This is a genomic window from Actinotignum vesiculae, assembly GCF_051267215.1.
Taxonomy (GTDB): domain Bacteria; phylum Actinomycetota; class Actinomycetes; order Actinomycetales; family Actinomycetaceae; genus Actinotignum; species Actinotignum schaalii.
In genome coordinates this window covers 1-57671 of the sequence record NZ_JBOZGG010000013.1, presented here as the reverse complement: position 1 = coordinate 57671, position 57671 = coordinate 1, and the positions used below count along the sequence as shown (strand labels likewise).

The following is a 57671-nucleotide window of genomic DNA, read 5'->3' as shown; positions in this document are numbered from 1 at the left end:
GGCGCGGGACCGGCCCGCGCGCCTGGCGCTTCTTATTTTCGCGCTCATCATTTTGTTCCTCACTGCCGCGCTTTCTTTGCCGCTGGCAACCACCACGGGGAAGAGCGCGCCGTTTATTGATGCGCTTTTTACCGCGACTTCCTCTGTGTGCGTGACTGGCCTGGTGACGGTTGATACCGCGACGTACTGGTCGGTATGGGGCCAGCTTTTTATTTCTTTCGGGCTCATTGTGGGCGGCCTGGGCGTGATGACGCTGGCCTCGATCCTGGGGCGGGCGGTTTCCCGGCATGTGGGGCTCACGCAGCGCATGCTCACCGCGGAGGAGAATCAGTCGAGCCTGGGCGAGGTAGGTACGCTGCTCCGCGCGGTGATTATTGTGGCGTCGACGGCGCAAGCCATTTTGTTCCTGGCCCTCCTCCCTTTCTTTTTGCGCAATGGCGAGGCCCTGCTTCATGCTCTCTCGCATTCCTATTTCATGGCGGTCTCCATCTTTAATAACGGTGGCTTCGTGATCATGCCGGAGGGCGTGAGCCCGTATGTGGGGCAGTGGGCGCTGACTATCCCGATTATTTTGGGCACTGTTGCCGGGGCTATTGGTTTCCCGGTGGTTTTGGATATGTGGCGTAATCGTTCACGCCCGCGTAAATGGTCGGTCACCACGAAGATCACGCTGGTCACCTATATCAGCTTGGCGGTGCTCGGCGCGGTTTTCTTGGCGGTGCTGGAATGGAATAACCCGAATACCCTGGGTAATTTGGCGGTGGCCGATAAGATCAACGCCGCGCTCACGCTCTCGGTGGATGCGCGTTCCACGGGTTTGACCACGATTGATGTGGGTGCGATGGGTGAAACATCGTGGATCCTCCTTGATTCGCTCATGTTCATTGGTGGCGGTTCGGCTTCCGCGGCGGGCGGCATTAAGGTGACGACTTTCGCGGTGCTCTTGCTGGCGATCCGCGCCGAGGCGCGAGGGGACCGCGATACCGAGGCTTTCGGTAAGCGCATCCCGGCCGAGGTGTTGCGCTTGGCTATTGCGGCAACGTTCGCCGGCGGGATCATGGTGGTGACCGGTTCGGTGGCGCTGCTTCAACTCACGAATTTCACTTTCTCGGAGATTCTGGTTGAGGTGATTTCCGCTTTCGCTACCTGCGGTTTGAGCACGGGGATCACCGGGGCGCTACCGGCCAGCGCGAAGTTCGTGCTGGTGCTCCTCATGTTCTTTGGGCGCACGGGCACGATGACGCTCGCTGCCGCTTTGGCGTTGCGTTCACGACGCCGCACTATCCGGCTGCCCGAAGAGCGGCCGATTATCGGCTAAGCGGGCAGGCCGCTCATCCGGGGTTACCTACGTGAGCTTCGGCGCTTGGTGCCGGCTGAGCCGCCGTCGTTCCGAAAAATGCTGCGCAAAGAGGAGAGGAACAAAAGCACCGCAACCACGACGGCCGGGGCGATAGCGTTCGGGGTTGCCGGCGGGAAAATACGGTTGAGGAGAGTCACCGTAAGAAAAGCGACCCCGCCGCCAATCGCAGCCACCACCAGCGCCTTCATAACGCCTACCGCGAGCGCACGCCAATCCTTCATAACATCCCCCACCTACCCGGATTTCCATTTCCTTGAACACAGAATTTCAGTGCTGCCTTTAGTCAAGCCGATCATTGCTTGGCATGAAAAGCGGGATGCTCGAAAGGGGCATATCGAGTTCCCTAGCAACGCTCATGAGTTTGCCGGCCAAAACTGGCCATACTAGCTCAACAACATCAGCATGCTGAACATTTTCACGAGACACTTGGTTACCTATACGCACCCGGGCTTTAACATGCGAAGAATACATCTGTCTTCCAGCGTCTTCAGCCATAAGACCCATGGTCACATCAACGAAAACAGTACCCTGAAATTCTCCCGCGAGTTCGAGAATTTTGGAGTCAATCTTCATCTTGCACTCGAGCGTATCGGGGCGAGTCTCCAAGCCTCCGTTAACTTCACCGGAGACTTCCAAAAATCTCACTTGTTGCACATCATCCTTGAGTAACATATTCAACCCCCACGTCAGGAACCGACTCATCAATAGTTTCAGTCCAGCTGTACGAGTAATCACGGTCAAGATCTTCAACCGTGTAAGAGATGGCTGCGCCGATAACCACAGCGTATAGCTGAAGAGTATGAATCGTTGGATTAGTTATGCCCGACTCCAGCTCAGAAACCGCAGATTGCGTGGTGCACATTCTGCTTGCAACAGTTTCTTGAGAAAGACCTTTGCGCATCCGTATGGCTTTAAGTTCGCGCAGTAGACGCCGCCTACGGGCCGCCTGGAGGCGTGACCTCTCACGAACTACGAGCAGTCTTTCTTCCATCACATCCCCCTCCATATCGGATATATACGATACACATTTACTCTAGCAGTTGTATCCATGCTTCACCACGCTCTTGAGCCAATGCGATACTTGCGTTTTGTTCTTCCTTCCACCGCGGGCCTGCGGACTTGACAGCAAGACAGAGAGAAACAAGCCCTTCCCATTCTTCAGGCTCGCCATAATAGATCCTCACATGGAACGTCGCTTCCCCAATAGGAAAAGAACTGAGCAGACGTATTTCCGCGACTCCTGGCCGGCTCTTACAACGAGTTACCGCCTTGGACTCAAGGTCGCCAAACGCAGCGGAATCGAGCAGTTCCTCAATTTCACCAGCTAGGTACATAGCGGTATTCATACCAGCGCCCTCACCTCCAAAAAGCTGGAGGATGGTCGCGAAGTCTTGAGAGAGCCAACACCCCGGATCATCCCATCTAGCTTCAATACCCACAGACCCAGGCCCGGGGTGAGCCCAACGGTAGGTATGCGTCACAATGTCGCGCCCGCGATTGGCGCGAGTGCGTAGCGTGCCTTCCTGTGCCATAACGAACTTGTACATGCATTCATGGTCGCACGGGCTTACGACATGAATTTTGGTGCGGAGCGTTAGACTACGAGCCAGAGATATTGTGACCGGAGAAAGGGCGGCTATGCCGGATACGCGCGACGAACAAGCCATCCTCGTGGTGGGGCTGGGGCGTTTTTCGACCGCCATCGCTACCACGCTCGATGATTTGGGGCGTGACGTGCTCGTCGTCGAAAAGAATCCCGATACCGCGCAGCGGTGGAGCCATCGTTTGCGGGTGGTGGAAGGGGATGCCACCAGTATGGAGGTGCTCGACCAGGTGGGCGCGGGGGATTTCACCGTGGCCGTGGTAGGCGTGGGCACCTCGCTGGAGGCTTCCGTGCTGGTGACCGCGAATCTGGTTGATCTGGGGATTCCGCAGATTTGGGCGAAGGCAGTTTCGCGTGCGCACGGCCGTATTTTGCGGCGGATCGGCGCCCATCACGTCATTTATCCGGAGTACGACGCCGGTACGCGCGTGGCACATATGGTCTCGGGCAGGATGCTCGACTATATCGAGATGGAGGACGGTTTCTCCATCGTGAAGATGCGCCCGCCGCGGGAGATTCGCGGTTTCACCATCGCGAAATCGCGTATCCGTGAGCGTTTCGGGGTGCGGATTATCGGGGTCAAGGCGCCGAATCAGCCCTTTGAATACGCCACCGAGGACACCCTCATCGGGGCAGATGACACGATTATCGTGTCCGGCGATACCGAGCTATTGGAGGAGTTCGCCAACCGGCAGGGGTGGATCCCGGCGGTAGGTTCGGCTCGGTAGCGGGCTCAGCTCGGTAACGGGTTCGGCTCGGTAGCGGGCTCAGCTCGGTAGTTATTCGGTAGGGATTCGGTAGCGACTTTTAGCTCGCGATTTTTATGTCGTAGGCCCCCTCTAGGATGGTGGCATGGCAAAACAACCGGCAACCGTGTACGAATGCAGCGAGTGCGGGTGGTCCACCGGCAAATGGATGGGCCGCTGCGCGCGGTGCGGCTCGTGGGGCACGCTCGATCAACATAGTCCGGCCGCGCCCTCCGCGGCTCCGGCCGCTTTAGCGCCCACTTCACCGGCGCAACCTATCACCTCGGTACCGGCTACCGCCGCGCGGAAAATCCCCACCGGGGTATCCGAATTGGACCGGGTGCTGGGCGGCGGTTTGGTTCCCGGCGCGGTAATTTTGCTTGCCGGGGAACCGGGGGTAGGCAAATCTACCCTGCTCTTGGATGTGGCGGCGAAGGCCGCGCGGGCCGCGGCACGCTCGGGGCGGGCGCCGGTCCTCTATATTTCCGGGGAGGAATCCGCCTCCCAGGTGCGTTTGCGTGGGGAGCGCATCGGGGCGATGGATGAGCATCTGCTCCTTGCCTCGGAAAGCGATATCGGGCGGGCCCTCGGGCATATTGAAAACGCCCGGCCTTCCCTCCTGATCGTGGACTCGGTGCAGACCTTGGCCGATGCTGAGGTAGCGGGAACCGCGGGCGGACCGGCGCAGGTGCGGGCTGTTACCGCGGCACTCGTGAACGTGGCTAAAACACATGGCCTGCCGGTGGTGTTGGTCGGGCACGTCACGAAAGATGGTTCCATTGCCGGGCCGCGCGTCCTGGAACACCTGGTTGATGTGGTCTGCCAATTTGAAGGGGATAAACACTCGCGGCTGCGCTTGGTGCGCGCGGTGAAGAATCGGTACGGCGCTACCGATGAAGTCGGGTGTTTTGAGCTCACCGAAAGCGGTATTGTGGGGCTACCCGATCCTTCGGGGCTGTTCCTTTCCGCCCGGGATCACACGGTGCCCGGCACCTGCGTATCCATGACCCTGGAAGGGCGGCGGCCCATGCCGGCGGAAGTCCAGGGCCTGGTAGTTCCTTCGTCCGGGCGGCCGCAGCGCACCAATTCCGGGGTGCTTTCCGCGCGGGTGGCCATGATGGTCGCGGTGCTGCAATCGCGCCTGGGCTTGAGCTTGGATCAAAAAGATATTTTTGTGTCAACGGTGGGTGGGGCGCAGGCCAGCGAACCGGCCGCGGATGCCGCGATTGCTTTGGCGCTGGCATCGGCCTATATGGATCTGCCGCTCGCTCCCGGGGTGATTGCCATCGGGGAAGTGGCCCTCACCGGGGAACTCCGCCCGGTTACCGGGCTCCCCCAGCGCCTCAATGAAGCTGCCCGGCTCGGTTTCACCCTCGCCATTGTTCCCGAACACACCGATAGCTCGAAACTACCCGAGGGGATTCGGGTGCAACGCTGCGCGGATATTCGAGGGGCCCTGGAAGCGGTGCTCCCCACCGGGTAGGCGGTGCTTCCCACCGGGTAGGCCGCCAAGGCCGGGCATAGATGGCGTAGGCACAGAAAGAAAATGGTACCTGCGCGGCGGGCCCGGCTAGTTCGCTGGCTCAGAATCCCCTTCCGGCGCGGGCGATTCGGCGCCTTCTCCGCTGCCGGCTTCCGGGGCGGGTGCTGTTTCTTGGTTCTCGCCTTCCGCACCATTTTCCGCGGCGTTCGGCTCCGCGCTGGGCGCCGGGCTAGCATCCGCGCTCGGTTCGGCCCCGGCCTCATCATCCGGGCGGGCGGGCTGCTTGCCACCCCCGGTAATCAGCTCAAAGACGGCGGTAGCGGGAGAAGCTGCGCCGTCGGCAAAAATAGCTTCCGCCTTGTACGTGCCCGGTGTGGACAGCGAGCCCGAGCTGCCACACCCGGCGCCCTCGTTCCCGCCCGGCCACGTCACCGTGGTCACGGCGTCCATCCCGCGATCCAGCAGCAAACGGCGATGCTCATCCCCGACCTGGCACGCCGCGGTATTCGCCACCTGGTGCCCGCCGGACGTAATCGACACATTGAGATTGCCCCACCCGGCATCCACATAACACGGATTCGTAGTCGATTTATTCGTCAGCTCCACCGAGAAAGACACCGGCGCGCCCGCACCGCGTTCGTTATTCGTCACCCGCATCCGCAGCATATCCGGAGTGCAGGCCACCGGCTCGTAGAAAGTGGTCGGGACCGCAGCCTGGGCTTCCGCGTGCTCCTGAGAACGCGAGGCCGCAAACTTAAACGTCACCACCGCGCCAATTACGATCGCGAGCGCGGCAAAAATCCACAGCCAATGCTTCGGTTCCAAACGCGCAAAAATCGAGGTCTTTTCCCGGACCCGGCTCTGGGCGCGCAGGCCGGCCGGTGCTGGGCGGCGCCGGCGGGTAGATGCCTGGCGCTCCCGGCTAGTGCCCTGGCGGGCGCGGTCCTGGCCTGCGCGTTCGCGGGTAGTGCGCTCTCGAGTGGTTCGTTGTCCTGCGCGTTCGCGGGGAGAGCTCTCCCGAGTGGTCCGTTCCCGGGCGTCGCGCCCCCGATGCACTTGCTCGCGGTCTGATCGCTGCCGCTTTGCGCGTTGCTCACCGGAGCGTTGCCGGCTTACGTGCTGCTGGGCTGAACCTTGCTGATCTGCACGTTGCTGACCGCTACGCGACCGGCCACTGCGCTGCCGAGCCGCCGGTGCACTCGCCTGGCGACCGCGCTGCCCGCGTTCCGAAGGTGCCGATTGCGCCGAGCGCCGCGGCCGCGCAGCCTGCGCCGCGCGTTCCGAGCCCCGTTCCAAGCCGCGCTCTTTCCCTCGAACCGAGCGCTCACGCTGGCTTTCCCCGCGCCTCACTCGCGCGGTTCGCCCAGCCTGATCCTCGCGCCGCTCGCGGCCACGCCGCGGCGCACCACCCGTGTGCCGCTGTGGCGCGCGGCGCTCTCCGCCCGTTTCTTTCACGGATCCACGGTACCAAAACGTGCATAATCCCCGCGTTTCCGGCACACTACAGATAATGCTCAAGAATCTTTTAAGGTGGTACGACGGCGCAGCGCGGCCACTACCGTGGCGCGCGCCCGGCACCTCCCCATGGGCGATTCTGGTATGCGAAGTGATGAGCCAACAAACCCCCGTCGCCCGGGTCGCGCCCGCCTGGCGAGCCTGGCTGGAACGCTGGCCCACCCCGGCCGACCTCGCCGCAGCCTCACCCGCCGATGTGCTCATTATGTGGGACAGACTCGGCTACCCGCGCCGAGCCCTGCGCCTGCGCGAATGCGCTATCACCCTGGTCGAACGGCACGGCGGCCGCGTCCCGCGCACCCGCGAGGAACTCCTCGCCCTGCCCGGCATCGGCCCCTATACGGCCGACGCCCTCCTCGCCTTCGCTTTCCAGGAACGCTCGGTCGTCCTCGATACGAATATTCGCCGGGTGCTCGCTCGGGTGTACGACGGCGCCGCTCTGCCGCCCGCCCATCAAACAGTTCGGGAACGCGAGCGGGCCGCTGTGCTTGTTCCCGCGGACGGCCCGGGCGCAGCACGCTGGAACGGGGCTCTCATGGAGCTGGGAGCCCTGGTGTGTACCGCACGCGAACCGGCCTGTTCGGGATGCCCGCTACGCGCCGAATGCCGCTGGCTAGCTGCCGGGAAACCAAAGAATGCCGCCCCGCGCACCACCCAGAAATTCACCGGGACTCAGCGGGAAGCCCGCGGAAAAATCATGGCTGTCTTGCGCAAGCGCCGCGGTGGGTGCAGCCGCGCTGACTTGGTGCGCGGAAGCAAGCTGGCTGAGGAGCGTTTTGCTCCCGCCCTTGCCTCGCTCTTAGAGGACGGGCTCGCCCAGGAAAGCGAAGGCCGCTACCACCTACCTATCGCCGAGAGCGTGGCCGCCGGGGTGGCCCAAGTCTGAGGTGCCGCCGGAATCGGAGTTGACACCGCAGTGGCTGGAGCCGGGGTGGCCCAGAACATCAGCTAGAAATACTGCGGTATCCGCGATGACGCGGCCCGCTTCGGGCAGAAGCCGCACCCGCTGGAGAAAAGCGTGCATCACCCCGGGAATAACCTCGAGGCGTACGCGCACCCCGCTCGCCTCGAGGTGCGTGGCCAGCGCCTGACTATCGGCCAGCAGCGGATCGCAGTCCCCCACCGCGATGAAAACGGGCGGGCAGCCGCGCAGTTCCGTGTGTAGTAGCGCGATATCCGGGGCCGTGGCCCGCTCGGTGGGCGAAGAAAAATAAAGGGAGTCGTAGTAGGCGCGATCCGCGGGGCTCATTCCATCGGAGGTATCACCGCCATCCGCAGTATCAATATCGCTTGTAGCATCCGTATTGCATGCGGGCTTGCCCAGCGATTCGCAAGCGGCAGCGGCTGCGTTGGCCACGGCAGGAGCGGGCAGGCCGTACTCGCCGTAGTACAAAACAAGCGCAGCTATCCGCTCGGTAACCGGCCCCCGCGCGAACCGCCACCAAGTCCCTAAGCTCAGGGTTGCCCCGCAGGAATCCCCCGCCAGCACGATAGGGCAGTCGGGAAAGCGGCTGGCCAGCTCGATGACCGCGTCCTCGCATTCCTCGGATATGCGCGGGTAGCGTGCCCCAGGCGCCAAGGTGTAATCCACGCTCACCACCGCGGCGTCGGTAGCGGCGGCAAGCTCGCGGGTGAGACGGTCGTGGGTGGCCGGGCTGCCCACGCAGTAGCTCCCGCCGTGCAGATACACGATGATGGCCGAACTAGCGCCCGCCGGGAGCTGCGTCGTCGTACCTAATTCGGTAGGTGAAAGCGCGCCGCACCCCGTGGGCCGCGCATCCTGCCCGGGCGAATAGACCCGCACCGGGACCGGGCCGTGCCGGGTCGGAAGCGTATCCGCGCGCCACGCAACCTCGGGCCCGCCCTCATTCCACCAGCGGTGCTCGGCTTCGTAACGCGCCTGCATGGCGGCGGGTTCCCCGTGCCCGTGATGCGGGAGGGCGAGCCGGGCGTCCTGCGCCAAGGCCGCCCGCATCGAGGCCGATAATCTCACGTCCGAGCTAGACATAAAGTCATCATAAAGGCCCGAACCGCCCCGGTACGATGAAGGAATGCCTTGTAGCCCCGCGCTGCTCGCCATGCCGAGCCAGCTTTCCGCAGTCCTCACGAATAAAAGCCTCCTCGCTAATACCTCCCTCCTCACCGGTACCACCTTCACGCCCGTGCCCGACGCGGTCGGCGGCCAGCTGTGGCTTTCCGCCCTCCTGGCGGCACTCCCACTCCTGGTGTTCTTCGTGCTCCTCGGGGTGTTCTCCGTCGCCACGCACTGGTGTTCCCTTATTTCCCTCGGCCTGGCCCTGGTCATCGCCGTGACCGGTTTCGGGATGCCCGCGGACCTGGCCGGACTCTCCGCCCTGCAAGGCGCGGCGTTCGGGCTTTTCCCCATTTGCTACATCGTGATTATGGCGGTGTGGCTCTACAACCTCACCGAGAGTTCGGGGCGCAGTAAGGACGTGCAAGCGGTTTTCGCGGCGCTGGGCCGCGGGGATATGCGAGTGCAGACCATCCTCATCGGTTTTATTTTCTGCGGCCTCATTGAGGGACTGGCCGGATTTGGCGCGCCGGTTGCCATCAGCTGCGCCATGCTGTTGGCCATCGGCCTGCCCCCGGTCAAGGCCGCGCTGGCCACCATGGTGGGCAACGGCATCAACGTAGCCCTGGGCGCCATGGGCATCCCCCTCACCACAGTGGCCCGCATGGGCGGGGTGGCTGATCCCATGGACGTGGCCGCGGTAGCCGGGCGGATTATCCCGGTGGTGGCCGTGGGCGTGCCCCTCCTCCTCGTTTTTATCGTGGACGGCAAACGCGGGGTGAAAGACACCTGGCCGGTAGCCCTCACCGCCGGCATCGGCATGGTCACCGGGCACGTCATCGCCTCGAATTTCATTTCTCACGAACTCATCGCTGTGATCGCCTCCCTCCTATCCTTCGCGCTCACCGCCGTGCTGCTTACCCGCTGGCGCCCGGCCCGCACCCCGGCCGAATTCGCCAGCGCCCCCGCGCGTGAGAAAATCTCCGCCAGCCGGGTATTCCTGGGCCTGCTCCCCTACCTGCTGGTTGTGGTGGTCCTCGCGGTCACCAAATTGTGGCGGGTCACCGTTCCGGGCACCACCGGTGCGGGCTGCGCGGCCAGCGCGAGTGGAGCTGCTGGCACCGCCGCCCCGCGCCGCATTGAATTCCTGGCCCAAACCGATATCAGCTTCGGCTGGCCGGGCCTGCACGGGCACCTGGTGGACCAGGCCGGTAACGCACTGTCCACCACCACCTTTACGTTCAACTGGCTCTCCTCCCCGGGGACGATGCTGTTCCTCACCGGAGTGGTGGTCACCGCGGTGTACGCGCGGTGTTCCTCCGGCGGGCGCTACCCCTATTCCTTCCGCACCGGCCTGGCCACCCTGGGTGCCACCGTGGCAAACCTAGCCGTGACCGTGGGAACGATTGCCACCATTATGGCCCTCGCCTACGTCATGAATTTCTCCGGCCAAACCCAGGCCATCGGCGCCTTCATGGCCCTGGCCGGCACCGCTTTCGCGGCGCTTTCCGCTTTCCTCGGGTGGATCGGCACGGCGGTCACCGGCTCAGCTACCTCTTCGGCCGCGCTCTTCGGGAACCTGCAAGCCACCGCGGCCGCCGGGGCCGGCATCGACCCGCATCTTCTCCTGGCCGCCAACCAGCTCGGGGGCGGGCTCGGGAAAATCGTCAGCCCGCAAAACCTCGCGATTGCGGCCACCGCGGTACGCGCCCCGGGCAGCGAACCGGAGCTGCTGCGCCGCGGAGCTGCCTATTCGCTCGGGTTGCTCGCGCTTCTGACCCTCGTCGTCGTGCTGGCCGCGAGCGGAGTGCTGAGCTTCATCACCGCGTAAAACGGACGCGTGAGCACTGCGGCTAACCAGCCGGCGCGCGCAGCGTAGCTAGCTAACCGGCGCGCCCGCCGTACAGCTAGCCAGCCCGGGCGCACTGGCCTACCCTGGAGAGCATGGCTTTTGAACAAATTACCGACGCTGTTGCTTTCCACGCCGAAGGCCCGGTGTGGTCAGACAGCTGGGGCGGGCTGCGTTTCGTGGATATGCTAGCCGGCGACCTGCTCACTCTGCGTAGCGATGGCGGGGTGGATCGCCTAGCCACCGGCTCGAAAATCGCGGCATTTGTGCGCCCGCGCGTGCGCGGAGGTTACGTCGTCGCCACCGAACGCGGGCTGGCCTTGGCCGATACCGCCACGGCCGCCCCGCGCGCGGCCGCAACCCTGTGGAACAGCCCCGCCTACCGCATGAACGAAGGCACCGCGGACCCGTGGGGCTACCTCTACGCCGGCTCGATGCCCTACACCCGCGACGCCACCACCCGCGGCACCGCGCGCCTCTATCGCATCTCCCCGACCCTCGAGGTCAGCGTGGTTGTGAGCGACGTCACCACCTCGAACGGCATCGGTTTTTCGCCCGACCGCACCCGTGCCTACTACATCGACACCTCCACACGCGCGATTTCTGTTTTTGAGGTCGACGACGCCGGGGCACTCCAGCATCGCAGCGACTTCCACCACGTGGAAGGTGCGAGCCCGGACGGGCTGACCGTCGATAGCGAAGGGAATGTGTGGGTGGCCCTCAACCGGGCCGGCATCATCCGGGTCCTCGATCCAAGCGGGCAGATCGTGCAGGAATACCAGCTCCCGGTGACCGGGACCACCGCGGTGACCCTGGGCGGAGCAGACGGTAAGGATGTTTTCGTGACCGTCTCACGCGAAAATGATGATTCGCGGGGCGCGGGGGCGCTGTGGTGGATGGACGGGCCGGTAGCCGGTCAGCCTACCTTGCCTTTTGCGGGGTAACACCGCCGGTATGGGCAAGCACCGCGCCCGCGTCCACCCCGAGCCGGGCCTGGCGTGCCCGCTGTAAGGCGCGCAGTGCCTCCCAGGCGCTCTCCTGCCCTAGTAAAACCGCGTCAATGAGCTGATCCTGTGCCTGCGCGAGCGTACTATCAGCGCGGCTAGCATCAGCGCTGCCGGCCTCAGCCCGGCTGGCCGCGTACAGCATGGTGTGGAAAGTGAGCGGGCGGTGGAGTGCTTCGAGGCGCTTCGAGCCGGAGACTTCCACGAGGGCGTGCAGCACCCGGCTGGGCTGCTCCCCGCGAGCCGCGCGCAGCGGGCGCAAATCCGGATGGCCGGCCATAATCCGCGCCAACGCCAGGGATTCACTAATCTCCAGCAGCGCCACAATCTCCGGGATTTCGGAGCCTTCCACGGTAACCACCCGCGGGTGTTTACGCGCCTCACGCTCCACCAAACCGTCCGCGATCAAGGATTCCACCGCGATGCGGGCGGTGGAGCGCGCCACTGAGTATTCCTCCGCAATCGCGGCTTCGGCCAGGCGCTCCCCGGGCGCAATATTTCCGGAAAGGATGCGTTCGCGCAGGTGGTCAGCCAGATCATCGGCAAGCCGGCGAGCCATCAGCACTCCTTTCCTCCGCGGGATAACGAGCTGGGTGAGTGCCCGCTCCCGCCTTATCCTAGGTAAACTGACTGTCAGTTTCCACTGTGATTTTACGCCATCGCGCGGGCACGCACGAAAGGAGGGATCATGGCCGCCACGCGGTTCCCACCGGGCTGCACCCCCGCCCCGGATTATTACCGCTGGCGCGCCCACGTATTCCTCGTTGTCTATATCGGCTATGTGTTCGCCTACACCACCCGCAATAACCTCAAAGTGGTCTCCGCCCGCTTCGTCGAGGAAGAAGGCTGGTCCCTCTACCAGGTCGGTTTCGTGCTCAGCGCCTTCACCCTCGCCTACGGGTGCGGAAAAATCATTTTCGGTATGGTGGCCGACCGCGTCTCGCTGCGCCGGCTCTTCGGCGGGGCGCTCATTATTTCCGGAATCCTGTGCATCATCACCGGCTTCCCCAGCTCTCCCCAGGCTATCGCGGCTCTGACCTTCGCGAACGGACTGGTGCAATCGGCCCTCGCCCCGGCCGCCCTGGTGCTCCTGGGGGCCTGGTATCCCAATTCTTCACGCGGTTCGCGGGTGGCGATTTGGAATACCTCCCAGAACCTGGGCGCCGCCCTCCTCCCGCTGCTGGCCGGGGCCTTCACCGGCTGGAGCCTGGCCCGTTTCCACATTTTCCTCATCCCGGGCCTGCTCACTATCGCGGTGGGCATCTGGGCCTACCGCACCGGCGCAGACCGCCCCTGGCGCCAGGGCCTGCCCACCCTCACCATGCTGTTCGGCCCGGCCGGCACCCCGCAGCTGAGCACCCGCGCGGACGGCTACTGGCCCACGGTGGTGCGGGCGGTGCTCACCAACCGCTGGATCCTCACCCTGGTCGGCATTAATACGCTGCTATATTGCATCCGTTTCGGGGTCATCAACTGGATAGTTATTTTCGCGGCCGCCCATGCCACCGGGCGCGACGGGGAAATCGCGCTGGCCGGCGCCGAACTGGCGGCAATCCCGGCCTCCTTCGCTTTCGGGGCTTACGCGGCGCACCACCCCAACCGGGCTTCATCGGCCGCCATGAAAGCGATGCTGGTCTTGGCGGCGGCGCTCGCCGCCTGGCCCCACCTGGCTTTTAGCAGTTCTTCGGTAGCCTTGGCGCTGCTGCTCGGCGCTCTCATTTACGGACCCCAGGTGAGTATTAATATGCTCACCCTCTCCCTGGTTCCCGATAATGTGGCCGGGGCTGCCACCGGGGTGGTGGGCGCGGCCGGCTACCTGGCCGGCGAAACCCTCGCGAATTTCCTCATCCCCCACCTGGTCACCGGCTACGGCTGGACGGTGGCCTACACCAGCCTCGCTCTCACCGCCCTCATCTGCGCGGCCGGGTACGCGAGCCTGCGCGGCCCGGAAATGCGCAGCCTGCGGTATTAAGAACGACGACGCAGCTAGCTGGCTGCCAGCACACCCGCGCGGGGCCCGAATCCTCGGGCCCCGCGCCGGCGTCGTCGTACATTATGCAGCGGTAACTATTAGGCCTGCACCACGGCCTGTTCGCGCCGCGAGAGCGAGAGGTACATCACCCCGGCCGCCACCGCGATGCCGGCGAGCAGCGTGAAGGAGGCCGCCCAGGAGAAGCGCTCGGCGAGGATCGGCATAATGAGGTTCGCACCCATCTCGCCAACGATGTAGCCGAAGAGCCCCACGAAACCGACCGCCACCCCGGCCGCCTTGAGCGGCACGAAGTTGAGGGTGAGAATATTGACGATGAGCTGCGGGCCGTAAATCAGCGCGCCCATCAGCCCGGAGACAATGAGGAGCACCACGTAATTGTCGTTGCCCATGTAGACCCAGATGAGGCCGGCCAGGCACAGCAGCCCGAGGAAGCCCACCACGGACTGGCGGTTGGGGAGCTTGACGGAAATCCAGGCGAAGAGGAAGGAGCCGGGAATCGCGATCCATTCCAGCACCGAGAAAGCCGTGGAGTACTGCGCTTCCGTGAAGCCCATTTCGGTGCCAAGGAAGGCCGGCATCCAGTTGAGCACCCCGAAACGCAGGAAGTAGAGCGCGGCGTTGATGAAGGCCACGGTGAGGACCAGCGGGGAGGTGAAAACGAAACGCACCAGGATATGCCAGTAGCTTTCGTCGGGGGTTTCGTCGGTATTCGGTTCGCCGGCCTTCCCGTAGATCTGGCGCAGGGTGGGCATGCCTTCGGCTTCGGGGCGGTCCCCGCCGTACTTCCAGAAGAAGATGGAGAGGCCGAAGACCACCAGGCCCGGGCCCCAGAAGGCAATCGCGCCGCCGCTGGGCCCGCCCAGGGCCAGCAGCCAGGTGATCATGAGGGGCAGCAGCGCCCCGCCCAGGTTCTGGGAGGTATTCCAGATCGCGATACCGGAACCGCGGGTTTTATTCGGGTACCAATTCGCGATCATCGCCATGGACGAGGGCGCGAGCGCCCCCTGCGCGCAACCGAGCAGGAACATGAGCACCGCGAGCAGGTAGAAATTCGTGGTAAAACCGATGGCAACGCAGAGCACCGCGGAAAGACCCAGGCAGCCGGCGAAAATGCGGCGCAGGGAAACGCGGTCGGAAAGCATCCCCATGAAGAATTTCCCGAAGCCGTAGGTGATGGTGAACATGGTGAGCACCAGGCCGATTTGCGGCAGGCTCCAGTCGTTCTCCAGGCGCAGGGCTTCGGAGCGGAGTTTGAAATTATTGCGGACCAAATACGCGCATACGTAGCCGAGGTAGGCCACGAAGAACACCATGCCGCGCCGCCTGAGGTACTGCGCGAAAGTGTCCGGGTGCGCGGCGGCGAATTGCGCGCTGGTGTCCTCGGATTCCGCGGCGGGCGTGGCCGGCCGCTTATCGTCACTCGATGACATCACTACTCCTCCTTGAGCTGAACTGTATGTCAGTTTAAGGAGTGTAGCGCACTATTGCCGCAGTGTGGTAGTCCCGGGCGCTTTAGGCTTCGCGGTTGATAAACTCCCCTCCGTCGCGCAGCGCCCGCACATTGGCGAGGATCAATTCTTCGGCACCCACGGGCCGCCCGCCGGCGGTATGCGGAGTAATAATCGTGGCCAGGTCCCACAGCGGCGAATCCGCGGGGAGCGGCTCGGTGGCGGTCACGTCCAGGCCGGCGCCCGCGATTTTTCCTTCGCGCAGCGCGGCGGCCAGGTCTTCTTCGTTCACCGTTTTTCCGCGCCCTACATTAACGACGACGGCGCGACTGGGCAGGGCCGCAAAGACGCTCGCATCCACCACATTGGCGGTGGCCTCAGTTGCGGGGAGGATGAGAATGAGGACATCGGTATCGGCCAGGATCTCATCGCGCTGGGCGAGGTTGGCGCCGTCGTACACCTCAATATCACCTTCGGTGCGCCGGGAGGTGGCCAGGCCGCGCACCTGCGCCCCGAAAACTTTGAGCATCCCGGCCAGGTGGCGCCCGATATGCCCGTAGCCCCAGATGGTTACCTTCGCGCCGAGCAGGCTGGTCAGGCGCCCGCCGGGGCGCAGTTCGGTGAAGAAGATACGGTCGCGCGACCAGCGGTGGTTGTGCTGTTCTTCGGTGGCGATGCGCAGGTCGCGCACCAGGTAGAGCGCGAGGGCGATGGCGTGTTCGGATACGGTGGCGTCATGCAGGCCGTTCGCGGTGGCGAGGACGACTCCGGCGGGCGGGTTGGTGGCGTGCAGGCTTTCCGCGCCGGCCATCATGCCCTGGATGAGTTTGAGCTGGGGAAGCTGGGCCACGTGCTCGGTCGCATTCGGGTCGAGCCAGACCACGAGCGCTTCGGCGTCGCGGTGTTCTTCCGGGATGGGTGCGTTCACATCGAAGGTCACCCAGGTGATGCCCGCTTCGGGCGGGAGGGAGAGGTCAAAGCTATTGGGGAGCAGTACTTTCATGGCTTTAGCCTAGTCCGGTGCAGGCGCGCATAACAGGGCGAATGCGCCCGCGCGGTGAGAGAAACTCCGCGCGCGGTTGCGCGAATTTCTGCGCGCTCCCACCTAGAAGCGGATGGCGTCAATCGGTTTGATGCGCAGCGCCATGGTGGCCGGGATAATTCCGCAGAGCGCTCCCACTCCGGCGGAGATCGCCAGGCCAATAAAGGCGGCCAGTATCGGGTATCCCACGCTATCCACCGAGAAGGGCAGATCGAGCCACCGGGCTATGGGCGCGGTGCGGATGGTGATAATCGAGGCGATGACCCCGATGAAACCGGCTGCCGTCGTCGCCACCACGGATTCCAGGAATACCGAGGTGAAGATACGGCGTGCGGAGGCGCCCATCGCGCGGCGGATCCCCATTTCCCGCACCCGCTGCTTCATCGTGACAATGGAAACGGTCAGCAGGCCCAGGGCGCCCACCAGGATCACGATCCCGCCGATGGCCGCGATAATCGCGGTGACCTGGCGTTCGGTGGATTCCTGGCCGCGCATCTGACTTTCGATGAACTGGCCTTCCACCTGGTAGTTCTTCCCTAGGCGGCCCTGGAGTACGGAGACGAGGACCTTCTGGGCTTCCGCCTCTTCCCCGCGGGGCACCAGTACCGAAACGGTGGAGGAATTCATGGGGGAAAGCTGGGTCATCGCGGCGGCGGCCATGCTCTCGTAGGGCACGTGCAGGCGCGGGCTATCCCAGCGCGAGCGGTCCGCGACCACCCCGACCACCGTCATCCGCACCCCGGTGGGTCCGGACAGCGCGATCTGCGGGTAGCTGGCCAGCGATGGCTCGCCCATTTCCTTGTAGAGCATTTCATTGACGACGGCGGGGTTCATGAGGCGCTCGCCATCGGCTTCGGTGAGCCACCGCCCGCGGGTGAGCTGCACGTCGAAGAGCGGGCCGTAGGCCGGGTCCACGGCGAGCATTTCGTAATTCGGTTCCATCATCCCGAACCCGGGGCCACCTCCTTCACCGAACTCGGTGCCGTTGGAGCCATCCCCTACCGGTTCGGCGCCTTCGACCGCGCCGGAGCTTTCCAGCTCGCCGCCGGCACCCAGCTCGCCGCCAGCTTCCGCCCCGGCCATGCTTTCGGATCCCCAGCCCTCCAGGTCCTGAATATCACCGGCGCCACCCGCGCCGGGCAGTACCGGCGGGAAGGCGAGGGACACATAGGAGGTACGCGAGCGGGTCCAATAATTCGCCCCGGCCTTCTCCATGTATTCGGCCACGGTGGTGCTGAAAATATCCTCACTGGCCTGGGCGCCGGCCAGGGTGCCGAGCTGCGCGCCGGTGGGCGGAGCCACCGGATTCGCGTACGGATTGGCGTAAGGATCGGCATAAGGGTTGGCGAACGGATCGGCGCCGCCCTCCCCACCGGTGTTATACACCCCGATATTGACGGTGCCTGGTTTACCCTCCCACTGGGCGAGCTGGTGTTCCCCGGCGGCGCTAATGAGCTGACCCAGGGCGAGCACGGTTGCCATCGCCCATACCGCGGCCGCCACCCCGACGAGGGAGAGAATAACTCGCCCGCGATCCACTCGAATTTCTTCCCAGGCTTCGAGAACGGCCCCGAAAATGCGTGTCATTTTTCCTCCGGCCAGACGAGCCCGTCGTGGATGGTGAAACGGCGATCCGCGCGGGCGGCCACTTTCGGATCGTGGGTGATCATAATGAAAGTGGCGTTATTTTCCCGCGCCATACTTTCCATAAGATCCATGACCCGCCCTGCGGTATCCACGTCGAGCGCACCGGTTGGTTCATCCGCGAGGAGAACCTGGGGGCGGCGCACGAGCGCCCGGGCGAGGGCCACCCGCTGCTGCTCCCCGCCCGAGAGCTGGGAGGGCATCGCATCCAGGCGGTCCCCTAATCCCACCCGATCCAGCATCTGGGCAGCTAAGCTGCGCCGTCGAAAAATAGTGGCGGTATCCGAATACAGCAGGGGCACTTCCACGTTTTGCACGGCGGTGCGGCCGCGGAACAGATTGAACTGCTGGAAAACGAAACCGAAAAGGGAGCCGCGCAGGTGGGCGCGCGCCGATTCGCTCAAGTCGGCCACGTCGCGGCCCTCAAAACGGTAGGAGCCGGTATCGGGCAGGTCGAGCATCCCGATGATATTGAGGAGGGTGGATTTCCCCGTTCCGGACTGGCCCATAATCGCCACGTACTCCCCGCGCTCGATGCGCAGGTCCACCCCGCGCAGAATCGGCAGCGGGCGGCCGTTGGGGAGGGTGACGGTACGGGTCACCTGCTCAAGCTCTAACATCACATCCCCATCATCGGGTCGGGCGTGGGCTGCGCGCTCGGCACGTACTGGAGGATTTCTTCGCCTTCTTCCAGCCCGCCGGTGATTTGGATCTGGCGCCCGTCCGTCACCCCGAGTTGCACGGTGCGTTTGGTAGGTTGTGCGCCGTCCGCCGCGGGCAGGTAGACCACACCCTCGCGGAAGCGCCCTTCCACCGCGCTGACCGGCACGGTCAGCACCCCGGTGGTATTGCTCCCCGGGATGGTGAGTTTCGCGGCCGAACCGTCGTAAACCTGCTGTTCAGCGGGAATATCGCAGATAAGCGCCGGTTGCACACTTCCGGACGCGCCATCCAGGCCGCGCGCCTCGGCTTCTTTAGCGCCCAGACCCGCGCCCGCACCGGTTTTTTCCGTAACCGTGCGCAGATTGGTGCAGTCGAAGGGCGCCGGGCCGTTCGTGACCGCGAGCTGGCCGGCCGGCGGCAGCGAAGCGAGCGAATAGAGCTGTTCGGGTTTCACGCTCACCCGGGCGTGGTAGGTGGCCGGAGTAATGGAACCGATGCTTTCCCCGATGGAAACCGGCTGGCCCACGAGCACATCCACCGCCACGGTGCCACCCACCGGAGCGAGCACATTCACGTAACTCACTTCAATATAGGGCTCGCCGGGCACTTCCACTTCGGTGCCGTCCTCAAAAGTTTCCACGGTGGCGGCAGTGGTTTTTTCTTCTTCGTGGCGGATCCGCAGCAGCCGGTCACCTTCATTGACGACGGCGCCCGCTTTGACATCAACCACGTCCACGGTGCCGTTGGCGGTGGCCCGCACGGGGGTGGCCGGATTGCGCATAACGGTGGCATCGAGCGTGAGGGAATTATCGATATCCCCTGGCATGGCCACCACCGTGGGGATGGTGAAATCCCCCTGGGCCACGAGTTCCGTGGAGGTGCGTTGGTTCGGGAAAAATGCGAACTTGACGAGAGCTGCGGCGATGAGGAGGCCGAGCAGGAGCTTGATGACCTGGAAAATGGTGTCAGTTTTCTTCATGGACGGGCACCTTTGCACACGGGAAATAGGATTCGGGAAGCCGGGCGTGGCACCGAACTACTTGGAAGATTACCGTGAAGAGGCCGAAAAATAAATAGGAAAATTCATCACGTTTCTTTTAGCGGGCAACTTACCGGGTGCCAGGCTGGGTTGTTCCCGGCAGCTGGTAGCGGCCTAAGCCGCCCCCGTGCGGAGCAACGCCGCGCAGCTCTATGTACCCGTGCCAGATACGCCACCGCGCCGCGGGGGCTGGGCCTCCGCGGCGCGGGCGTCGTCGTACCGAAAAATTACTTTCGAGCCGGGTTACTTCCTGAAGCGACCGGGTTATTTCCCCAGCGCGCCAGGTCATTCCCCTGGCCGGCCGGGTTACTTCCCGGGTTTAATGAAGGGGAAGGTGATCGTTTCACGGATCCCCAGGCCGGTCATGGCGGTGAGGAGGCGGTCGATGCCCATGCCCATGCCGCCGGTGGGAGGGAAGCCCTGTTCCATGGCGGCGAGGAAGTCTTCATCCAGCTGCATGGCTTCCGGGTCGCCGTTGGCGGCTTCGATGGATTGCTGGGTGAGGCGTTCGCGCTGGATAACCGGGTCGGCCAGCTCGGAATAGGCGGTGCCCAGTTCCATGCCCCGCACGTACAGGTCCCACTTTTCGGTCAGACCTTTCTTGGTGCGGTGCGGGCGGGTGAGCGGGGAAGTATCCTCGGGGAAGTCGTACACGAAGGTGGGTGCGTAGAGCTGGTCCCCGCACAGTTCTTCGAAGAGTTCTTCCACGATTTTGCCGTTCACCCAGAAGGGCGCCACCGCGATATCGCGGGCTTCCGCGAGAGCTTCGAGGCGTTCACGCGGGGTATCCACGGTGATTTCTTCACCCACGGCCGCGGAAACCGATTCGTACAGATCGAGTTTTTGCCATTCGCCGCCCAGGTCATATTCGGTGCCGTCATTCAGGGTGACGGTGGTGGTGCCCAGGGTATCCAGGCAGGCCTGCTGGACAAGGTCCCGGGTGAGTTCGGCCATCGTATCGTAGGTGGCGTAAGCCTGGTAGGCTTCCAGGGCGGTGAATTCCGGGGAGTGGGTGGAGTCGGCACCTTCGTTGCGGAAGTTCCGCCCGATTTCGAAAACGCGATCCACGCCGCCCACCACCGCGCGCTTGAGGTAGAGCTCGGTGGCAATGCGCAGGTAGAGGTCCTCATCGTAGGCATTAATATGCGTTTGGAAGGGCCGGGCTGCGGCCCCGCCGTGGATGGGCTGGAGGATCGGGGTTTCGATTTCTACGTAGCTGCGGCGGTCAAAATTGGCGCGCAGCGATTTCATGACCCCGGCGCGCAGCCGCACCATATCACGGGCGGCCGGGCGGGTGATGAGGTCGAGGTGGCGCATCCGCACCCGCGATTCTTCGTTGAGGGCAACGTCTTCGCCGGCTTCGTTCTGGTAAATCTTAGGCAGGGGGCGCAGGGCCTTGGAGGCCATCTGCCATTCGTGGGCGAAAACGGAGAGTTCGCCGCGCTTGGAGGCCCCCACATGCCCGGACACGAAAATGAAATCGCCCAGGTCTACGTCTTGTTTGTAGGCGGCCAGGCGTTCTTCGCCCACGTGCGCGAGGGAGAGAATCACCTGGAGGCGGTTGCCACGCCCGTCTTGGAGGGTGGCGAAAGCAATTTTTCCGCCGGTGCGGGAGAGCATGACACGCCCGGCGATACCCACCGACGTCTCGGTTAGTTCTTCGCCGGCCTCAATATCGCTGTATTGTTCCCGGATTTCCGGGATGGTGGCGGTGATGGGAAGTTCGGCCGGGTAGGCTTCGGTTCCTTCCGCGAGCAGGCGGGCGCGCTTGTCCAGCCGAATACGCATCTGTTCCGGGGTTTCACTATCAAGAAATTCACTCACATGGTCATGGTAGACGACGCCGCGCCGCCCGGTCACGTGACGCGGCCCGTATCACCCGATAGACAGGCGGAATATCAGGATAATTCCCGGTTGCTGCCAGGGCTTCGACCGCGGCGATATCGTCCGGGGTGCTATCGCCTGCGGCAAGATCGCCCAGGGCGGAGGCCTTTGCGGCGGAATCGGCCGGCGCACAGGTACCCGAGGCGGATGCGTTTGCGGCGGGTGCCCCGTCATTTTTTTCGGCGACGACGCCGCTAGCTGGCGGGTCAATAAGTTCGATGCCGGCGTCGGCCATGGCGAGCGCTTGTTCTTGGAGTCCGCGGGCGTAGGTGCTGTCCAGTCCGGCTGCTGCGAGCATGCGCTGGACTTGGCCGGCGAGGAGTGCGGTGTGCCGGGAGGCGTGGGTAAGGGCGGCGGCGTAGAGTCCGCGGTTTTCTTCGGCGAGGACGGAGGGTTCTCCCCCGAGTTCGCTCACGAGGGCCATGCCGATGGGCAGGAGTGGCGCGGAGCTGGTGACTGCCCAGGTGGCGCCGATGAGTTGGCGCATATCGAGGGAGGTTCCGGTGAAGGTCAGGGCCGGATGGAGGGCGAGGGTGAGGGCGCCGGCGGTAGCCGCATCCCGGAGTACGCCCGTGCCAAAGCGCGCGCTGGTGTGGATGACGAGCTGGCCGGGGCGCCACCATCCCTGCCCGGCGGCGTGTTCCACGACGCCGGGCAGGGCGGCGTCGGGCAACGCAAGGAGGATGAGGTCTGCGCGGGCGAGGAGGTCTTTGGTTTCGCGCGCGGGTACTCCGGGGAGGAGTGCGTCGAGGCGTTCGCGGCTGGCGCTGCTGCGGGCCACCGCACCGATGATGGTGTGGCCGGCGGCCCGCAGGGCTGCGCCGAGGACGCTTCCGACTTTTCCGGCCGAGATGATCCCTATGGTCATCCGGCCCGGTGTCACTTGCGGCCCCGCAACCGATCATCGATGGCGGAAAGCGCGGCGGTGATGGCCGGTGCGGGAACTCCGAGGCGGGCGGCTTCTTCGAGAACCGCGGTTCCGAGGGAGTGGATTTCGGTACGGTTGCCGTCACGCAGGTCGCGTGAGAGCGAGGAGTGTGCATCGGGTGCGAGGCGGCGCAGCCACGCGTGGATTTCCGCGGGGCGGGTGGGAACTTTTTCCATCGTGGCGATGCGGGCCAGTTCGGTGCACATCGCTTCGGTGAGTTCCGGGGCGCGTTCCATGGCGCGGCCGATGGGCAGCCCGGTGGCGCCGGTCAGGAGGGCCATGGCGCATTGGTTGCGGAGTTTGCGCCACAGCACCTGGTTTTCGGTGCCGCGGAAGAACACGTCAATTCCGCCGTTGAGGAGTACGCGCGCGATTTCGCCGTCCATGGCGGTATCGGGCATTTCCACTTTGAGGAATTGGGAGGTGTGTTCGATGACTCCGGGTGCGGTACGTTCGCTAATGGTGTAGACGGAGCCGGACCAGGATTCCCCTTCGGTGAGGGTGTGGATGGCGCGAGCATGATCGAAGCCGTTGAAGAGCGCCCCCACTTCTTTGGGGCGGGCCGAGCGAATCGACTTTTCGATGCTGGGGAGGGTGTATGCCTTGGTGCACAGGAGGATTTCACTGCCGCGGGCCGGGCTGGTTATTGCCGGCACCTGCGCGGTGAAATTACCGAACCGCTTGGATTTAATAACAATTCCGTTGCGGTTAATAACATCTGCGGTGCGCTCGGTAGCAACAACCGCGACTTTTTGACCGTTGTGCGCGAGAACTCCCGCGATGAGCCCACCAATACCACCCGGGCCGTAGATATTAAGCATGGGAATAATCCTAGATGTAGAAAAATGTAAAAGTGCGGCTACGCGACGTGTTTCACTCTTGTATCGGGCCGAAATCACTTTCAGGAACCTGGCTGCGGCCCGACCCGGGACTATTGTCATTCCCTTGGGGGTACGACGGCGCCGTAGGGGCGCCCGGCTGAGTGGGCCCAGTTGGCTGCGCGTGCATACCGGCCGCCCGCGGTGCGGATACCGCTGGTTGTGCCGCTGGCGGTGCGGGTACCGATGGCGGTGCGGAGGGCCGCACGGCTGATGGTGCGGTGGGCCCGGCCGGAGGTAATTCTGGGTGCCAGCCGCGCGGGCCGTGCCCGCGTTCGCGGACGGTGGCGGTGAGGACGCGGCTGGCGGTGGCGGCATCCATGTGTTTGGCGTGGGCATCTACCGAGAGCCCCACGGTTGCCCAGCGCAGGGTACCGAGCTGGAAGCGGCGCTCAAGTGGGCCTTGGCTAATAATCGCGGATTGGTAGTGTTCGCGCAGCAAAATTGTTACTTTGCGGTACCAGAACCAGCCGTGCCGCATAATAATGACATCCTCGCCCACGAAAATACCCGAGCGTTTCCACCCGATGGGATCCAGCCAGCGTGAGGAGCGCGGGTTGGGGATGAATCCGGGGAGGGCGTTGTCATCAAGAAGATAGCTGCGTAGCTGGGCCAGGCTGGGTACCCCGGTGTGCGGTGGGAGCGCCGTGGCAGTCCCAGTGGCATCGGCAGTTCCAGCAGCAGCGGCAGCGGTAGCGGCCTCGGATGCGGCGTCGGGAAGCACGTCAGCGTCGGCGTCTTTCGCGAAGCCGAGTTCACGCGCAACGGCGAGGACATCCTCGACCGTTCCTACCGGGACCAAGGCATCATTTGCGGTCTTGGCTGCTTCCATCGCTTCGGAAATCGAGCCGGAAATAACGCAGCTTTCTACTTTCCACCATCCGGGCCACAAATTCGGTTTTTTGAAGGCCAGCGCGTGGACGCGATAGGAAGGTAACCCGAGGGTGCGCCGGGATAGGAGCCCTTCTTGTTTTTCCACACCTTCGGCCGTGGGCGAGATGCGAGCTCCCCAATTAGCTTGCAAAGAGCTCACGGGCTGCCATATCAGCGCAATGATAAGGAAGAGGAGGGCGAAGGAACCACCTGCATCGGTAAGCACATAGGTGGTGACCGATCCGGCCACCGTAAGAATCGCGAGGAAGATCCGTGGGGAGAGCACGAGGGAGGCAAGGAACCGCCGCGCGGACATGGCATACAGGTGCGGGCGTACTTCCGGAGCGCTGACGGTGGCAAGATCGGGGACTTCCGAGCTATCTCCGCTGCGCATTTTATCCGCGAGCGAGAGCACGAGAGGCCGCAGTTTTTCAGCGTGGGGCAGCGCCAACCACCCGATCTCTACTTTTTCTCCACCGGAGGTAATAGTGAGGCTGGCTTGGCGCACCAGCCGCGCGAGGAGTTTTTGGGTGACATCCACGCTTTGGATACGATCCCAGCGCACGTGGCGGTGCTGTTTGAACAGCACGCCGCTGCGCATATGCACCCCGTCCGCATCGAACATCCAGGCCATATGCCGCCATTGGATGGCCGCGACGATCCCGGTCAGCGCCGTAACTACCACCGCAATACCCACCGCGATCAGCCAGAAGGAACGCAGCAGATCAACGAATTCACCCCAGACAATTCCAGGCGAATCGGTATCCTCCAGGCGCTTAATCGCGATATAACCGCCAGCTACTACTACAAAGAACCACAACGAGAGTAGCGAGCTCCACGGCGTCCATTTCGAGACCGGCTGCCAGGTGCCCGAGATCGCGGTGCTACTCACTCCGGGCGCAGCGGGTAGCGCACCAGGAACTGCGGGCAACGCACCAGGAGCTGCGGGCAGCGCGCCGGTTACTCCCATCACGCTTCCCGATTCCGGGGATGTTTCGGTGCCGGCCATTTAGACCCCTTCCATTTCGGCTACGCCGAGGTGAAGGAGACGTTCACGCACCTCATCCGCTTCCGCGGTAGGCAGACCGGTGATAACTGCATCCGTTTCCATGGAGGCGGTGTGGAGAGTGACTTTCGCGAGCCCGAAGCGGCGCAGCAGCGGCCCGGATTGCACATCCACCGTTTGGATACGCCCGTAGGGCACCACGTCAATGCGGCGGAACATAATCCCGCGGCACAGGCGCAGCGCAATATCATCCATCGCGTAACCGAGGTGATTCACCTGCCGGGAGAGAATCCGCAGGTGAATCAGGAAACCAAGGACGGGCAGCCCCAGCAGGGGCGCGTAATAGGCGAGCGGTTCGGGGCGCGCAATAAATCCAGCCACCGCGAGCGCGATGAGGAGCACGAGCCAGAAGCACGCGGCGATAATCCACCGCACCGTGAAGAGTTTGCGCGACACCGCGCGGTAATTCCGCCCGGGATCAAGAGGGGTAGTCACCATGGCTTAACGCTACCAAAGGGCTACGACATAAAAATTGGCCCCGAAAAACACCCGCGGGCGGCTGGCTGCGCAATGAAACCGACGCCCCGCTACCGCCGCTCAAGACGGCACCAGGTATCCACGATCCACCCGACTACCGCGAGCACCAGCGCCGCGGCGGTGAGGATCCCCCAGGCCCGCGCACTCGCCCGGGTAAAAGAGGTGGAGCCCAGTGCGCTCATGATCGCGAGCAGGCCGCCCGCGCCTGCCAGGAGCGCCCCGCTGCGCAGCCCCGCTGCCGCGCCGGCTGCCACCCGCAGCGCGGCCAGCCGTGAAAGAGATTCGGCGCGCCCGCGCCGCAGCCGCCGCACCCGCCAGCCGTACCAGAGCAGTACCGCGGCGATGAGGAGTAGCGGCAGCCCGGCGAAGGCGGGCACGGCAACCGGATACGCGGCAAGGAGGCGCCGCAGCGCTTCACCTGCTAAAGCACCTGCCGCGCCCCACCCCAGGAAGGCTCGTAGATTACGCACAGCGGCCGCCCGTATCGGGGCCGACGACGCCGCCGGCACCCGACTGCTCGCTTATCCGGGCGCGTTCCAGTTTTGCGGTGGCCTCCGGATCGATTTCTTGCCAGGGTTCCATGACGAAGGCGCGGGTATGGGCACGCGGGTGGGGCAGGGTGAGAAGCGGGTGGGTGCTGCGTACTCCTTCCACCCATTCGATATCGAGGTCGAGGGTGCGTGCCCCCCAGTGGATTCGGCGCTGGCGCCCGGCCCGTGCCTCAATAGCGCGGAGGGCGGCCAGCACCTCGAGGGGCGCGAGCTCGGTGCTGAGGCGCAGTACCGCGTTGAGGTAATCGGGTTGCGGCTCCTGCCCGGGGGCAAGCACGGGAGCGGTGGTATGGAATGAGGAAACCGCGTCGATATGGGCGGGGAGCGCGGCGATCTGGGTGAGGGCAGCGCGTAGTGTTTCTTCACGCTCCCCGAGGTTTGCTCCCATCCCGATCACCATTTCCCGCGTGGTTCCCGCGCGGGCAATATCGGCCAGGCGCCGCACGGTTACCCGGGCGTCCGTGAAGCGCCCCGGTACGGGGGCTTCGGGTTTGTGTACGGTCACTTCGGCGGCCAAAGCGCCGCGCGCGAGGGCCCGGCCGGCTACCCGCTCCCCCAGTGTTTCAAGCAAGCTCACGGGAGTGCTTTCCCCGACCGCGCGGGCGTCCTCTGCCAGATCCGCGTAGGAGATGGTGGCCGCGAGGTCATCTGCATGGCCGGCCGCGCTGGTGTCCACGAGAGCTGCGACGTCGAAAATAAAAGGATGATCGGCTTCGCGTTCTTCCGCGTAGACGCCGTGGCGGGCGGATACTTCCACGCCGGTGATGCTCACGGTATCCAGGCAGCATCCGAGCATGGCGAGGGCATCGTGAATACGCGGGGGTAGTCCCATCATGACCGAGCGGCCTCCGCAGCTCCCGTGTTTTCGGGGCGTGCTACTCCGGGTTGGGAGGTGGATACCAGTCCGCATTCGCGCAGTTTCGCCACGGTATCCACCGCGATCCGCGAGGATGCTACGTCGTGGACCCGCACCGCCCACACGCCTTTTTCGGCGAAATAGGTGCTCAGTGCCGCGGTGGCGCCGTCTCGCCCGCTGGCGGGTAGGCCTTCCGGGGTGACTTCGGCGAGGAAGCGTTTGCGGGAAACTCCGATGAGGACCGGCATGCCGGCCCACAGGAATTCGTCAATATGGGCCGCCAGGCGCCAATCGTCGTCGCCCATTTTTGCGAAGCCGAAGCCTGGGTCGATAATAATCCGGGTGGGGGCAATGCCGGCCGCAACGGCACCCGCCACGCGCTCAAGAACTTCGGTGCTGACTTCGCGGCCGATAGCGCGGTAGCCGGCCAAGGAATTCATGGTTTGTGCGTCGCCGCGCCCGTGCTGGAGCACGTAGTAGGCCCCGGATTCAGCCACGGTTTCCCACATGGAGCTGTCTGCGCGCCCGCCGGTCACGTCGTTGATAATGCGGGCGCCGGCCGCGCAGGCCCGCGCCGCGGTTTCGGCGTGGTAGGTATCGACCGAGATGGGGATATGCGTGGCTAGTTCGCGTACCACCGGCCCGATGCGATCCCATTCTTCCGCGGGGCTGAGGAGGGTGGCGCCCGGGCGGGTGGATTCCCCGCCGATGTCGATGAGGTCTGCCCCGGCGGCGATGAGTTCATGGCCGTGGGCGATGGCGGTATCGACCGTGGCCCAGCGTCCGCCGTCGGAAAAAGAATCGGGGGTGACGTTGAGGATTCCCATGACGCGGGTGCGGGGTCCCCCCAGGATTTCCGGATCGCGCAGCGGCATAGGTGTTGGCATATTAGGCTCCCCGTTCGATGAGACTCATGGCTTCGGCGCGGGTGCTTGGTTTGCGTAGCATGCCACGCACCGCCGAGGTGACGGTACGCGAACCGGAATTGCGCACCCCGCGCATGGTCATGCACATATGTTCGGCTTCCACCACCACGAGCACTCCGGCTGCGCCCAAACGGTCGCGCAGCGCATTGGCGATCTGGGTGGTCAGGCGCTCTTGAACCTGGGGGCGGCGCGCGTAGCCTTCTACCAGCCGGGCCAGTTTGGATAGGCCGGTGACTTTTCCTTCCGCCCCGGGAATATAGACGATATGGGCTGCGCCGAAGAAGGGCAGCAGGTGGTGTTCGCACATGGAGTAGAAGGTGATATCCCGTACCACCACCATTTCATGGAAGTCCTCCGCGAATTGGGCGTCGAGCACCGCGTCGGGATCCTTGCCCACCCCGGAAAAAATTTCGGTGCAGGCGCGGGCTACCCGCGCGGGGGTATCCACGAGGCCGGGGCGGTCCGGGTCCTCACCGATAGCGCTGAGGAGTTCCCGCACGGCCCGCTCCACCCGCGCGGTATCAACCTGCCGCGCGGTATCGACCAGCTGCGCGCCGTGACGCTGCATATCCACGCCCTGGCTGTCTGCCTGGCTATCCACCTGGCCGCTTCCCGCTGATTCCACTGCGCTCATGCATCCGTCCTTTCCGCGCTCACGCCCAGTATTTTCCGCGCTCATAACCACGAAGATTTAGGCGCCCTCATTTTCCGCGCCGTGCCGGCCGCGCGGGCCGAGCGGCCCGGTGGCAGCATCGGGGAGTTCCGGTGCGGCAAGGCGCGAATCCGCTGCCGCTTCCGCTTCGGTTTTCCCTTCCGGAAGCGGGATGGGCGGGCGCTGCGAGACCGGGCGATCCGGGGCGGAGAGCCACACTTCCCGCTCGGGGGCTTTGACAACATCCTTGAAGATCTCCGCGAGTTCGTTTTCCAGCACGGTTTCCTTATCGAGGAGTACCGCGGCCAGGTGGTCGAGGATATCCCGGTTTTCGGTGATGATCGTCCACGCTTCGGTGAGGGCCTGGTCGAGGAGGGCCCGCACGTTCTCATCCACGGTAGCCGCCAGGGAATCCGAAGTGCGCGAAGCCGCCCCGAAGCTCGCTTCTTCCTGGGCTGTGGGAGCCACCCGCACCGCCCCCACCGCGGTGGTCATCCCGTATTCGGTCACGATCTTGCGCGCGGTTTCGGTGGCCTTCTGGATGTCATTGGAGGCCCCGGTGGAGGGATCCCGGAAAATAATTTCTTCCGCGGCGCGCCCGCCCAGCGCGTAGGTGAGCTGGTCGAGGAGCTGGTTGCGAGTAACCGAATAGCGATCCTCGGTGGGCATAACCATCGTGTACCCCAGGGCCCGCCCGCGCGGCAAAATAGTCACCTTGGTGACCGGGTCGGTATAGCGCAGCGCCGCGGCCGCGAGCGCGTGCCCGCCTTCGTGATAGGCCGTCATACGCCGATCCTCCGGGCTCATCACCCGGCTGGAGCGCTGCGGGCCAGCCATCACGCGATCCGAGGCTTCGTCCACATCCGCATTAGTAATGACGTGGGCGTGGCGGCGTGCCGCCAAGAGCGCGGCCTCGTTGAGGATATTAGCCAGATCCGCGCCCGTAAAACCGGGGGTGCGCTTGGCGACCCCGGCCAGGTCCACATCATCGGCCAACGGCTTGCCGCGCGCGTGCACCCGCAAAATGGCTTCGCGCCCGCGAATATCGGGGGCATCTACCGCGACCTGCCGGTCGAAACGCCCGGGGCGCAGCAGCGCCGGGTCCAGCACGTCCGGGCGGTTGGTGGCGGCGATAAGAACCACCGCTTCGTCGGTGGAGAAGCCGTCCATTTCCACGAGGAGCTGGTTGAGGGTTTGTTCCTGTTCGCCGTGGCTAAGGGCTCCGCTGCTGCGCCCGCGGCCCACCGCGTCGATTTCGTCCACGAAAATAATGGCCGGGGCTTTTTTCTTCGCGGTTTTGAAGAGTTCGCGCACGCGCGAGGCACCCATACCCACGTAGAGTTCCACGAATTCCGAGGCGGCGATGGAGAAGAACGGCACTTGTGCTTCCCCGGCAATGGCCTTGGCCAGCAGGGTTTTACCCGTTCCGGGCGGGCCGTAGAGGAGCACCCCGCGCGGGATGCGAGCCCCGAGGGCCTGGTAGCGGTCCGGGTTCTTGAGGAAGTCCACCACTTCCTTCACTTCTTCCACGGCTTCATCTTCCCCGGCTACGTCGGAGAAGCGCACTTCGGAGACCTCTCCGTCCGCATTGGCGTCTTTCGCCCCGAAGCCGCGCCCCATCTGGCTGCGCATGAACCAGATGAACACCGCGAAGATGAGGATCATGGGCAGGAAGGTGAAGAGCATGGACACAAAAACGTTCTGGGAGGGAACGATTGAGTTATGCCCGCGCTCCGGATTGGCCCGTTCCACCAGGGAGGTGATGTGCTGGCCCTGCGGGTCAGCGTATTGGAAGGTGACTTTCTTCCCGGCGTCGTGCTTATCGCCGTCGCCGTCCATGGTTTTCGTTGGCTCGGTCAGCCACAGGCGCACCCGGTTGGTGCCGTCTGTGATCTGCACGCGCTGCACGGTGGTACCTTCCAGCAGCGCGATACCTTCCGAGGTGGAGATATTGGACCACTGCATGGCCATGAATTGGTTGGTCCCGATAAAAGCAAGAAGCGCCGCGATGACGATGCCGGAAATAACACGCCAGCGCCGCCGGCTGGTGCGTTCTTCTTCGCTGAGCTTATGGCCGGAGCCGGAGCCGCGGGATTTCTTATTCTTCCCGTCGCCGCCCGTACCGGTATCACTGCCCGAGTTGTCCGGCTGGGGCGGGTGGGCCCGGCGCGCCCGGCGCTTGCGCTCATACGCGCTGGGTTCGGTACGGCCCGCTTCGCTACCGCGAGCGTCACTACCGCGTGCCTCACCGCCACGAGCTTCGCTTCCGCCCGGCGCGGTGCCGCCCGGTTCCGTACCACGAGGTTCTTGCTGTTCGTCCACTTATCCTCCGTAAACGTGCGGGGCCAGGGTGCCCACAAAAGGCAGATGCCGGAATTGTTCGGCATAGTCGAGTCCGTACCCCACCACGAACTCATCGGGAATATCAAAGCCTAGATAGTCAACCTGAACGTCAACTTTAGCCGCCTCGGGTTTTCGCAGAATAGCCGCGATCCGCACCGATTGCGCCCCGCGATCCAGCAGGTTCTTCTTCAGCCACGCGAGGGTAAGGCCGGAATCGATAATATCTTCCACAATGAGGACGTGCCGGCCGGTCACATCAGCATCCAGGTCCTTCAAAATCCGCACCACGCCGGAGGATTTGGTACCCATCCCGTAGGAGGAGACCGCCATCCAATCCATATTCAGCGGAGAGTGGATTTTCCGCACCAGATCCGCCATCACCATGACGGCACCCTTGAGCACGCCCACCACGAGCAGATCACCATCGTAATCGGCGTCAATCTGGCGCGCCATATCCTCAAGCTTCGCTTGGATTTCCTCATTTGTGACGAGGATTTTTTCCAACTTATCACCCATATCGGTGTGGTCCATCACCATCTCCTTGAGCAGTTCCGCTGTGCATCTAAGCCTAACGCGCGAAGACGACAATATTATCGCGCCGAAGCGCTCGCGCCCCGGGCAGGTCGCAGTGGCGCACGCCGCCCGGCCCGGTCACCAGCGCGTCGAGGGCCTCGATATGCCCCGCGTTCACCTCCCCGGCACGCGCCCCGGCGCGCAGGGCAAGGGCACGCAGAATCCGGGTGCGTACGGCCGTGGGAAGTTCACGCAGTGGTGCAATAGGTACGACGACGCCGCCAGCTGGCTCCCCCGCCTCTGTCACCACACCGTGTTCTTCCCAGGTGGCCAGCTCCCGGGCCGCCCAGCTATCGAGCGCTTCGTTATCGCGGCGCAGCAGGTAGGCGGTGCGGGCCAGGGCTTCCACCGTGCCCGGCCCGAGCGCCTCTTGTAGGGCTGGCAGGGCGCCGGCGCGCAGCGCGGCGCGGGTGAGCGGGCCACCTCCCGCCGCCCGCCACGGGCCATCGGGCTCATTGGACGGGTCCTCCACCCAGGCAATGCCCTCATCTTGCAGCGCGGCGCGAAGCGCCGCGCGCCGCAGCCCCAGCAGCGGGCGTAACGCAGTGATCTCCGGGTGGCCCGGCAGCGGACCCGCTTCCGGCATGCCCGCCAGGGAACGCGCTCCCGAACCCCGGCCCAGGCCCAGGAGCACGGTTTCGGCCTGGTCGTCCGCGGTATGGCCCAGCAGAACCGGGCCGCAGGCGCCCGCCGCTTTGCCTGCACCAGCCGCTTTGCCTGCACCAGCCATCTCGCCCGCCGCGCCCGCCGCCTCACTTGCGGCGCCAGCCGCCGCGGCCAGCGCCGCGTACCGGGCCGCCCGCGCCTGCCCTTCCGGGCTCGATCCACCGCCAAGGTCCACGCTGACCGTTGCGGCGTCGTCGTACCCCCACGAACGAAGTAGGCCCGCAACCTGCGCGGCTTCGCGCCCCGCCTCCGGGCGAATCCCGTGGTTCACGGTGACCGCGCGCAGCAGGTAGCCGTCGCGGCGCGCCACGAAGAGCGCGATGCGGGCCAGTGCGAGGGAATCCGAACCGCCGGATACCGCCACCGTCAGGCGGGTCCCCGGCCCGTAACCGCAGCTCTTCAGCAGGGCGCGCAGGCGGCGCCGCCCGGCCGCGTACGCGGGATGGGGTCCGGCCATTACAGCTCCGCCACCGCGGTGAGGAAGGCATCCTCGGCGGCCCGCACGTCCAATAACGAAACGTCGTGGTGGGAATCGGTGAGGATGGAGAAGGTCAGCAGCGCCCCCGAACGCGTGCGCAGCACCCCGCTGAGGGACACCACATCCGCGAGCGTGCCGGTTTTCCCGCGGATCATCCCGGGCGCGGCGCCTTCGGTGAGGCGATCCGCGAGCGTGCCGTTGAGCGCGGCCACCGGCAGCCCCGCGCCCAGCGCCCCCACCGTGCCATCGCTCAGATTCACGGCATCCTCCAGGATCGCGAGCTGAAGCACGCAGGTGAGCCGATTCGTTTCAGAAAGCCCGGAATTATCGGAAATCACCACGCCCTCCAGCGGGTAGCCGAGCTCCTCCAGGACCGCGTGCGTGGCCCGCGCAGCCCCCGCAAAATCCGCACTTTCCCCGCGCTCGCGCGCCACCAGATGCCCGAGGGTTTCAGCCAGGGTGTTATCCGATTCGGTGAGCATGCGGTCCACCAGCTCGCGCACGCTCGCCGAATGCACCGTGGCGAGCGGGTGGGCCGCCGCTTCCTTGGGGGCTTGCCCCGCGCGCACCTCCGCCACCTCCACGCCGGCCCCGCGCAGCTGCTCGGCCAGCACATTCCCGGCGTCGAGGGCGGGCGTGGCGCTGTAGTGGTAGCCCACCGCCCCACCATTCACAGCAATCGACGTGATGGGAGCCACGTAATCATGATTAACCGGGTCGAGGGTGGGCGCGTACTCCGGCCCCGCGAAAAGCGACGTATCTACGACGACGCTCACCGGGCCACCCGGATGCTCGCGCGCGTAGGTGGCGGCGGCCGCGGCCAATTCCGAAAGATCGCCGCGGGCAATGGTGCCCGGGACCTGGGTGGCGGCGGTATCGGGAGCCAGGAATACATCGCCCCCGCCGATGAGGTGAATGGTGGAGCCGGAAGCGGCCACGCTGGTAGCGAAGCGGCGGTCCGGGCCGAGGGTTTCCAGGGCCACCCGGGCGGTCACCAGTTTCATATTGGAGGCCGGTACCCGCGGGGTTTTCGCGTCTTTGCTGGCGAGGACCCGCCCGGTGGCGGCCTCGCGAATTTCGTAGGATACCTGGCCCGTGGGGGCCAGGCGCGCGGCGAATTCCTGGCCGAGGGCGGCCACTTTGGCGGCGCTGGCATCCTCGAGTTCGGCGGGCGCGGCAGCGGCCGGAACGGTCACGGCCGGCACGGGGATGGGATGCGGATACGGCGCGGCGGCATCGGCCCTAGGTCCCAGGGTGAGCAATCCGGGGGTAAGATCAAAGGCATCAGCGAATGCGTACCCGCCCGCAAGAAGGAGCACCAGGGACAAAGCGATCTGAGCTTTTCCTTTCACGGGCCTATTCTTGCACGGAACGCAGCTCGTATTCTTAGGTGTTCTTATGTGCCAGCCGTCAGCGAGGAGAGCTTCACATGATGGAATTCGATGTCACCATCGAAATCCCCAAGGGAAATCGAAATAAGTACGAAGTAGATCACGAAACCGGGCGGATTCGCCTGGACCGCATGCTTTTCACATCCACCCGGTACCCCGATGATTACGGATTTATTGATGACACCCTCGGTGAGGACGGCGATCCGCTGGACGCCCTGGTGCTGCTCGAAGAGCCCACGTTCCCGGGTTGTGTGATTCGGTGCCGTGCGCTGGGCATGTTCCGCATGCGTGATGAAAAGGGCGGCGACGATAAGGTGCTGTGCGTGCCGGCCTCGGATCAGCGGGCCTCCTGGCGTACCGAGATTGAGGACGTTTCGGAATTCCATCGCCTGGAAATCCAGCACTTCTTCGAGGTCTACAAGGATCTGGAACCGGGCAAGTCCGTGGAAGGCGCCCACTGGGTGGGCCGCGAAGCCGCGGAAGAGGAAATCCGGGCTTCCTTCCAGCGGGCCATTGACGAAGGCTACTACACCGCGCACGAAGCGCAGCCGCCCAGCCAGCACTAAGCGGGTAGCCGGCCAGCACTAGGCGGGCGCCCGGCACTGGACAAGCGCCCGGCAGCCGGCGCGGCCCCGACGGAAAGGCCAGTCACTCCGAGCAAAAACACAAAAAGCGGGAGCTATGCAGATACGCACAGCTCCCGCTTTTCTTTTCGGCTTGTGTGCCGCGCGCCGGCGTCGATCCGCTCCGCGAACCTTACTTGCCGCGCGCTAGCCGCACCTAGTCAATAATCCGCACGTAGGTGGGGCTACCCCAGATCGGGCCTTCGCGGGTGCCGCCTTCGGGGTTAGTAGCGGCAATATGCATGCCGTTGCCCGTGTAGATTCCCACGTGCCCGGGCCACCACAACAGGTCGCCGGGTTGGGCTTGGGAGGGAGAAATCTCGTAGCCGGCCGAGCGCTGTGCCCCGGAGGTACGCGGCAGGGAATAGCCGAAGTGCCCGTACACATAGCGGGTGAAACCGGAGCAATCCCAACCCGAGGGGGTATTGCCGCCCCACACATAGGGCACGCCCACGAATTGCCGCGCGAAGCTGACAATCGCCCAGCCGTCACCCGAAGGCGCCGGGGCCGGTTCGGGTTCCGGTTCCGGTTCTGGGGCCGGAGCGGGGGCGGGTGCCGGTTCCGGATCAGGTTCCGGTGCGGGAGCGGGAGCGGGCGCCGGCGCGGGGGCGGGCTGCGATTCAGCCTGGCGCCGAGCCGCTTCTTCCGCGGCCGCCTGACGGGCCGCGGCTTCCCGAGCCGCTGCCTCTCGGGCAGCCTGCTCCTGGGCTGCCGCTTCGGCCGCGATGCGCTGGCGTTCAGCTTCGGCCTGGGCACGCGCCGCGGCTTCTTTCTGTTCTTGCTGGGCGCGTTCCAGTGCCGCCGTCGTACCCTTTTGCCGGGCGAGGGTTTCGAAAAGTTGGTCGCGTTGCGCTTCAATGGAGGCCAGTTGGCTATCCAATTGGGAGGCGGCCGAGCTAGCATCCTTCGCGGCACCCTCGGCGCGCGCGGCAATCGTGGCCTGCTCATTGGCCTTGCGATCCGCTTCGCCCTGGAGGGTATCGGCAATATCGCGGGCGGCCTGGTAGCGCTGCAGCTTCTGGTCGGTGGCGTGGCCGGCGGTGCGGAAGGCCCGCTGGCGGTCATCGGCATCGCGCAGGGATTGCGCCCCGAGCAGCGCGTTCGCGGCGGTGAGCGTGGTGGAAGAATCCCGGTACATCGCCGAGGAAATCGAGCCGAGTTCCCCGCGCGCCGCATCGGCTTCCGCCCGGGCACTATTGGCCACCACCTGGGCATCCATCGCGGTATTGACCGAATCTTCCAGGTTGCGCTGGGCACGCTGGGCTTCGGCTGCCTTAATCACCACATCGGTGCGTGCCGCTTCGGCCTGGGAGGCGAGCCCGGCCAGCGAAGCTTCGATCTGCCCGATACTTTGAGCTGTTTGCTTTTCCGCGGCCCGCGAGCGATCAATATCGCGATCAACGTTATCCGCGCGGGCGCCGGGTAGCACTGAGAGAGCGAGGGCGCAGGCGGCCAGCACAGCCGTTAGGCGCCGAGAACGATTCTCCACACGACCTCCAGAGGGCGGGCTTTCCCGCGCCCCGGACGGGTGCGCGCAGACTAAGCCCACAATTCGATATAAACACTAAGAACATACCTCACACCAGTCCAAAACGAAACATCTGCCCCAAAATTTCACAGGTGTAATTCTGTTCTTTTTCGTCACACCGCTTACCTCTATTTATCAGGAACCACAATCGTCACAGGACAGGAGCCACAACTGCGCACTCAATCAAGAATGTGATTCACGTCGTGAACTTGACGAATACCGCCCTCGCCTGCCTATGCTTGCATCATGTTCGTCATGCGAATGCCCAACTAGCGCACGTTCCGCGGCCCAGCCGCCCTAACGTGCGCTATCAGCCCTGCTGATTTTGGAAAAGAACACCAAGTAGAAAAAATAAGCGGGCTGGTCAGAGCGCATTCGCCGCATCGCACAATTCCATTCCTCATATGTCACACCTCTGGTTTATCCAGAATGGATATTGCTGCGCCTGAGAAAAAGAATATTTTCCTAGGTTTATGCCGGGGCGTTATCTGCCGCCCGCTCCCCATCACATTTTTGAAGGAGAGCACCATGTCAGAAAATCAGAATTCCCAGCACACCGCACCTACCCCGGACGCTTTGCACTTCGACACCCTTCAGGTGCACGCCGGCCAGGTCCTCGATTCCGATCACGGCGCCCGGGCGCTGCCAATTTTCCAGACCACGTCCTATGTGTTCAAGGATAATGAGCAGGCTCGCGGACGTTTCGCGCTCACCGATCCGGGCATGATCTACACCCGCATCACCAACCCCACCCAGGGGGCTGTCGAAGAACGTATTTCCGCGCTGTACGGCGGCACGGGCGGGCTGCTCCTCGCTTCCGGTTCGGCTGCCATTTTCTACGCGGTCACGAATGTGGCACAGGCCGGGGATAATATTGTGTCCTCCGATTCGCTGTACGGTGGGACCTACAACCAGTTCAAGCACGTGCTGAAGAACTTCGGTATCGAGGCTCGTTTCGTAGAGAATCCTGCGGATCCGGCCAATTGGGAAGCCCTCATTGATGAGAACACCAAGGCCCTCTACGGGGAAACGATCCCGAACCCGAAGCAGGATATTCTCGATATTGAGGCGCTGGCCAAGCTCGCCCATTCCCACGATATTCCGCTCATTGTGGATAATACGATCGGCACTCCCGCCAATGTGAATCCCTTCGATTTCGGGGCGGACGTAGTGGTGGATTCAGCCACCAAGTTCCTGGGCGGGCACGGCACCTCCATTGCCGGCTCCGTGGTGGAACGCGCGGGCTTCAACTGGAAGAACGGCAAGTTCCCCGGTTTCCACGAGGTGGACGAGTCCTATCACGGCATCGTCTGGGGCGATCTTCCCGGCGCCCCTTTCACAACCCGTATCCGCGCCACCTTGCTGCGTGATACCGGCGCCGCGATTTCCCCCTTCAACGCCTTCCTGATCGGGCTGGGCCTGGAAACCCTTTCCCTGCGCATCGACCGCCATCTTTCCAATACCCGCGCGGTGGCGGAATTCCTGGCCGAGCACCCCGGGATTGACTCGGTGAACTGGGCTGGTCTGCCGGATAATCCGTATCACGAGCTGGCCGCCAAGTACGCCCCGAAGGGCCCCGGTTCGGTGTTCACGGTGGAAGTTGCGGGCGGATTTGAGAAGGCCGCGGCTTTCGTGGAGTCCCTCCACCTCTTCTCCAATCTCGCGAATATTGGGGATGCGAAGTCGCTGGTGGTGCACCCGGCTTCGACCACGCATTCGCAGCTGACCGCAGAAGAGCTGGCGGCCAATGGCATTAGCCCGGCCACCGTGCGCCTGTCCATCGGTATTGAAGATCCGCGCGATCTTATTGCCGATATTCGCCAGGGCCTCGAGTCCATCGCCTAGAGCCAGAAGATCAAGGATTATCATGACGCCCAGCCCCCAGTTCCTCGTGGGACACGCCCCCCTAGACCCGGTCACCGATGCCGAACCTATCGGTGATTTCGATACCGGCTACACCCCCGCACCTCGCCTGACCGAGCGCCCCACCGGCGCCTGGCTGGAAGGGGACGACCCGGGTGAACGCCGCTTCGCGGATCTTGGCCCCCTGGAACTGGAGCTGGGCGGCCGCCTGCCGCAGGTTCGGCTCGCCTACGAAACGTGGGGGCAGCTCAATGCGGACCGCTCCAATGCGGTGCTGCTGTGCCACGCGCTCACCGGAGATTCCCATGCCGCGGCGCGCGATGGGCAAAGCGGCTGGTGGAAAGATATTGTAGGCCCGGGCCTGGCCATTGATACCGACCGGTATTACGTGGTGTGCCCAAATGTGTTGGGTGGCTGCCAGGGAAGTACCGGTCCGGCTTCCCCGGCTCCCGATGGCCAGCCCTGGGGCCCGCGCTTCCCGGAAATTACCATGCGGGATATGGCCGCCGCGGAGGCCCGGCTCGCCGATCTGCTCGGGGTGGAGCGCTGGGCTCTGGTGGCGGGCGCTTCCTTCGGCGGCTGCCGCACCATGGAATGGGCGGCGTCTTTCCCGGAACGGGTGGGTGCTTTTGCGGTGCTCGTGGCGGGCCCGGCCAGCACCGCGGAACATATTGCTTATGCCCATCTGCAAAATCTGGCGATTCGCCTGGATCCGCGCTGGCGTGGCGGGCATTATTACGATGCCGAGCCCGATGAGAGCGGGGCGAGCGGCCCGGATGCAGGGCTGGGCCTGGCGCGTGAAATAGCGCATTTAACTTATCGCTGCGCCCCGGAACTGGCGGCGCGTTTCGGGCGCACCCCACAGGAAGGCGAAGATCCGCTGCGCGGGGGCCGTTACGCGGTCCAATCTTATTTGGATTATCACGGCGCGAAATTGGTGGCGCGTTTCGATGCGAATTCCTACCTGACGATCAGCCAGGCATTTATTACTCACGATATTGGGCGCGGGCGGGGTGGCACCGCGCAGGTAGTGGCGGGGCTGAAGCAGCCGGCGCTCGTCGTCGCCGTTGATTCTGATCGGCTTTTTTATCCGCAGCATATGGCGGAATTGGCCGCGGCTTTGCCCGGGGCGCGCCCGCTCCAGACCGTGCATTCCGCGCACGGCCACGATGGTTTCCTTATCGAAAATAATGAGGTTTCCGCGATTATTTCGGATTTCCTCGCCGAGGTGGCGCCGGTGGAAACCGCGTCGGCCGCAACGGCCCGGGAGGGCGCTACTCTTTAGCCGCCACCCCGCCCGCTACTTAGCCTGTTACTCGCCAAATTGCGACCAGTCTTCGCCGAGCACGGTGCCGCGCGCGTCGATCATCACGTGCCCGGCTTTGCCGCCGGCGTGCAACCATCCGGTGTAGATGAGGTCGTCGGGCGCGGGGCAGGCGCCTTCACATTCGGGCAGTTCGGCGGCCGCGGATTTGACTCGCACGAATACTTCCGCGCTTTCTAGCTGCGCAGGCGTCAATCCGAGCTGCGCGGCGCGTTCGCGCACAAGGGTGGTGGCACGGGTGAAGAGCGCGGCGTCGAGCTGGGCGTAGTCGAAGGTGGGGATGCGTTCGAAGCGGAAGGGCCGCGAGGCCGCGAATCCGTAGGGTGTGGTATCGCGCGGCAGGGACCAGGAGTAGGTGACTGCGGCGTTATTGCCTTCGCCCACGGGAACGTCGATTTCGAGGCGGCGTTCGCGCACGAGGGCCCGGAACGCTTGCGTGGTCCCGGCTTCTTTTTCAATATCGACGACGGCGACACTGAGGTCTTCAGCCCCGCCCGTGAAATAGGAGCGCAGTGGGCCGCCGCCCCAGTCTTTGATTTGGGTGGTGACGATGCGGATGGCTTGGGGTGGGTTGAGGAGGGTGGGCAGGAGGGTGCCGCTCAGAAATAATGCGATGCCCGTGAGCGTGGCGGTGAGAGGGCGGAGCGGGTGGTCGTGCGCGGCGGCGGTGTGGAGGTAGCGGTAGCGTAAATAAATAATGCCGCCCAGCACGGTGAGTGCGCCGATCACGATGAGGGTGATGTAGAGGGTGCCGCGCCAGTCGTTCATCCAGAGCAGGGGGAGGGCGCCGAGGATGAGTCCGAAGCCGAGCGCGGGGAGCAGCCGGGTGGCTGTTTCGCGCAAGCCGGGCTGGCCTTGTGTTGTGGGCACGGGCGGCTCCTCCCTATCTGATGGGCTGTTAGGGGGATTCTACCGGACTCCCCGTCCGAAATAACCAATAATTTTATATAACGAAAACTCAAATTGAGAATCTATTTCGCTATTTGCATATTGGGACAGATTTCCCTTGAAGCCCATCTGCCCGTAGAATCCTAAATGGGGAAAGATTTCAGCTCTCCCCACCGCGCAACGGGGCGCACACTACTCATCTGGGCAAACTCGCTTCATTGGGTGGTAACAACCGAAACGGAGGTTTCACCATGAAACGGAAAACAACAACCCCCAACCGCTCATGAAGTCCCTCGAATCTCGGAGATCATTCTCGGCCCTGGTTATTGCGGGCTTCTTGAGCGTCGTCGCGGTTTTTTCGCTGGCCGCCATTGGAGTTGAAATTCCCTACCGGGACAAAGCAGCACGGGCGAGTGGACCTATCTACGTACGGGATAAGGAAGACGCTACTTTTACCTACCGAGTCGATGAAACCTTTATCGATTCGCGTCTAGTTAGTGTTATGTATCTTGAACCTTTACGACCCGATATTCCCCCGCCCCCTGGACTCAGCGCCTGGCCAGCAGCGGGGAGCGCGGCGGTCACCCGCCCCGCTCTCCGCTACCGCGAAACCTTGGAACAACAATTCGGTCCTATCACGGCGGTTATTGACGACTCGGTAACTCTCGAGGACGAACTACTGGTTATCACCCGCCCCGTTAACACCGAAGCTTTGTCTGAGCTAGAACGGGCAGGAACCCGAGCCTTTCTCTCATCAGGATTCGCCGTATCTTCAAACGGTGCGAATAGTCGCCCTATAGGTAGCGTGCTGTACGAGCGTTGGGCCGAGCACCTTTTACCTCTGGTGCTAGCTGTCATCGTTTTACCCATTTTTCTTTACGTCTTGGCCTGCCGTAAGAATTTCCAGAGCAACATCGCGCAGGAGCAATTTATTCTCCAATGTATAGGTGCACGGCGCGGCCACCTCATTCGGCATGCCAGTACCCGAGTTATTCCTCCAGTATTACTTGGTGGATTAGCGGGCAGCGCCGTGGTTGCTGTTCTCATCAGTGGCGTTATTCGCCTGCCCTTCACCGGATTCCACTTCCACCCGCAGGCATTTCTCCCCCAGTTAGGCTGGATCATTCTCGCCTTGCTAGTCACACTCGCCGGGCTCGTGCTGTTTTTCGCCTGGCCCCGCATCAAACTCTCAATGCGGCCAGCACGGCAAAAAAAGAAGCGTCCCCTGCTTGGCCTAGCGCTCTTCACTATTGGGATTATCCTGGCAGCAGGATTCCAATGGTATTTCTGGTGGATTCCCTCGGACATGGCTTCTGCCGCCATCCCTATAGGAATTATTCTGGTCCTACTCGGCCTATCGGCAACCTTTACACTGCTTACCCGTGCCGCGGCAAGCCTTGCCATCAGATCCCGCAGGGATCACCTCACTGATCTCACCACCCGCTGGATTATTCGCCATCCCGAGGTAGCTTCGCGTTCCGGCACCCTCGCGGGCTGTTTCCTCATTATCGGAACCCTACTAATCGCCTGCTTCAACGCGGTCGCGGATACCGATAGGGAGATCCCGCCACTTCCTGAGAATCTCAGCGCAGTTGATTCCTCTCTTGTGTGCCGCCCCAATACACCCGGCTGCCTCGAAAATGCCGTTGCGCAAATTCACGCAGCCCGTCCTGACGCTGCTATTATCGCCGCTGGCCACGGAATCGGAGTGGTTCCGTTGGAAGACGGGCAGGTCGCTCCAGAAAATCTAGAGCTGGTGCTCTCCGATTACCTTGCTCCGTTATATGGCGCACCGAAGAAAGATCTCCCCGAAAACCTCGACCGCGGCTGGCTCGTCACCCTCGTCGAATCCGATGGCCGAAATTCTGGAGAAAAACTCCTCAGCCAGATTCACAGCCTGGACCTGGGCACTCCGATCCCCGCGTTATCCACACCGCTGGGTGAAAATACCCGCGCCCTGGCGCAGATCTACCGTCAGCATTCCACCTGGCTCAGCCTCTTTACTACCTTCGCTTTCATCTGCGGGCTGCTGGTGGTGTGGCTGAATTTCTCCCGGGAAGCTGAAGCCCAGGCACGCGACGCCGCCGCTATCACGGCACTCACCGGGCAAACCCGCACGGTTGCCCGCATCCTCGCCCGGCGCACCCTCGCCACCAATATCGTGACCGGGATCGCCGCCCTCGCGGTCGGCACCTTCCTGGCACGGCAATTCTTACTGCCCGGAACCGGATTTATCCCCTGGGAGTTCATCCTCACTATCGCCGCGATCTACGGCTGTTTCATCGCCGCGCAATCCATTCTTGTGTATCGCCGGCTAACCGCACGGGCCCGCGCGTGGCGCCCGGGAAAGGATCACCATGAGTATTCTGCACTGTGACAACCTGGTCTGCGGCTACACCCACCCGCTGTTCAGCCCGATTACGTTCACCCTCAACGGCGGGGACACCCTCACCGTCATGGGCCGCTCCGGCGTGGGGAAAACAACCCTCCTCACCACGATTCTGGGGATGCATAAACCCATCTCCGGCACCATCGAGGTGACCGACACCAATATTCACCGCCTCCCCTTCAACCGCCTCGCGCGCCTGCGTTCCGCAACCATTGGCACTGTTTTCCAGCACGGCGAACTCATGGCCGGATACACCGCCCTCGATAACGTGATGCTTCCGCGCCTGCTGTGGAACCGTCATGATGGCGACGTCGCCACCGAGGCCAGCGAGCTCCTCGGCACCCTAGGTGTCCTCCCCCAAACGATGGCTGAAAACCTCTCCGGCGGGGAACGCCAGCGGGTAGCGCTGGCCCGGGCGCTCATTAATCACCCGCGCCTGCTGGTGGCTGATGAACCGACCGGAGCGCTGGATACCGAGCTGCGCGATGAAGTCCTCAGCCTCATCCTCGATACCGTGCGCGAACGCGATTGCGCCCTGCTGCTCGTCACCCACGACCCGAGCATCGCCGCCCGCACCGACCGCACCCTCATCCTCCAGCCGGTTACTGTGCCTAACCCAGCGGCTGCCTAGCCTAACTAATTTTCGGATCATTCCACCGCGGGCGTGCACGAACCATCCGAGTTTACGCGCACCCGCCCACCCTGCGCGGGCGGTAAAATTGAGGAAAAGCCGAAAGGATGAACGTGACTCGAGCCGCCACACCCCACCACCCCGCGCTCGCGTGGGAACCCGACCTCCTCGGCGCCGGTTACGAACGCCTCACCCTTCCTCTTCCCGACGACGACGAAGGTGCCGTCATCGCCACCCTTATCCGCGCACTGCCACCCGCGGGCGCGCCTACCCCGAGCTTCGCTTTCCTCGCCATTCACGGCTGGAATGACATGTTCTACCAGTGGGCCCTTGCCGAAGCGATCACAGCTGCCGGCGGGTCTTTCTACGCAATCGATCTGCGTAAATATGGCCGCTCCTGGGATCCACAGCGGCAAAGCTACGGCTACACGGATAGCATGCGGGTGTATTTTGCCGATATTGATGCCGCCCTGGCCGCCATGCGAACCGACCTTCCCGCTCGCTTCGGCCCCGCCGCAGCCCAGCTCCCCACCATGCTGTACGGGCATTCCACCGGTGGCCTCACCGCCACCCTCTACGCCGGGTCACGCCGCGGGAAAAACCTGGCTGGCCTGGTGCTTAATTCCCCGTGGTTGGATTTGCAGGTGGGTGCGGCCGGGAGCGCCGTCGTCGTACCTGTGGCGGAGCTGGCGGCGCGTACCGCACCAAAAAAACCGTTGCCTGTACACGACCCGGGCTTTTACGGGATGGTGCTCGACGCGTGGCGCCCGGAGGGAATGACGCGGGTGCCCGGGGCGCCGGAGGGCACCACCGATCCGTTTTGGACCACCGGGTGGATGCCGGCCTGGGATATGCGCCCGGATCCGGCGCCGATTCGGGGCGGCTGGCTGCACGCGGTTATTCGGGCGCAGCGCTACGTGGCGCGGAATGTGCGGCTGCGGCTGCCGGTGCTCATGCTCACCGCGGCGCGCAGCATGGTGGCCACGGCGTGGAGCGAGGAACTGCGCGGGGCCGATACGGTTTTGGACGTTGAGCAGATGTGGGCGCGCGCCGCGGAAATTGCCACCGATGTGCATATCCTGAAATTGGACCACGCCGTGCATGACGTGCTGCTCTCCCGCGCGCCGGTGCGCGAGGCCGGATTCGCGGAGATTCGCGAGTTCTGCCAGCGGCAGGTGCGGAGGGAGCAGCGAGCGTGGCGGGCGCGCTCAAGGCAATAAACGCGGCTAAGGCAGCAAAAACAGCAAGGCAGCGAAAGTAACATAAGAAAAGGGGAGGCTCCCGGAAAATCCGGGGCCTCCCCTTTTCGCTTGCGCTAGGTGCTGCTAGTTGTTAGCGGCGGACGATGGGGGTATCAACACCATCCCCGTCCCAGTCACCAACCAGCATCTGGTCACCAGACCGGCCATAATGCAAGGTGATATCAGCGTTCCCGCTCTTGAGCGAGTTCGCCACAAACACCTGGTTACCGCGCCGGACCGCGAAGGTATCCTTACCATCGCCATCCCAATCACCAACGAAGATCTGGTCACCGGCCTTGCCGTAGGAGAAGGACGTTTCAGCCTTACCGCCCGTGAGAGTGTTATTCACGAAGAACACATTCCCACGCTGGACCGCGAAGCTGGACTTGCCATCCCCGTCGAAATCACCGGAGAGCAACACGTCGGCCTCGCGCCCGAAGCTGAATACCTGGTCGGCATCCCCCGAGCGGATCGAGTTGAGGACGAATACCTGGTTGCCGCGGCGTACCGCGAAGGTATCCTTACCGTCGCCATCCCAGTCACCAACCACGATGGTGTCATCGGCGCGCCCGAAGGAAATCACTTCATCGGCCACTCCACCGGTGAGGCTGTTCTGAATGAAGATCTGGTTACCGCGACGCACTGCCAGGGTATCCACACCGTCACCATCCCAGTCACCGATCAACACCTGATCAGCGGCGCGCCCGTAGGAGAAGACCGTTTGGGCAACCGTGGAGACCCAGTCGTTGGACAGGTAGAACACGTTTCCGGTATCACCCGGCTTGCCCGGTTCGGGCGCCGGCGTACCAGGCGTACCCGGCGTCGGGTTCGGCACAGGCGTCGGGTTCGGCACAGGCGTCGGGTTCGGCGCCGGCTGGCCCGGCGTCGGATCCGGAGTACCCGGCGTGCCCGGCTCACCCGGAGTGGGAGACGGCGCCGGAGCGCTCTCCTGAGTCACCGTAACCTTAACGGTCTTGGTCACGGCAGCCCCGGCAGCATCGGTGGCAATAAGGGTCACCGTATTCTCGCCCGCGTTGAGCACCGTGCCCGATGCCAGGGTGAGAGAGGTATCGCCCGCGGCCCCAGCTGCGCCGTCGTCCTTCACCGTGTACTTGGCGAGTACCTCGGCGGCCAGGGCCTGCCGGTCAAGAGCGCCGGCGGGTGCCGTGAGTTCCACGGTGTCCGGGCCCTCGATCACGGGCAGGCTGTCCTTCGTGAAGGAGATGGACTGCGCGGTGGAATTACCGGCCAGGTCGGTGCCTTCCACCGTAAGGGTGTAGGTACCGGCCGCCAGCTCCGCGGTTTCCACGGTGTAATTGAGAGCGGGCGCGGCCTCATCGGTGGTATCGCCAGCTGCGGCGTCGTCGGCCACCGGAGCATCGGCCTCAGCCATCAGTCCAGCCGCATCCTTCACGCCCGCAACCACGCGGGCGGCGTCGTCCTTATCCGCCACGCCGTTCGCATCGGTCTTGACGGCCTTCGCGGCATCCGCACCGTTCGCACCGGCATCGTCTCCGCCACCGAAGTAGGTCTTGACGTCCACGAGGCTGTCCTCAACGGTCTGGCCGAGCAGGCCCGCATCGGTGCTCTGCTCGCTGAGCACGTTCCCGTTGAGGAGAACGCGCGCGGCCTTGAGGTTGGGGTCGGTCACGCTGGTGGCAATGGCAGCGCCGTCGCGAATAACCGCGCCGTCCGTGCCGTTGATGCTCACCGCCGGGCCTTCCTTATCCACCACCACGGGGATGGTGTTGAGAAGGGTATTGCCCATGCTGTCGCCGAATTGCACGAGGACCGTATCGCCGTCCGCAACCGGGAATGCCTGGTTGAAGCTGCGGGTATTGGTCTTGGTGCCGCCCACGGTGTGGTCGATAATGCTGCGCACCACCGAACCGTTGATCTTGAGTTCGTAGCCCCACGCATCATCGGAGGCGGTACCCGCGAAGGTGACCTCATCCGAATTCGCGTAGAGCACGCCGTTGTACAGGGTCGGTTCCGTGAAGGACACCTTGGGGTACCCGGTATCCCAGAACACGCGCAGGATGCTATCCATGCGGACCTTGCCCTCGGTATCGGTCACCTTCATGTGGAAGGCGTTAATACCGGTGGTCACCGGCACCGCGGTTTCGAAGGTGCCATCGGCCTGCACGCTCACATTAATCGGGTCCGGAACCACGTAGGCGCCGGCCTCGTTCACGGTCACGCGCGGCTGGAGCACAAAGGCGGACACGCCCTGCGCCTTACCGCGCAGCACCAGCTTGCCCTCCGCCGTGGTTTCCGCGGTGGACATATCCGGTAGGCACGTGGTGCCGAAGCACTGCACATTCGTGAAGGTGGGTGCTTGGTACGACGACGTATCTTCCGCCACGACCTCCCGGCCTTCGTAGGTAACCGTTTCGGTGGTGGTATTTCCACCATCGGAGGCCACCACGGTGGCGCTGACGGCGTCAGCTTCCGGGGTGAAGGTAGTGGTGAATCCACCGCTGGCATCCACCGTGACATCCTTGCCATTCACCTTGACGGTGAGGGTGGCGCCGGGGCGCTCATCGCGCACATTACCGGTGATCGTGACCGAACCATCCTCGGCCACCGGCTGCTTGCCGCCGGCATTGAGGGAGGTAATCGCCACGCTCGGGGCCACCGTATCGTAGGTGACGGTCAGCACCGTGCGGGTGATTTCGCGGCCGTTATCACCGTAGGCAACCACGGGGATCTCCTGGGTACCCGCGGTGAGCGGGACCAGGGCGGCGAAGAATCCGCCGCCGAGCTCCGCATCCGTACCGGCCACGGTGACGCGGGCCACCGCATCGGAGGCCAGGCCGAAGACGGTCAGCTTGCCGTCCTTGACGAGGCGATGATTCGGGGTGAAGACCTGGGTGTTGTAGGTGTTCAGGCTCGGGATCTCGATGGCGTTCGCGCCCAGCACCTTGGTAACCATGGTGTTATTCATGCCCTGGTCGGCCACGGTAACAATCACGTAGGAAACGCCCTCGGGGAGCACCACTTCGAAGGAAGAATCGGAATTCTTGGTGACCGGCTTGATCTGGGTACCCTTATCCGTTTCCACCATCGGCGAGGAGAAAATCCCCGATCCGGTTTCGGTCACGGTGAAGGGCAGGATCTTCTGGCCGTCACGTTCGAAGGGTTCACCCACGGAAACTTCGGGGGCCACGGTATCCACACCGAAGGGCATATCGAGGGTCTGCCAGTCGAAGCGATCACCCAGGCGCGCCTTGACGCGGTAGGTGTAGCGCCCGTCCGGAATCGCCTTGAAGCTCGCGCTGGCCGCATCCCACACCGTGCCATCGAAAGCGTGGGCTCGGTAAGCCTGCGCAATATTCTTCGTGCCCAGGGCAGTACCGGCGATCTGGCGGGAAAGTTCCTGTTCCTCACCCACGCGCGTCACGAGCTTGCCGGCCGCATCGTAGATTTCGAACTGAGCTTCTTCCGCGTTACGCAGCTGCGTGAGATTCGGGACAACCGTATCAACGTTATTGTCCTTATTCGGCGAGAGCCAGAATTCCCCGAAGATATTGTTCTTCATGGGCAGGGTCATCCCGAAGATCGTGGTGGTCAGCTGGGAAGTGGAGGTATTTCCCTCACCCCAGGTCTGGCCCGGAGCCACGAAAATGGGTTCGGCGTTCCAGTCCCCAGCGAAGCCCAGGTAGGGCACCTTAATATCCGGGGTTTCCTGAACGCCCTCGAGCACCGCCCAGCCTTCCACGAAGTGGTTACCCTTGCTCGGGGTGAGCGTGAAGGTGACCTGGGTGGTTTCCCCGGGCGCCACGGTGAGGACCTTGCGGTCCGCCGTCAGCGTTTCCTTGGAAATGAAGGTGGAGGTGGTGTCGTTCGCGTTATTCGTTTCGTTCACGACTTCCTGGCGCGGAATCGCGTAGGCCGCTTCCTTATCGCCGTGGTTGGTGAGGGTCACGGTGAAGGACACCGGCCCGTTCACCTGGCCCAGGGCCACCGAATTGGCACCGTCCACGCGGGCGTGCACCTGGGAAGCCAGGGCGTGATCCACGCGCACCAAACCGGCGCCGATCTGGCGCGGGGCGTAAGGAACGCCGTCGTGCCGCGGAATTTCCGCGGTGTTCATGAGCAGCGTTTCCGCCAGGCTGAGGCGATCCGCCCGGGACATCTCCGGGAAGCGCTCACCGAGCACCTGGAGCACGCTGGCCATGGAGCCGGCCACGTTCGGGGCGGCCATGGAGGTACCGGACATCGAGCCGTAAGTATTCGAATTCAGCGTGGAGTAGACGTTACCGCCCACACCCGAAATATTCGGCTTGAAGTCCAGGTTGGAGGTCGGGCCCCAGGAGGTGAAGTTGGAGGGCGCGCCGGCCGTAGCCGAGGGCGTGGTCCGGGCTTCATCCGTGAGGGCGATGGTGACGGGAGTCTTAGCTTCGATCGCTTTCACGAGGCGCAGCGCATCGGAGCGGAACATCACGCCACCGGGGAAGGTGTATTCGTCAATACCGCCCATGGAGATCATGGAATCCCCGCCGGCTTCGTGGTTGTAAATAATCACACCGGCCGCGCCGGCTTTTTGTGCGTTTCCGAACTTTTCCCCGAAGGTGATGCCGCCGCGCTCAATAAGCACGTATTTACCTGCGGTATTTTCCGGGAATTCTTCCGGCTTACCGGTGCCGGCGGCTACCGCTTCGCGGGCCACATTATCCGGCTTACCGGTGGCAAGTTCGTAGAAAATATCTTCGGCTACGCCGTTCACGGTCACGCGGGCGACCGAGCGGGTTTCGAAATTATTATCAATCGAGGCAACCGAAAGCGTGGCATCGTGAGCCGAGGGCGAGCCAATAACGCCGTCGTCCCATTTACCGAACATATCGTCTTCCCCGCCGCTCGGAGAGAAATTGAGCCCGGAGTTACCGGCGGAAATCACCGGGAGCACGCCCTTGGCGCGCGCTTCTTCAATGGCCAGGCCCGCACCGTTGGAGTATCCGAAGCCGTTATCGGAGCCCAGCGAGAGGTTAATAACGTCGGCGCCCAGCTTCACGGAATCTTCAATGGCGGCAATAATATCGCCGTCGGCCGCGCCGCGTGAACGGGCCGGGTCATTGGAGAAGACCTTCATCGCCAGCAACTGGGCATTGGGGGCCATGCCTTCCACCCGCCCGGTGCTCGCGAAGGTTTGGCCCTCATCCAGGCCGTTTGCCGCGGCAATACCGGCCACGTGCATGCCGTGCATGGACGAGGTGGTATCGATGATCTCGAAATTATCGTCGGCGTAGTTGTAGCCGTTGGGAACCTTACACGTGAAGGCGGGGTTCGCAGCGGTGTTAATATTCTTAATCTTCGCGGTATCGCAATTGTCGATCCGCATATCGCGGTGGCTCGGGTCGATACCCGTATCCACAATCGCAATAACCATGCCGGTGCCATCCGCGCCGGCATCCGCCAAGGCCGCGGGCGCGCCCTGCATATCACGCGAGGCATCTTCGAGGGGCACATTCTCCTGCGGCTGGGCTGCGAGGGCACCCTGGACGAGGGCCTTCGTGGCACCCGCACTCTGAGCGACGGCGCGAGAAATATCCGCCGCACGCTCGGTAGCGGCAACGTTGGTCGTCTGATAGACACGTTCACGCTTGACCGAGGCCACCGCGGCTTCCGCTTCCAGCGCCGCCATCTTGTCCGCCGGCATCGTCGCGGCGAAACCGTTGACGAGGTAGCCGAACTGGCGCTCAAGCTGCAGACCGTACTTCTCCGACCACTGGGCCACCAGGTCTTCCTGGGTGGCCAAGCTCTGCGCCTCACCAGCATCGCTGCCCAGGCGCGACTGGTCCTTGAGGAGCACGATAACCCGCACCCGCTCGGTGGAGCCCTGCAGATCCTGGAAAGCAGCCAGCTCGGGGTTATCGGGAGAGAAGAGACCGGCGAAAGCGCCGGCGGGATTCGACGGCGCAGGCTGATCCGCAGCGAGCGCCGGAGTAGTGAGTACGCTTAAGGCGAGCGCAGCCGTGACGGATAATCCGCCCAGGCGGCGCCAGTTAAAACCTGTCACACCTTCTCCTAACTTCGTGACGGGAGGGATCCCGTCGGGGAATCCGGTGATGTCATTCCTGCACGGCGGCCAGGGTTCGGGCAGAGTTGGGACGACGGCGCACACGGCGCAGCCTCCCCACCCCGCCGCGCATATCTACCAACCAGTGGAGAAGTTATGCACCCCTCCCGCTCAGCCTCTCACCCTTGAGCGATAGACCGGCAGTGCGTGACGCGTGGGAATACCGGATGCGGGCTATCATCGCAAAGAATGGTGCGCATCGGTCCAGAGCGTCCACAACGTGAACACTTCCGTTAGGCCATTGATATTTATGCGCTTAAAATTCGGGGCGCGGAGGCGGGCACGGTAGCACAGCGCAGAGCGGGCCGCGCGGAAGATCCCACGCGGCCCACCGCGCGCTCACGGCGCACCCGGTTACTGACGCGGCTGCCGAATCAGCGGCCAGGGATCCAGGGTTTCCAAGGCCGCCACAATAGAGAGCAACAGCTGTTCTTCCCCGAAGCGGGTGGCACCCACATGCACCCCGAAGGGTAGCTCCGTGCCATCGACGTCCGCGCGGTGGATCGGGATGGCTACCGCGGCCGGCCCGAACATATTCCAGGAGCTGGTCCACGGGCTCACAATGCACTGGCGCCGGAAATCTTCAGCCGGATCATCCGGGCAGCACACCCAGGCCGGATCGGCCGGCGGGGTGCCGAGCGCCGGGCTCACAATCACGTCATAATCCGCGAAGGCCTCCCCCATGCGCCGAGCAATGGCGTACATTCCCTGCAAGCCATCCATGAGCTGCGGCGCGGATGCTTCCCGCCCGCGAGCGCGCAGCCACTGGCTCATCGGGGTGAGGAGTTCCTCGCGTTCGGGCGGGAGCGGAATGGCGGCAGCACCCGCCTGCCAGATCGGCATAAAGGATTGCCAGGCTTCCGGCCCGAAGGGCCGCGCGATCTGCTCCACCCGCGCACCCATAGCACGGAAATCTTCCGCGGCCCGCGCCACCGCGTCCAGGCAGGCGGGGTGAATCTCAGTATCAACATTGAGCGGTTCGGTGAGCACCCCCACCCGCAGGTCGGCCAGGGCCAGGGCGCGGCTGCGCGATTGCGGCCCGCACCCGAATTCCGCATCCAGGGTGGCCAGGTAGTCTCCCGCTCCCGGGTAGGGGCTCCAATCCCCGGGCCGGCGCCGCGCAATAATATCCAGCCCGGCCGCCAAATCGCGGGCGGTACGAGCCAGCACCCCGGCGGTGGCCAGCCCGCTATCGGAGAAGAAGGAGGACCCGGGTCCGGGCAAGACCAGCCCGCGACTGGGTTTGATGCCGAGTACCCCGCAGTGCGCGGCGGGAATGCGGACCGAGCCGCCGCCGTCGTTCCCGTGCGCGATGGGGACCACGCCGGCCGCAACCGCCGCGGCCGCTCCCCCGGAGGATCCGCCGGCGCTGCGGGCCAGGTCCCAGGGGGTGCGCGCGGGAGTGAGGCCGGCCGGTTCGGTGTAGCCGACGAATCCGAATTCCGGGGTGGTGGTTTTTCCGATGGTCACGGTGCCGGCGTCCAGGATGGACTGGGCGACCCCGCCGGTGGTGGTGGCGATATTTCCGCGCATGGCCCGCGAGCCGTATTCGGTGGGCAGGCCGGCCACGTCGTCGAGGTCTTTGATGGGGAAAGGCACCCCGGTGAGCGGCCCGCCCCTACCCTCTTTCAGTTGCGCGGCGGCGGCGTGGGCCTGCCGCAGCGAGAATTCTTCCGCGATATGCGTGAATGCCCCCACCGCGGCGCCGCGGCTGCGGGCCCGTTCCAGCACCCGTTCGGTATGCGCGACGGGGTCCAGGCGGCCGGTGCGCATGCGCCGCGCCAGCTGCACGGCAGAAAGATCCAGGGGGTCCACGTTCTCCTCAAGAAATGCCATGCTCACAGTGTACGTGAGATAGGGCACGTTTGCCGCGAGCGATAGCATATTAAGTTTCGGAGCAATTCTCTTCGCGTTCCGCGTGCCGCTATTCGGTTTCCGTGCCGGCACGGGCGGCCCAGGGGCCGTGTTTCGCCCGTTCCACGGCTTCTTCGCGCGCCGCGGCGGTGGGGATGGCCAAGTTTTCCATCAGCTCGGCTATGTGCGTGGCGGCATTTTTTTCACGACGACGCCGCAAACTGGCGGCGGTGGCGGCAATCTCCTCCGTGGATAAGTTCTGGGACAGCTTGGCCTTGCCAATAATCTCCGTAACTTTAATATCCACGCCCACGATGGCGCGCAGCATGCGGCGCAGCTGGTCAGGCCGCGCGTGGGTATCGGGGCGCCAGGTGCCGCCGTGGTGGGCAATTTCGTGGGCATCTACTAATTCTCGCAGGGTGGGGATGAGCCAGGCGGGATCCTCGTGGATAGTGAGCTCACCACGCAGGTGCACGGTGAGGTAATTCCAGGTGGGAACCCGGGCCAGCGGGGCATCTGCCGGGCCAGGTGGCATATCAGAGGGTGATATATAGGTATTTGGCCCGGTGACCACCATGAGGCAGGGCCCGCTATCGCCCGCTTGGGGATTAATACGTGCCATATGGCTGTGGAGGTGGAGAGTACCGGCGTCGTCGTACTTAATATTAAAAGGAAGGAGGGTGGCGTCCAGGCCGCGCGGGCCGGCCGTTATTAATTCTCCCACGCCGATTTGGGCAGCTAGTTCCACCGCGCGTTCCGGTTCCAACGCAAAACGACTCGCCACGTACATGACAGCCAGTGTAATGCGCGCGGCTACGGCGTGCGCATGACCTCCACCGGGTCACGGTAGGCCGCGAAAATTGCCGGGGGAATGCAGGCGAGCAGCGCTACGAGCACCGCGAGCACCCCCACCGCCACCGAGAAATCGAGGGCGACCGGGTTGCCGCTCAGCTGGCAATAACTCCAGGCCGCGGCGATGCCCAGCGCGGTGCCGCCCACGGCCGGGTAGGCAATACGGGCGATCACCAAGGCCACGAGTCCGCCGCGGGTAATGCCGAGGGTGCGGCGCCGGCCCAGGTCGCGGCGGCGGATAAGCACGTCGGCCAGCACCACCGCGGCGATGAAGAGCGCCCCCACCCCGAGAATGAGGATGAGGAGGGCACGGCCCATGCCCGCAACCTGCCCGGTCACGGCCACGCCCTGTTTCGCCTGGCTGACGGAGCTGCGGATAATGAGTTTGGCGGGGTCGAAATCCCCGATGGCCGCGAGGGCAACATCGGTGACCGCAGCAATATTTTCGGCGTCGTTAGCCAGCGCGGTCACCCGCACGTAGGCGCCCGAGCCGCCCCCGGCCAGGAGGTAATTATCGAGGTCCTCGAATCCTCCGCTGGGGGTGAAGGAGCCGACCACGGCCCACTGCCGCCCACCGCGCGATTCCACGTACCCGCTGGGGAAGGCCAGGCGCAGCTGCGGCAGCATGGCTTCGGGCACGATGGCTTCTCCCGGGCCGGGATAACGCCCGGCTGTTAATGTAATTATTTTGGAGATGTCTCCGCCGGTTTCCACCAGGGCGAACAGTTGGGAGGCCGGACCGAGCGGCCCATTGACCACGTCCACCGTGCTCCGGTATCCCACTACCCCAGCCACCCCGGAGGTGCCGTGCAGGGTTTCCAGGAAAGCTTCGGGGAGCAACCCGGCGTTTTGTTGATCGATAAGGGTGAGCTGGCGGGCTTGCGGGCCGGTGAGCTGGCGGTGCAGCTCGGCTTCGGTGGCGGCCTGGCGGCCCACCGTCACTAAGGATGCCGCGCACATCACCCCGAGCACCAGGGCCACCAGGATGGTGGTGACCAGGGCCCCGCGCGCATTTTTCGCGCCTTCGCGTAGCAGAACAGCGAATTTCATAGCCGCACCACCTCATCTGCCGCATTGACCACCGTGGGATCGTGGGTGGCAATAATGACACTGCATCCGGATTCCGCTGCTTCGCGTAGGGCGCCGAGCACGAGGTTGGCATTATCCGGGTCGAGGTTTCCGGTTGGTTCGTCGGCCAAGATGAAGGTGGGGGAATTGACGAGGGCGCGGCAGACCGCCACGCGCTGGGCCTGCCCGCCGGAGATTTGCCCGGGCCGGTGGTCGGCGCGGTGCTCCAGGCCCAGGCCGGCCAGGAGTTCGCGGGCGCGGGTGCGGGTGGCTGCCAGCGAATGGCCCGCGTAAAGCCCGGGTTCCATTACGGAATCGAGGACGGGCCGGGTGGGGTCAAGTTCGGAATCTTGGAAAACGAAGCCGATGCGGCGGGCGCGCAGGCGCGAGCGTTCCCGGTCGGTGAGCTCGCTGGCTGCGGCGCCGTCGATAAGTACCTGCCCGGAGCTGGGCGTGAGCGTGAGCCCGAGGAGGTAGAGCAGGGTGGATTTGCCACGCCCCGAGGCCCCGGTCACCGCGGTAATGGCGGCCGGGGCGAAAACGTGGGTGAGGCCGTCGAAGAGCTCTTCGGCGCCTTTCCGGTAGCGGAAGCGCAGCTCACGGGTGGCGATGCCGGGCGCGTCCATTACTTCGTACTTTCCGGGCTCGGGGTGGCTTCGGTTTCTGCATCTGCGCTGGGGTCGGTTTCCGAGCCTTCGCTGGTGTCCGTGCCCGAATCTTCGTTGGCCTCGGTTCCTGCGCCTTCGCGGGAACCGGTATCAGCGCCGGAATCGCCGGGCGCTCCGGATCCGCTAGGCGCGCCGGATCCTCCAGACGTGCCGGATCCGCCAGGTGCACCTGATCCACCCGGGGCGCCGGCCTTCTTCGCGTCGGCCAACGCATATACGCTTTCTCCGGCCCGCACGCCCTCAACTACCGCCAGGCCGCCGGCCACGGTCTGAACCGTGACAGTGCGGGGCGCGGCCTCCCCCACGACCCTCACGCTCACAGTCCCATCCGGCATCGTAGACAGCGCGGAGACCGGCACAGTAGGCCCGGTCACCGCGGGCACAATCTCAATATCGGTAAGGAGATAGGCTTTTTGGCTGGCCGGCAATTCCCCGCACCGAGTGCCGCACAGCAAACCGCCATCTTCCGCGGTAACAGGGACCTTGACCTGGCCCCCTCCTGTTTCCTCCGGCTCACCGGTAATACCGATGAGGGGCTGTTCACCCAGCTTCACGCGAATACCCATTCCCGGCTGAATCATAGCCTGCTGTTCGCGCGTGATTTCCATATAAAAACTGGGCGTTCCGGACACCGAGTTAATAATATTTTCACTTCCGTTCAGCGCCGCACCGGGCCATGCAATACTGCGGTCCAGGGTGAGCGCAGCTGGTAGTTGCGGCACTGCCACAAGTTCTCCCAGGCCGACGACGCCGCTCTGTTCCTGCCCGCGCGCTTTTTGCCACGCTTTCGTTGCCGCGGTGGTGGCGGGGCCAAATTTCCCATCTGCCACGGTGCGTGAGTAGCCAAGGGCAGCGAGGAGCCGCTGGTATTGGGAGACATCCTCGCCTTCGGTTCCTTCGGCGAGGGGCCGCCAGAAGGGAGTGGAACCTTCTGCCGCGATTACCTCGGTATTTCCGACGGTGTAGAGCGTGTCGCCGGCGTGGAATTCTCCGTCCGCGGCAACGGAGGTGATGGTGCCGTTGAGCTGGTTCACGGCAACTGGTTGTGCCGCGCGTTCTACCGTGGTGGAGAGTGTGAGGGTGCGGCCAATATTTTGCTCGGTTACGGTGACGGTCATTGTCTCCGCTCCCGTTTGGGTGATCCGCTCCGGGGGTTTCAGGGTGGTGCGGCCCGCCCAGAATGCCAGTGCCGCCACGAGGAGGAGTGTTATCACACCTGCGAGGATCTGAGTTATTTTCTTGTTCATGGCAGCACGCCTTTCGTGGTAGCCACGCGGTTACACGTGAATGGTAAACATCATGGGGTTATTTTATGCCATAGAGCTCTGTGGCAGGAGGGTCACTGGGGCAAACTTTCCACACTTCCAGGGGGATCTGGAATTCAAGAGATCCCCCATTATTAGGCCACCAACGATGCTCCGGATCGGTATGAAATCTGGTAACGTACGTTTCTCGGGCAGGACGTTTGGAGATATCAACCTTATAACCATGCGCATCGAGGCAGGGAATATAGTATTCATCCCAGTAGTCCCAGACCACCCGCAATTGATCTTCCGACCAGTCGGTAAGAAATTCCGGATTGAGGAAATACATCGCATAACATTCGTAACTAGCCAAGTTATATGCCTGCTCTTGCGATTCAGGAATACTCCCATCGGAAGCTATACCACCTTTGGGATTGACATGAAATGCAAAACCCTTGCTAGTCATGCATTCAGCCTGCTTAATATCCTCTTCCTCCGGTGATTCTAACCATTCAACCAAAGGAATATCAGGAGGGTCCTCAATTCCCCAGTAGTCCGCGTGCCGTTTCAACCACCGTTCTCGGAAGGCAAGCTTCTCCTCCTCGGTCGTGTAGCGGGGCGAGATCTTGATCTTCGCTTTCCAGGTATTCGGATCCCACTCAGATGCCGAAGCCACAGCCACTTCGCTTCCGGTTTCGCCGGCGCGCCCGGAATCTGAACCCCGCTCGCGCAACCGCCCACCGCCACCAGTAGGACACTCAGGACGCATACAATTCTGTTTCTCATTTCTTAGACCTCATTCCAATCCGTAAAACTGAGAAGCAGGAGGAGTCCTCGGACAGGTTTTCCATACCTCAAGAGGAATCTGGAATAAGAGCGCTCCGTCATTACTGGGGAACCATCGATTTTCGGCATCGGTGTAGAATGTCGCGACGTATGTTTCTCGGGCAGGCCGCTCAGAAGTATCGACGGTGAACCCGTGAGCCGCCAAGCAGGGAATGTAGTACTCGTCCCAGTAATCCCATATCACTCGCAATTGATCTTCCGACCAGTCAGTAAGAAATTCCGGATTGAGGAAATACATCGCATAACATTCGTAACTAGCCAAGTTATATGCCGCCTCTTGCGATTCTGGAATACTCCCATTGGAAGCAACCCCACCTTTGGGATTGACATGGGATCCAAACCCCTTGCTGGTCAAACACTCAGCCATTTTGATATCCGACTGCTCCATTGATTCTTGCCACTCCACGAGCGGAACATCCGGCGGATCCTCAATTTCCAAAAACTCCGCATCACGTTTCAACCATCGTTCACGGAAGGCAAGCTTCTCCTCCTCGATGGTGTAGCGGGGCGAGATCTTGATCTTCGCTTTCCAAGAGAGTGTCTAATGGTTTGTGTGTGAGGGTGAAAACCACCTAGGAGATAAACCAGAATGACTACCGTGAAACAAGAC

At 63.7% G+C, this 57671-nt stretch carries 48 protein-coding genes (1 of these 48 running past the window's edge); 13 read left to right on the top strand and 35 right to left on the bottom strand.

The window, feature by feature from the left end; translation table 11 throughout:
• Positions 1 to 1318, top strand: the 3' portion of a protein-coding gene (locus tag ACRQHG_RS07550) for a TrkH family potassium uptake protein (protein ID WP_026428671.1). It extends 83 nt beyond the left edge of the window; only the last 1318 of its 1401 coding nucleotides appear in the window; the start codon falls outside the window, past its left edge; its stop codon occupies positions 1316 to 1318.
• Between the two features lie 23 nt (positions 1319 to 1341).
• Here ACRQHG_RS07550 and ACRQHG_RS07545 read toward each other — a convergent pair whose 3' ends face one another.
• From ACRQHG_RS07545 to ACRQHG_RS07530, 4 genes are read right to left on the bottom strand one after another with little or no spacing between them, the layout of a single operon-like run.
• Positions 1342 to 1581 carry a hypothetical protein gene (locus ACRQHG_RS07545; RefSeq protein ID WP_435719888.1) on the bottom strand — a complete coding sequence of 80 codons (240 nt, stop codon included), beginning with the start codon at positions 1579 to 1581 and terminating at the stop codon, positions 1342 to 1344.
• Between the two features lie 58 nt (positions 1582 to 1639).
• Positions 1640 to 2032, bottom strand: coding sequence for a hypothetical protein (locus ACRQHG_RS07540; protein WP_435719887.1), 393 nt, complete (start codon positions 2030 to 2032; stop codon positions 1640 to 1642).
• Complete coding sequence (locus tag ACRQHG_RS07535; protein ID WP_435719904.1) at positions 2016 to 2351, bottom strand: helix-turn-helix domain-containing protein; 336 nt, start codon at positions 2349 to 2351, stop codon at positions 2016 to 2018. Before ACRQHG_RS07535 ends, ACRQHG_RS07540 begins: the two co-directional genes overlap by 17 nt.
• 37 nt (positions 2352 to 2388) lie before the next feature.
• On the bottom strand, positions 2389 to 2907 hold the full coding sequence (locus tag ACRQHG_RS07530) for a hypothetical protein (RefSeq protein ID WP_435719886.1): 519 nt from the start codon (positions 2905 to 2907) through the stop codon (positions 2389 to 2391).
• A gap of 91 nt (positions 2908 to 2998) precedes the next feature.
• Here ACRQHG_RS07530 and ACRQHG_RS07525 point away from each other — a divergent pair, with 91 nt between their 5' ends.
• Positions 2999 to 3691, top strand: a complete 693-nt coding sequence (locus ACRQHG_RS07525; RefSeq protein WP_016441787.1) for a potassium channel family protein — start codon at positions 2999 to 3001, stop codon at positions 3689 to 3691.
• A 124-nt stretch (positions 3692 to 3815) separates the two neighbouring features.
• A complete protein-coding gene (radA, locus tag ACRQHG_RS07520; RefSeq protein ID WP_435719885.1) occupies positions 3816 to 5192 on the top strand; it encodes a DNA repair protein RadA in 1377 nt (458 codons plus the stop codon).
• Positions 5193 to 5279: 87 nt separating this feature from the next.
• Here the strand turns inward: radA and ACRQHG_RS07515 are convergent, their stop codons facing one another.
• Positions 5280 to 6017, bottom strand: coding sequence for a hypothetical protein (locus tag ACRQHG_RS07515; RefSeq protein WP_435719884.1), 738 nt, complete (start codon positions 6015 to 6017; stop codon positions 5280 to 5282).
• A gap of 685 nt (positions 6018 to 6702) precedes the next feature.
• Between ACRQHG_RS07515 and ACRQHG_RS07510 the strand changes: the two genes are divergently transcribed.
• A complete protein-coding gene (locus ACRQHG_RS07510; RefSeq protein ID WP_435719883.1) occupies positions 6703 to 7593 on the top strand; it encodes an HhH-GPD family protein in 891 nt (296 codons plus the stop codon).
• Here ACRQHG_RS07510 and ACRQHG_RS07505 read toward each other — a convergent pair.
• Positions 7549 to 8715 carry an alpha/beta hydrolase fold domain-containing protein gene (locus tag ACRQHG_RS07505; protein ID WP_435719882.1) on the bottom strand — a complete coding sequence of 389 codons (1167 nt, stop codon included), beginning with the start codon at positions 8713 to 8715 and terminating at the stop codon, positions 7549 to 7551. The two genes, ACRQHG_RS07510 and ACRQHG_RS07505, sit on opposite strands and share 45 nt — an antisense overlap.
• Positions 8716 to 8758: 43 nt before the next feature.
• Here ACRQHG_RS07505 and ACRQHG_RS07500 point away from each other — a divergent pair, with 43 nt between their 5' ends.
• Entirely contained in the window at positions 8759 to 10570 is a 1812-nt protein-coding gene (locus tag ACRQHG_RS07500) for an L-lactate permease (RefSeq protein WP_435719881.1), read from the top strand.
• A gap of 113 nt (positions 10571 to 10683) precedes the next feature.
• Positions 10684 to 11532, top strand: a complete 849-nt coding sequence (locus tag ACRQHG_RS07495; protein WP_435719880.1) for an SMP-30/gluconolactonase/LRE family protein — start codon at positions 10684 to 10686, stop codon at positions 11530 to 11532.
• On the opposite strand, the gene ACRQHG_RS07490 is transcribed toward ACRQHG_RS07495, so the two are convergent.
• Positions 11510 to 12151: a GntR family transcriptional regulator gene (locus ACRQHG_RS07490; protein ID WP_435719879.1), complete on the bottom strand. Its 642-nt coding sequence runs from the start codon at positions 12149 to 12151 to the stop codon at positions 11510 to 11512. The two genes, ACRQHG_RS07495 and ACRQHG_RS07490, sit on opposite strands and share 23 nt — an antisense overlap.
• Before the next feature lie 129 nt (positions 12152 to 12280).
• On the opposite strand from ACRQHG_RS07490, the gene ACRQHG_RS07485 reads away from it, so the two are divergent.
• Positions 12281 to 13564, top strand: coding sequence for an MFS transporter (locus tag ACRQHG_RS07485; protein ID WP_435719878.1), 1284 nt, complete (start codon positions 12281 to 12283; stop codon positions 13562 to 13564).
• Positions 13565 to 13662: 98 nt separating this feature from the next.
• Here ACRQHG_RS07485 and ACRQHG_RS07480 read toward each other — a convergent pair whose 3' ends face one another.
• From ACRQHG_RS07480 to ACRQHG_RS07395, 18 genes are all read right to left on the bottom strand, one after another.
• Complete coding sequence (locus ACRQHG_RS07480; RefSeq protein WP_087069933.1) at positions 13663 to 15015, bottom strand: MFS transporter; 1353 nt, start codon at positions 15013 to 15015, stop codon at positions 13663 to 13665.
• Positions 15016 to 15097: 82 nt separating this feature from the next.
• Positions 15098 to 16036: an NAD(P)-dependent oxidoreductase gene (locus ACRQHG_RS07475; RefSeq protein WP_435719877.1), complete on the bottom strand. Its 939-nt coding sequence runs from the start codon at positions 16034 to 16036 to the stop codon at positions 15098 to 15100.
• A gap of 102 nt (positions 16037 to 16138) precedes the next feature.
• The gene (locus ACRQHG_RS07470) at positions 16139 to 17662 is read right to left on the bottom strand and encodes an ABC transporter permease (protein WP_435719876.1); all 1524 of its coding nucleotides are present in this window, start codon (positions 17660 to 17662) and stop codon (positions 16139 to 16141) included.
• Positions 17659 to 18339, bottom strand: coding sequence for an ABC transporter ATP-binding protein (locus tag ACRQHG_RS07465; protein WP_035276747.1), 681 nt, complete (start codon positions 18337 to 18339; stop codon positions 17659 to 17661). Before ACRQHG_RS07465 ends, ACRQHG_RS07470 begins: the two co-directional genes overlap by 4 nt.
• Positions 18339 to 19361 (bottom strand): efflux RND transporter periplasmic adaptor subunit, encoded by a 1023-nt coding sequence (locus ACRQHG_RS07460; protein WP_435719875.1) that lies wholly within the window; start codon positions 19359 to 19361, stop codon positions 18339 to 18341. The genes ACRQHG_RS07465 and ACRQHG_RS07460 overlap by 1 nt, the downstream gene beginning before the upstream one ends.
• 366 nt (positions 19362 to 19727) lie before the next feature.
• Complete coding sequence (gene lysS / locus ACRQHG_RS07455; RefSeq protein ID WP_435719903.1) at positions 19728 to 21209, bottom strand: lysine--tRNA ligase; 1482 nt, start codon at positions 21207 to 21209, stop codon at positions 19728 to 19730.
• A gap of 40 nt (positions 21210 to 21249) precedes the next feature.
• Complete coding sequence (locus ACRQHG_RS07450) at positions 21250 to 22173, bottom strand: Rossmann-like and DUF2520 domain-containing protein (RefSeq protein ID WP_435719874.1); 924 nt, start codon at positions 22171 to 22173, stop codon at positions 21250 to 21252.
• A gap of 11 nt (positions 22174 to 22184) precedes the next feature.
• Positions 22185 to 23054: a ketopantoate reductase family protein gene (locus ACRQHG_RS07445; protein WP_087069938.1), complete on the bottom strand. Its 870-nt coding sequence runs from the start codon at positions 23052 to 23054 to the stop codon at positions 22185 to 22187.
• Between the two features lie 52 nt (positions 23055 to 23106).
• Positions 23107 to 24993 (bottom strand): PH domain-containing protein, encoded by a 1887-nt coding sequence (locus ACRQHG_RS07440; RefSeq protein ID WP_435719873.1) that lies wholly within the window; start codon positions 24991 to 24993, stop codon positions 23107 to 23109.
• Positions 24994 to 25488 carry a PH domain-containing protein gene (locus tag ACRQHG_RS07435; protein ID WP_284890017.1) on the bottom strand — a complete coding sequence of 165 codons (495 nt, stop codon included), beginning with the start codon at positions 25486 to 25488 and terminating at the stop codon, positions 24994 to 24996.
• A gap of 89 nt (positions 25489 to 25577) precedes the next feature.
• A complete protein-coding gene (locus ACRQHG_RS07430) occupies positions 25578 to 25997 on the bottom strand; it encodes a DUF3180 family protein (RefSeq protein ID WP_435719872.1) in 420 nt (139 codons plus the stop codon).
• A complete protein-coding gene (gene folK, locus ACRQHG_RS07425; protein WP_435719871.1) occupies positions 25990 to 26913 on the bottom strand; it encodes a 2-amino-4-hydroxy-6-hydroxymethyldihydropteridine diphosphokinase in 924 nt (307 codons plus the stop codon). Before folK ends, ACRQHG_RS07430 begins: the two co-directional genes overlap by 8 nt.
• A complete protein-coding gene (folP, locus tag ACRQHG_RS07420) occupies positions 26910 to 27821 on the bottom strand; it encodes a dihydropteroate synthase (protein WP_435719870.1) in 912 nt (303 codons plus the stop codon). The genes folK and folP overlap by 4 nt, the downstream gene beginning before the upstream one ends.
• A 1-nt stretch (position 27822) precedes the next feature.
• Positions 27823 to 28428 (bottom strand): GTP cyclohydrolase I FolE, encoded by a 606-nt coding sequence (gene folE / locus ACRQHG_RS07415; protein WP_435719902.1) that lies wholly within the window; start codon positions 28426 to 28428, stop codon positions 27823 to 27825.
• Positions 28429 to 28551: 123 nt separating this feature from the next.
• Positions 28552 to 30834, bottom strand: a complete 2283-nt coding sequence (gene ftsH / locus ACRQHG_RS07410) for an ATP-dependent zinc metalloprotease FtsH (protein ID WP_435719869.1) — start codon at positions 30832 to 30834, stop codon at positions 28552 to 28554.
• Entirely contained in the window at positions 30835 to 31386 is a 552-nt protein-coding gene (gene hpt / locus ACRQHG_RS07405; protein WP_016441812.1) for a hypoxanthine phosphoribosyltransferase, read from the bottom strand.
• 37 nt (positions 31387 to 31423) lie between these two features.
• On the bottom strand, positions 31424 to 32551 hold the full coding sequence (tilS, locus tag ACRQHG_RS07400) for a tRNA lysidine(34) synthetase TilS (RefSeq protein WP_435719868.1): 1128 nt from the start codon (positions 32549 to 32551) through the stop codon (positions 31424 to 31426).
• Positions 32551 to 33924, bottom strand: a complete 1374-nt coding sequence (locus ACRQHG_RS07395; RefSeq protein ID WP_435719867.1) for a D-alanyl-D-alanine carboxypeptidase/D-alanyl-D-alanine-endopeptidase — start codon at positions 33922 to 33924, stop codon at positions 32551 to 32553. The genes tilS and ACRQHG_RS07395 overlap by 1 nt, the downstream gene beginning before the upstream one ends.
• A gap of 80 nt (positions 33925 to 34004) precedes the next feature.
• On the opposite strand from ACRQHG_RS07395, the gene ACRQHG_RS07390 reads away from it, so the two are divergent.
• Entirely contained in the window at positions 34005 to 34529 is a 525-nt protein-coding gene (locus ACRQHG_RS07390; protein ID WP_026428653.1) for an inorganic diphosphatase, read from the top strand.
• A 214-nt stretch (positions 34530 to 34743) separates the two neighbouring features.
• Here ACRQHG_RS07390 and ACRQHG_RS07385 read toward each other — a convergent pair whose 3' ends face one another.
• Positions 34744 to 36075, bottom strand: a complete 1332-nt coding sequence (locus tag ACRQHG_RS07385; protein ID WP_435719866.1) for a C40 family peptidase — start codon at positions 36073 to 36075, stop codon at positions 34744 to 34746.
• A 567-nt stretch (positions 36076 to 36642) separates the two neighbouring features.
• On the opposite strand from ACRQHG_RS07385, the gene ACRQHG_RS07380 reads away from it, so the two are divergent.
• Together ACRQHG_RS07380 and metX are read left to right on the top strand one after the other, a co-directional pair.
• Positions 36643 to 37959, top strand: a complete 1317-nt coding sequence (locus tag ACRQHG_RS07380; protein ID WP_435719865.1) for an O-acetylhomoserine aminocarboxypropyltransferase/cysteine synthase family protein — start codon at positions 36643 to 36645, stop codon at positions 37957 to 37959.
• Between the two features lie 22 nt (positions 37960 to 37981).
• The gene (metX, locus tag ACRQHG_RS07375) at positions 37982 to 39262 is read left to right on the top strand and encodes a homoserine O-acetyltransferase MetX (RefSeq protein WP_435713044.1); all 1281 of its coding nucleotides are present in this window, start codon (positions 37982 to 37984) and stop codon (positions 39260 to 39262) included.
• A gap of 27 nt (positions 39263 to 39289) precedes the next feature.
• On the opposite strand, the gene ACRQHG_RS07370 is transcribed toward metX, so the two are convergent.
• Complete coding sequence (locus ACRQHG_RS07370; RefSeq protein WP_435713045.1) at positions 39290 to 40171, bottom strand: hypothetical protein; 882 nt, start codon at positions 40169 to 40171, stop codon at positions 39290 to 39292.
• A 301-nt stretch (positions 40172 to 40472) separates the two neighbouring features.
• On the opposite strand from ACRQHG_RS07370, the gene ACRQHG_RS07365 reads away from it, so the two are divergent.
• From ACRQHG_RS07365 to ACRQHG_RS07355, 3 genes are all read left to right on the top strand, one after another.
• Positions 40473 to 42566, top strand: coding sequence for a hypothetical protein (locus tag ACRQHG_RS07365; RefSeq protein WP_435713046.1), 2094 nt, complete (start codon positions 40473 to 40475; stop codon positions 42564 to 42566).
• Positions 42547 to 43209, top strand: coding sequence for an ABC transporter ATP-binding protein (locus ACRQHG_RS07360; protein ID WP_435713047.1), 663 nt, complete (start codon positions 42547 to 42549; stop codon positions 43207 to 43209). Before ACRQHG_RS07365 ends, ACRQHG_RS07360 begins: the two co-directional genes overlap by 20 nt.
• Before the next feature lie 107 nt (positions 43210 to 43316).
• Entirely contained in the window at positions 43317 to 44429 is a 1113-nt protein-coding gene (locus ACRQHG_RS07355) for an alpha/beta fold hydrolase (protein ID WP_435713048.1), read from the top strand.
• Positions 44430 to 44541: 112 nt separating this feature from the next.
• Here ACRQHG_RS07355 and ACRQHG_RS07350 read toward each other — a convergent pair whose 3' ends face one another.
• The 8 genes from ACRQHG_RS07350 to ACRQHG_RS07315 form a co-directional block, all read right to left on the bottom strand.
• The gene (locus tag ACRQHG_RS07350) at positions 44542 to 50469 is read right to left on the bottom strand and encodes a S8 family serine peptidase (protein WP_435719864.1); all 5928 of its coding nucleotides are present in this window, start codon (positions 50467 to 50469) and stop codon (positions 44542 to 44544) included.
• Positions 50470 to 50883: 414 nt separating this feature from the next.
• A complete protein-coding gene (locus tag ACRQHG_RS07345; protein ID WP_435719863.1) occupies positions 50884 to 52365 on the bottom strand; it encodes an amidase in 1482 nt (493 codons plus the stop codon).
• Between the two features lie 88 nt (positions 52366 to 52453).
• Positions 52454 to 53173 carry an FMN-binding negative transcriptional regulator gene (locus ACRQHG_RS07340; protein ID WP_435719862.1) on the bottom strand — a complete coding sequence of 240 codons (720 nt, stop codon included), beginning with the start codon at positions 53171 to 53173 and terminating at the stop codon, positions 52454 to 52456.
• Positions 53174 to 53196: 23 nt separating this feature from the next.
• On the bottom strand, positions 53197 to 54285 hold the full coding sequence (locus ACRQHG_RS07335) for an FtsX-like permease family protein (protein ID WP_435719861.1): 1089 nt from the start codon (positions 54283 to 54285) through the stop codon (positions 53197 to 53199).
• Positions 54282 to 54929, bottom strand: coding sequence for an ABC transporter ATP-binding protein (locus ACRQHG_RS07330; RefSeq protein ID WP_016441826.1), 648 nt, complete (start codon positions 54927 to 54929; stop codon positions 54282 to 54284). The genes ACRQHG_RS07335 and ACRQHG_RS07330 overlap by 4 nt, the downstream gene beginning before the upstream one ends.
• Positions 54929 to 56218 carry a peptidoglycan-binding protein gene (locus ACRQHG_RS07325; protein WP_435719860.1) on the bottom strand — a complete coding sequence of 430 codons (1290 nt, stop codon included), beginning with the start codon at positions 56216 to 56218 and terminating at the stop codon, positions 54929 to 54931. The genes ACRQHG_RS07330 and ACRQHG_RS07325 overlap by 1 nt, the downstream gene beginning before the upstream one ends.
• Positions 56219 to 56276: 58 nt before the next feature.
• Positions 56277 to 56984 carry a hypothetical protein gene (locus tag ACRQHG_RS07320; protein ID WP_435719859.1) on the bottom strand — a complete coding sequence of 236 codons (708 nt, stop codon included), beginning with the start codon at positions 56982 to 56984 and terminating at the stop codon, positions 56277 to 56279.
• Between the two features lie 27 nt (positions 56985 to 57011).
• Positions 57012 to 57500: a hypothetical protein gene (locus tag ACRQHG_RS07315; protein WP_435719858.1), complete on the bottom strand. Its 489-nt coding sequence runs from the start codon at positions 57498 to 57500 to the stop codon at positions 57012 to 57014.
• Positions 57501 to 57671: the final 171 nt, after the last annotated feature.

What these genes read in the sequence shown, in the direction of transcription:
- folK (WP_435719871.1), bottom strand. Translation starts at nt 26,913, where the DNA reads ATGATGGGACTACCCCCGCGTATTCACGATGCCCTCGCCATGCTCGGA.
- ACRQHG_RS07445 (WP_087069938.1), bottom strand. Translation starts at nt 23,054, where the DNA reads ATGCTTAATATCTACGGCCCGGGTGGTATTGGTGGGCTCATCGCGGGA.
- ACRQHG_RS07460 (WP_435719875.1), bottom strand. Translation starts at nt 19,361, where the DNA reads ATGAAGAAAACTGACACCATTTTCCAGGTCATCAAGCTCCTGCTCGGC.
- lysS (WP_435719903.1), bottom strand. Translation starts at nt 21,209, where the DNA reads ATGCGTATTCGGCTGGACAAGCGCGCCCGCCTGCTCGCGGAAGGAACC.
- ACRQHG_RS07505 (WP_435719882.1), bottom strand. Translation starts at nt 8,715, where the DNA reads ATGTCTAGCTCGGACGTGAGATTATCGGCCTCGATGCGGGCGGCCTTG.
- ACRQHG_RS07500 (WP_435719881.1), top strand. Translation starts at nt 8,759, where the DNA reads ATGCCTTGTAGCCCCGCGCTGCTCGCCATGCCGAGCCAGCTTTCCGCA.
- ACRQHG_RS07380 (WP_435719865.1), top strand. Translation starts at nt 36,643, where the DNA reads ATGTCAGAAAATCAGAATTCCCAGCACACCGCACCTACCCCGGACGCT.
- ACRQHG_RS07510 (WP_435719883.1), top strand. Translation starts at nt 6,703, where the DNA reads ATGCTCAAGAATCTTTTAAGGTGGTACGACGGCGCAGCGCGGCCACTA.
- ACRQHG_RS07465 (WP_035276747.1), bottom strand. Translation starts at nt 18,339, where the DNA reads ATGTTAGAGCTTGAGCAGGTGACCCGTACCGTCACCCTCCCCAACGGC.
- ACRQHG_RS07490 (WP_435719879.1), bottom strand. Translation starts at nt 12,151, where the DNA reads ATGGCTCGCCGGCTTGCCGATGATCTGGCTGACCACCTGCGCGAACGC.
- ACRQHG_RS07355 (WP_435713048.1), top strand. Translation starts at nt 43,317, where the DNA reads ATGAACGTGACTCGAGCCGCCACACCCCACCACCCCGCGCTCGCGTGG.
- ACRQHG_RS07365 (WP_435713046.1), top strand. Translation starts at nt 40,473, where the DNA reads ATGAAGTCCCTCGAATCTCGGAGATCATTCTCGGCCCTGGTTATTGCG.
- ACRQHG_RS07450 (WP_435719874.1), bottom strand. Translation starts at nt 22,173, where the DNA reads ATGACCATAGGGATCATCTCGGCCGGAAAAGTCGGAAGCGTCCTCGGC.
- ACRQHG_RS07390 (WP_026428653.1), top strand. Translation starts at nt 34,005, where the DNA reads ATGGAATTCGATGTCACCATCGAAATCCCCAAGGGAAATCGAAATAAG.
- ACRQHG_RS07360 (WP_435713047.1), top strand. Translation starts at nt 42,547, where the DNA reads ATGAGTATTCTGCACTGTGACAACCTGGTCTGCGGCTACACCCACCCG.
- ACRQHG_RS07540 (WP_435719887.1), bottom strand. Translation starts at nt 2,032, where the DNA reads ATGTTACTCAAGGATGATGTGCAACAAGTGAGATTTTTGGAAGTCTCC.
- hpt (WP_016441812.1), bottom strand. Translation starts at nt 31,386, where the DNA reads ATGGACCACACCGATATGGGTGATAAGTTGGAAAAAATCCTCGTCACA.
- ACRQHG_RS07530 (WP_435719886.1), bottom strand. Translation starts at nt 2,907, where the DNA reads ATGTACAAGTTCGTTATGGCACAGGAAGGCACGCTACGCACTCGCGCC.
- ACRQHG_RS07440 (WP_435719873.1), bottom strand. Translation starts at nt 24,993, where the DNA reads ATGGCCGGCACCGAAACATCCCCGGAATCGGGAAGCGTGATGGGAGTA.
- ACRQHG_RS07475 (WP_435719877.1), bottom strand. Translation starts at nt 16,036, where the DNA reads ATGAAAGTACTGCTCCCCAATAGCTTTGACCTCTCCCTCCCGCCCGAA.
- metX (WP_435713044.1), top strand. Translation starts at nt 37,982, where the DNA reads ATGACGCCCAGCCCCCAGTTCCTCGTGGGACACGCCCCCCTAGACCCG.
- ACRQHG_RS07340 (WP_435719862.1), bottom strand. Translation starts at nt 53,173, where the DNA reads ATGTACGTGGCGAGTCGTTTTGCGTTGGAACCGGAACGCGCGGTGGAA.
- ACRQHG_RS07525 (WP_016441787.1), top strand. Translation starts at nt 2,999, where the DNA reads ATGCCGGATACGCGCGACGAACAAGCCATCCTCGTGGTGGGGCTGGGG.
- ACRQHG_RS07485 (WP_435719878.1), top strand. Translation starts at nt 12,281, where the DNA reads ATGGCCGCCACGCGGTTCCCACCGGGCTGCACCCCCGCCCCGGATTAT.
- ACRQHG_RS07495 (WP_435719880.1), top strand. Translation starts at nt 10,684, where the DNA reads ATGGCTTTTGAACAAATTACCGACGCTGTTGCTTTCCACGCCGAAGGC.
- ACRQHG_RS07435 (WP_284890017.1), bottom strand. Translation starts at nt 25,488, where the DNA reads ATGGTGACTACCCCTCTTGATCCCGGGCGGAATTACCGCGCGGTGTCG.
- ACRQHG_RS07320 (WP_435719859.1), bottom strand. Translation starts at nt 56,984, where the DNA reads ATGCGTCCTGAGTGTCCTACTGGTGGCGGTGGGCGGTTGCGCGAGCGG.
- ACRQHG_RS07470 (WP_435719876.1), bottom strand. Translation starts at nt 17,662, where the DNA reads ATGACACGCATTTTCGGGGCCGTTCTCGAAGCCTGGGAAGAAATTCGA.
- ACRQHG_RS07345 (WP_435719863.1), bottom strand. Translation starts at nt 52,365, where the DNA reads ATGGCATTTCTTGAGGAGAACGTGGACCCCCTGGATCTTTCTGCCGTG.
- tilS (WP_435719868.1), bottom strand. Translation starts at nt 32,551, where the DNA reads ATGGCCGGACCCCATCCCGCGTACGCGGCCGGGCGGCGCCGCCTGCGC.
- ACRQHG_RS07335 (WP_435719861.1), bottom strand. Translation starts at nt 54,285, where the DNA reads ATGAAATTCGCTGTTCTGCTACGCGAAGGCGCGAAAAATGCGCGCGGG.
- ACRQHG_RS07480 (WP_087069933.1), bottom strand. Translation starts at nt 15,015, where the DNA reads ATGTCATCGAGTGACGATAAGCGGCCGGCCACGCCCGCCGCGGAATCC.
- folE (WP_435719902.1), bottom strand. Translation starts at nt 28,428, where the DNA reads ATGCAGCGTCACGGCGCGCAGCTGGTCGATACCGCGCGGCAGGTTGAT.
- ACRQHG_RS07535 (WP_435719904.1), bottom strand. Translation starts at nt 2,351, where the DNA reads ATGGAAGAAAGACTGCTCGTAGTTCGTGAGAGGTCACGCCTCCAGGCG.
- radA (WP_435719885.1), top strand. Translation starts at nt 3,816, where the DNA reads ATGGCAAAACAACCGGCAACCGTGTACGAATGCAGCGAGTGCGGGTGG.
- ACRQHG_RS07545 (WP_435719888.1), bottom strand. Translation starts at nt 1,581, where the DNA reads ATGAAGGATTGGCGTGCGCTCGCGGTAGGCGTTATGAAGGCGCTGGTG.
- ACRQHG_RS07330 (WP_016441826.1), bottom strand. Translation starts at nt 54,929, where the DNA reads ATGGACGCGCCCGGCATCGCCACCCGTGAGCTGCGCTTCCGCTACCGG.
- ACRQHG_RS07325 (WP_435719860.1), bottom strand. Translation starts at nt 56,218, where the DNA reads ATGAACAAGAAAATAACTCAGATCCTCGCAGGTGTGATAACACTCCTC.
- folP (WP_435719870.1), bottom strand. Translation starts at nt 27,821, where the DNA reads ATGCCAACACCTATGCCGCTGCGCGATCCGGAAATCCTGGGGGGACCC.